Origin of the sequence: Oceaniglobus trochenteri (genome assembly GCF_020529025.1) — a bacterium.
GTDB lineage: Bacteria > Pseudomonadota > Alphaproteobacteria > Rhodobacterales > Rhodobacteraceae > Oceaniglobus > Oceaniglobus trochenteri.
This window is the reverse complement of sequence record NZ_JACNMM010000005.1, coordinates 227,968-283,611: the sequence shown is the minus strand read 5'-3', so window position 1 is coordinate 283,611 and position 55,644 is coordinate 227,968. Positions and strand designations below refer to the sequence as shown.

The following is a 55,644-nucleotide window of genomic DNA, read 5'->3' as shown; positions in this document are numbered from 1 at the left end:
AGGTCATCGCGCGCAACATACTGTCGCTGCCCATGCTCTGGACCAGCGACGTGGCGCAACTGCTGTTTTCCTGGCTGATCTTCGTGGGCGCGGCGATCGGCCTGCGCCAGGGGGCGCATTACTTCGTCGATCTCTGGCCCGCAGGCGACAGCCCCGCCCGCCGTGCGATCTCCTGGTTCGGCATCCTGGTCAGCGTGGTGGTGGTGTTCATCCTGGTCTCAAACGGCTGGGCGCTGTCGATGGCCCGGGCGCGCGGCGAAATCCAGAGCATCGGCATCTCGCGCATGTGGCTTTATCTGCCGATCCCGGTCAGCGGCGTGATGATGGCGCTGTTCCTTGTTGAAATCGCCCTGAAACAATGGCGGGGAGAGACCTTTTGAACCCACTTGTCGTTCTTCTCGGCTCGTTCTTCGTGCTGATCGCCCTGCGCGTGAACATCGGCTTTTCGCTGATCCTGTCGTCGGTTCTGGTCATGCTGATCGAGGATCTGCCGCTGACCTCGGTGGTCAACCAGATGTATGCGGGGATCGACAGTTTCACCCTGCTGGCGGTGCCCTTCTTCATGTTGCTGGGCCGCATCCTGAACGCCGGCTCCATCACCACACGCCTTCTTGCGGTGGCCGATGCCACCGTGGGCCATGTACGCGGCGGGCTTGGCCATGTGAATGTGTTCGTCTCGATGATCTTTGCCTCGCTTTCGGGGTCGGCGGCGGCGGATACGGCCAGTGTGGGCAGCATCCTGATTCCGGCGATGAAGAAGGCGGGTTACGATCCGGCCTTCGCCGTGGCCCTGACGGCCGCCAGTTCGACGCTGGGCGTGATCATTCCGCCCAGCATCATCCTGATCGTCTACGGCGCCTTCGGCAACGTCAGCATCGGCGCGCTGTTCCTGGGGGGCGTGGGGCCGGGCCTTTTGGTGGGGGCCTTCATGATGGGCTATACCTATGTGCTGGCGCTGCGGCACGGATACCCGGCCAACCCGTTTCCGGGCGTGCGCGGCATGGGGGTCGCCGTGGCCCGCGGATCGGCGCCGCTGATGATCCCGGTGCTGGTGCTGGGGGGGATCGTGGGCGGGTTCTTCACGCCTACCGAGGGCGGCATCATCGCCGTGCTCTGGGCGCTGTTCCTCACCTTTGTTGTCTATCGCGACATTCCGCTGCGCCTCTTGCCCGGCATCCTGCAGGCGGCGGTCGTGGATTTCGCCATTCCCATGTTCACGGTCGCCAGCGCGGGGATCTTCGGCTGGATGATCGCCTACCTCGGGGCCGCGCAGATCGTCGTCGATTTCATCCTGGGCGTCACGGCAAACCGGTTCGGTATCATGCTGCTTCTCATGGGTTTCCTGCTGCTGGTGGGCATGGTTCTGAACCCCATTTCCGCCACGCTGATCTTCCTGCCGATCATCCAGGGCCTGGGCGACACGGCCGGCATGAACCCGGTTCACCTGGGGGTGCTGTCCACCGTCACGCTGTCGGTGGGGCTAATCACGCCGCCCTATGGCATCTGCCTGCTGATCGCATCGCGCATCGGAGACGTCCCCCTTGGGCGCGCCATGTGGGCCGCCGCGCCGATCTGCCTGCTGACCATCACGGTCGGTGTCCTGTCGCTTTGGGTGCCGGGGATCATGCTTTGGCTGCCAAAACTTCTTGTTCCGCAATTCTTCTGAGGAGGACCGAAAATGTCTCATATCAAGCCGAAGGGGTCTTTCGTGGCCCTTGTCACCCCGATGAACGCCGATGGTTCGATTGATTTTGAAGGCTTCCGCACGCTTCTGAACTGGCACGCCGAAAACGGCACCGAAGCGGTGCTGATCATGGGATCCACCGGTGAGGTTTCGATGCTGTCGCCCGAGGAACGCCGCGCCATCATCCGCGAAACGGCGAAGATGAAGCCGGGCAATATGCTGATGTATTATGGCTGTACCGGCAACAACACCGAAACGACCATCAACTATGTGCGCTTCGCCAAGGCCGAGGGTGCCGATGGCGCAATCATCGCCGCGCCGGCGTATATCTGCGCCGACAATGCGGCGATCACCGACTACATGCTCGAGGTGCTGGACAGCACCGACCTGGCCATGGGGTTCTACAACAACCCGCCCCGGGTGAAGACCGATCTGCACTGGGACGACCTGCTGAAGCTGGCACCGCACCCCAACATGGTGGTGCTGAAGGAATCCACCACGCGGGTGGGGCAGGTGGCGCAGATCTGTGCGGCCAAGCCCGACATGTCGATCATGTGCTGCTGTTCCCCCAACCTCGGCCTCGTGGTGCCGATGATGGCCCTGGGTGGGCACGGCACGGCCAACATGACCGGCAACATCATCCCGCGCGAGATGGCGGTGATCTCCAAGCCTTGGGAAACGGGGGAAGACGCCTTCAACCACCGTGCGGCCTGGCTGGAAAACCTCGACATGCTGCATTTCGCCTATGCGGCGGTGAACCCGGTCAGCATCAAGACCCTGATGCAGGCGGTGGGTCTGCCCTCCGGTCCGCTGCGCAAGCCGCTGCAACCGGCCTCGGGCGCCGTTCTGGCCAAGGGGTTGGCGGCCTTCGACAAGCTGGGCCTGGCCGAGAAATACGGGCTGAACCGTCCGTCGCTTGCCGCCGAATAGATGGTGGTATCGCTTTGCCATTGGGGGGCGTTCGAGGCGGTCGTCGAAAACGGCCGCCTTGTCGCAGCGCACCCCCTGGGCGGGGCCAATCCGCAGATGATCGGGAAGTGGCCCGATCTTGTCTATTCCGACAGCCGCATCACCCAACCGCACGTGCGCCGCGGGTTCCTTGAAAAGGGCCACGGCGCAGGCGGGGCCGGGCGCGGGACCGATGAGATGGTGCCCGTCGCGTGGGACACGGCGCTGGACCTGGCAGCGGCCGAGCTTGCCCGGGTACACCGCGAGCATGGAGCGCAGGCGGTTTTCGGCGGCTCCTACGGCTGGTCCAGTGCCGGGCGGTTCCACCATGCCCGCACTCAGGTGCGCCGCTTCCTGGCGGCGGCGGGCGGGTTCACCGATGTCAGCGGCAACTATTCCTGGGGTGCGGCACAGTTCATCCTGCCCCATGTGCTGGGCGATGACAGCGCGGTATCCTCGGCCGCGACCGATTGGGCCACGGTCGCCGATCATGCCGATACGGTGGTGGCCTTCGGCGGGCTGAACCCCAAGAACTGGCGCGTCACATCGGGCGGCGCGGTGGCGCATCACCTGCCGGAAGCGGTGCGCAGGGCGGCCGACAACGGCGTGTCCTTCACCGTCGTCTCGCCCCTGGCGCAGGACGTTCCGCCGGGCCTGAATGCGGCGCTGGTTCAGCCGCGCCCGGGCAGCGATACCGCGATCATTCTTGCGCTGTGCCACAAGGCCGTGATCACCGGCCGCGCCGACCGCGCTTTCCTGAACCGCTTCACCGTAGGGGCCGAGCCTTTCATCGCTTACCTGCGTGGCGATGACGGCACCGAAAAGACGCTGGAATGGGCGGCCGGCCTGGCGGATGTGCCGCTGACCCAGCTTGAAGCGCTGTGGAACAGGATCGCCACGGGCCGCGTGATGTTGACGGCAAGCTGGTCGCTCCAGCGGGCCGACCATGGCGAACAACCCTATTGGGCGTTGGTGGCCTTGGCCGCGATGCTGGGCCAGATCGGGTTGCCGGGGGGCGGGTTTTGCTTTGGTTACGGGTCGATGAACGGTGTCGGGGCGGCCGGGCGGCGCGGATTCGTGCCCGCGATGGAGGGGCTGCCCAACCCGGTCGGAACACCGATACCCGTCGCCTGTTTCCCCGAGGCGCTGGCCAATCCGGGCCGCCGCTTCGCCTTCAATGGCACCACGGTCATCGCCCCCGATATCCGGCTGATCTGGTGGGCGGGGGGCAACCCGTTTCACCATGCGCAGGACCTGAACGCGCTTGAAAAGGCCTGGCAGCGGCCGGAAACCGTGATCGTTCACGACCCATGGTGGACTCCGACCGCTCAGCGCGCCGATATCGTCTTTCCCTCGACAACGACGCTGGAGCGCAACGACATTGGCGGCACCTCGCGCGATCTTTTCGTCATCCCAATGCCCCGGGTCATCGCGCCGGTGGGGCAGGCGCGTGACGATTTCGCCACCTTCGGCGCATTGGCCGACAGGCTGGGGTGCCGCGCGGCCTTCGATGACGGGCGGGATGAGATGGATTGGCTGCGCCATATGTGGGCGCGCAGCCAGGCGCGGGGCATCACCGAAGGCGTGCAGGTGGCTGAGTTTGACGAGTTCTTCGCAAATGGCCCATGGCCCGTTCCGCCCGAGGCGCGCCCCGAGGTCTTGTTGCAGGATTTCCGCGACGATCCTCTGGCCCATCCCCTGGCAACGCCATCGGGGCGGATCGAGATTTCCTCGCAGACCATTGCAGGTTTCGGCCTTGCCGATTGCCCCGGCCATCCCGCCTGGCTTGAGCCGGTCGAATGGCTGGGCGCCGCCGCAGCGGACGACCTGCACCTGGTGACCAACCAGCCGGCGCGCCAGTTGCACAGCCAGCTTTGGCAGGTGGGGGATCAGGCGCCGCAGCCGGTGCACATGAACCCCGAGGATGCTGCGGCGCGGGGCCTGCGCGATGGGGACGGGGTGCGCCTGTTCAACCATCGCGGGGCCTGTTTCGCGCGGCTGGTGGCAGACGCCGGCCTGCGCCGGGGTGTCGTGGTGATGGCCACGGGCGCCTGGTTTGCGCCGGACAAGGCGGGCGAGCGCAATGGAAACCCGAATGTTCTGACCGCCTGGCGGCAGACATCATCACTGGCGCAGGCCTGTGCAGCGCTGAGCACGCTGGTGAAGATCGAAAAGGAAACGGAATGGACCTTGGACTGACAGGAAAACGCGCACTTCTGACCGGAGCGAGCAAGGGCATGGGGCGGGCCTGCGCCCATCGCCTGGCGCAGGAAGGCGCCGAAGTGACGATCGTGGCGCGCACGGCCGATACGCTGGAACAGGCGGCCGAGGCGATCCGTGCCGATACGGGCGCAACTGTGCAATGGGTGGCCGCAGACATCACGACGGAAGAGGGGCGCGCGGCGGCCCTTGCCGCCTGTCCCGCCCCTGACATCCTTCTCAACAATGCGGGTGGGGCCGCGCCGGGCGATTTTCGCGACTGGGGTTCCGATGTCTGGGTGGCGGCGGTGGAACAGATGATGTTGCCGCCGATCATGATGATGCGCGCGACCGTCGATGGCATGATGGAGCGCGGTTTCGGCCGGATCGTCAACATCGCTTCGCGCAGCGTGAAGATCGCGCAGCCTGAACTGGGGCTCAGCAACGGGGCGCGGTCGGGGCTGGTTGGCTTCACCGCCGGCCTGGCCCGCCAGACGGTGGCGCGGGGCGTGACCATCAACAACCTGCTTCCCGGCATCTTCGACAGCGATGGCCAGCGCGAACATATCGAAGGCATGCTTGACGAGATGGGCAAGAGTTTTGACGAAGTCTGGCAGGCCCGCGCCCGGGGCATTCCGGCGGGCCGCTATGGCCGGGTTGAGGAAATCGGGGCATATTTCGCCTTTCTCTGCAGCGCCCACGCGGGGTTCATCACCGGTCAGAATCTTCTGATCGATGGGGGAAGCTATCCCGGCACCTATTGAGAAGGTGTTAATGTCGCTTGGGCGTACAAAGATCGAAGTTGCGAGGATTTCCCTGATCTGTTCATGAAATGTTCACCCTTCACGCCCAGCGTGGGCGCAGTGAAACGATGCGTGAGCGAGGGAGGGACAGGAACAGTCAGAGGTCGATTTCGATCACGCCACCGGGCTCGGCGGCGCGGGACTGGCACAGGATCATCGTCGTGCGGCGTTGGGCGGCGGAAAGAACGAAATCGCGGTGGTCCACCGCACCCTCTCGCAAACCGCATTTGCAGACACCGCAAAGGCCATCGCTGCACTTGACATCAACCTTGATGCCGGCGGCGGCCAGGGCGTCGGTCGCGCTCTGATCGGCGGCGACCGGGATGGTCTGCCCCGATGCGGCCAGCCTGAGCGTGAAGGCGAAATTCTCACGCTCGGGCAGGTCGGGGACCGAGAAATACTCAAGATGGCAGTGGTCGTCGGGGAAACCGGCGCTCTGCGCGGCCTGCATCACGGCGCCCATATAAGGATCGGGGCCGCAGGTGTAGACATGGGTGCCTTCCGGTTGCGTGCGCAGGATATGGGACAGGTCGGCGCGGCTTGATTCATCGGACACATGCAGATGAACCCTGTTGGCCCAGGGCATGGAACACAGTTTTTCAAGAAAGGCGGCGCGATTGCGGCTGGGGACGGAGTAATGCAGATCGAAGGATGCGCCGATGGCGTGAAGACGGTGGGCAAAGGCGATCATCGGCGTGACCCCGATGCCACCGCCCATCAGCAGGCTGTGCGGCGCGGTTTCATCCAGGGCAAAGTGGTTGATCGGGCGCGAGACAAAGACCTTGCGGCCCGGGGTGAAGATGCGGTGCATCAGCGCCGATCCTCCGCGCCCGGCGTCTTCGCGCAGCACGGCGATCTGGTATTTCGCCCTGTCCGCCGGGTCACCAGACATCGAATACTGGCGCAGGAATTCGGGCGCGACGACGATATCAAGGTGGGCCCCGGCCGTCCACGCGGGCAGGGTGTCGGTGTCAAGCGGCACGAAATCGTAAAGCGTGACATCCGCGCTAAGCCGTTCGGCGCGTGCAACCTCGACCCGGATCACGGGGGCATCGCCCGGCGGGTTGTAGACATGTTCGGGCGGGGTGCCCCTTGCGCGGCGGGCCTTGTGTTCCTGCGCCGAGATCATGGTGCCATAGGCCCGGATACCGGCCTCGCGGTCCATTGGAAAGGGATAGGGGTAAGGCGGCGGCGCAAGGGGCGCGGGGTAAACGGCCAGGGTCTGATCCGCGTGGTTCAGCACCAGATCCTTTTGCAGATCGCGCGCGTTCACCGGATGGCGCGTCGGGCGATATGCGCCGTCCTTCTCCAGTTCCAGATCCCACCACCATTTCTTTACCGGGTTCAGGCCGCCATTTCCCATGGTGTCATCAAGGCGGGCCAGAAGAGGGGCGCTGGCGGGCAGGTTCATGGCGGCCCAGCGAAAGGGTTTCTCGGCAAAAAGCCCCTCAAGATTCCAGGGGCAGGTCTTCATGCAGCGCCCGCACATCGCCCCGCCCGGCGTGGTGATCCGGTAGGTGGCGCATTTCTGGCTGTCGGATTTCCAGATCTCGTAGCCATTGAACATCAGCTTCGGGCCGGCAGTGATGGCGCCGGAGGGGCATTCGCGCGCGCATTTGTTGCAGCTTTGGCAAAACCTCTGAAGCCCGAAATCCACCGGTTTGTCGTGGGCAAGCGGCATGTCGGTGGTCACGACCCCCGACTTCAGGCGCGGGCCAAGGAACGGGTTCAGGATCACCTCGCCGATGCGCGACACCTCGCCCAGCCCCGAGAGCAGCAGGAGCGGCGGCTGCAGCACCTCGCCATCCATCACCGTATGCGCCTTGGCCGAATAACCGAGATTGCGGATCTGTTTCGCGATGACCCCGCCCAGCAGCGAAAACCGCAGATAGGCGCGCATGCTCTGGGCTACGCCGATCCAGTCGTCGCCAGACGATCCCTCCATGGTTTCGCGGCCCTGGTCGATGATCATGCTGATCGCCTGGTCGTGGGGCGGCGTGATCGGCGCGCCGGTGGCGTCATGCGAATACCAGGCCCAGTCGGGGCAGCGCGAAATGCCGACGGCATCGACCCCCAGCCAATAGGAGGCCGCCTTGACATTGGCGGCGTTGCGCGTGGCGTCATCCGGACGGGGCCCGGGCAGGGCGGGGCCGTCCTGGATCAGCACGAAGGCCCCGAGCGCGCGGCGCTGGGCCATCGAAGGCGCGGCCTTGCGGGCATAGTGGCCGCCTTTCGCGCCGTCCTGCACCGCTTTGCCCATGTCCCCGAACTGCGCGCGGGCGAACATGTCGGCGCGTTTGGGCACGCGGGCGACGTTGGGTTCGTCGATATAGGTGGTGGGGGTATCGACCCGTTTCAGGGTTTCGAAGGGATGCGCGCCATCCACGAAGCGGCGCCGCGCGAAGGGGTCGCGGTTCAGCGCGGATTTCGCAAAGCCCTTGCCCAGCCACCAGGCCGGGCCGCGCGTCTTGAACCTTGGCTGTTGCGCCATGGCGGCAAGGGGGGCGTCGGGCGTCATTGCGAAGGTGGTGGTGATGGCCGCGACGCCGAATCCGGTGCCGACATAGGGCGCAACCAGTTGACCGTTCTCAAGCGTCGCAAGGCCCGCAGCCAGGGTGAGGCGATGCAGATCGACATCCGAAGAGGTGGCGGTATGGGCCGTGGCATCATGGCCCAGCAAGCGGATGTAGTTGGCGATGACCACGGCCGTTTCGCTGGCGCGCAGGGCGGCGCGATGGGCCTGGGCATCGTTGATCCAGTCGGTGCCGGTTTCATCCGGTTTCGGGTCGCGTGGATGTTCGTAGAGGAAAACGATCGCCTGCGAATGGGTGTCGATGCCTGCGGGCGGTGCCTCCATGGAATCGCGCAGGTCGGCCATGATGACATCGATCCCCGAGGCCAGGGTGCGGGTCTGGCGGTGGCGCAGGTCGTCGGCCAGGCGCGCGATATCGGGGTTCTGAAAGGGCGTGGTAAGCCGCGCCGCAGCCGGAAGATCGCAAATGCCGACCATCGCTGCATCCGAGAAATACCCGAAGGCCTTCAGGTGGTTGGCGCGTTCGCTCGGGTCTTCGGGGGCCTCGGCCCTGGCGCGGTTGACCAGGCCATCGCGGATCGCGTCAAGCATCGCCTGGTATTCGCCCATGGCGTTGACGATGCTTTCGGGCGTTTCGGCGCGCCGAAAATCAAGCTGGCGAAAGGGCGGTGCCGACTTCAGGTCGGGCATCGGCCCGCGGGCCAGCCGCTCGAGCGGGTAGGGGCCCAGGTGAACAGGCCGATCCTTGTCCGAAAAAAAGCGCAGTCCCATGATCCCCCCGATCCACCTCGCGGCAGAATGGGGCAGGTGCGGCCCAAGATCAACGGCGCAGGTCGTGGCGTTGACAGTTCCGGCGCGCTGTCCGTAAGGACGGGGTGAACCCTCAGTCCCCCAGGCGTGAAAGGCCGATCATGGCGCATACTCCGATCCTGCAATTCGGCACCAGCCGGTTTCTTCAGGCTCATGCCGATCTGTTCATCTCCGAGGCGGGGGCGGGGCCGATCACTGTCGTGCAAAGCTCGGGCGATCCGGCGCGCGCCCATCGCCTGGCGGCCCTGGCCGAGGGATTCCCGGTGCGGATCGAGGGTATTTCCGAGGGCGAGACCGTTCAACGCGAGGTGTGGGTCAACAGCGTGGCGCGCACCGCCTCAAGCGCCACCGACTGGGACGAGATCACGCGCATCGCCTGCGAGGAGGCCGAGATCATCCTGTCGAACACCGGCGACAAGGGGTTCGCGCCGCAGCCCGCAGACGGCAGTGCGGCTTTCGACCAGGCCATGTCCTATCCGGCCAAGCTGATGCTGCTGTTGAAGGCGCGGTTCGATGCGGGGGCCGCGCCGATCCAGGTGATGCCGACCGAATTGATTACCGACAATGGCGCGGTGTTGCGGGACAGGGTTCTTGAACTGGCCGGTGATGATGGCGCCTTTCGGGATTATCTGGAAACCGGAGTTCTGTGGGTCAATTCCCTGGTCGACCGGATCGTTTCGGCCCCGCTTGAGCCGGCAGGTGCAGTAGCCGAACCCTATGCGCTTTGGGCGATCGAGGATCAGCCGGGTCTGCGCCTGCCCTGCACCCATCCCGCTGTCGAGGTGGTTGGTGATCTGGCGCCCATCGCGGCCCTGAAGCTTTTCGTGCTGAACCTCGGGCATACCTACCTTGCCGACCGTTGGCAGGTCGCGGGGGGCGACCCCGAAGATACGGTGGCCCGCGCCATGGCCGACCCCGAGCGTGCCGCCGCGCTGAGCGCGCTTTACCGCGACGAGGTGCGGCCGGGTTTCGCCGCCGCGGGCATGGCCGAGGCCTTCGACGCCTATGTCGCCACCACGATGGAGCGGTTCGCCAACCCCTTCCTGGCCCACCGGATTGCCGATATTGCCCAGAACCACGATGAAAAGGTTGCCCGGCGGATTGATGGCTTTCGCATGTGGGCGGCCGGACATGGCGATAGCGCGCCGCGTCCGATTCTGGATGCGATCTGCGGCGGCTGAGGGCGCAGGGGCGCAGAGCGGCCCGTCCGCGCACGCGGGCGGGGGCATCAGGCCGAGAAGGGGACAGCCGCGCAGATGCGCGCCCCTTGCCGATGCCCTGCGACAGGCGCGCGAAGGGCCTGCGAATGCCGCCGGATTTGGCGATCGTGCCGTGGCGTGGCGGTCCGGCGCCCGTGGTGTCATTTTCTCCTAGAACACCCTATTTTCTTTTGTTATGCGGTCACGGATTGCGGCAGCGCGGATGGCTGGCGCCAAAGGTTGTCTCCGCTTGCCCTCGGGAGAATTGCGCCACGGGGCGCGCCGGGGGTTGGCGGACCATGAAAGGAATTGAGATGCAGGTCACTGAAACCCTGAACGAGGGCCTCAAGCGCGCCTATCAGATCACCGTTCCCGCTTCGGAGCTGGACGACAAGGTGAACGAGAAGCTGAAAGAGGCTCAGCCCGAAGTCGAGATGAAGGGCTTTCGCAAGGGCAAGGTGCCCATGGCCCTGCTGAAAAAGCAGTTCGGCCCGCGGCTTCTGGGTGAAGCGATGCAGGAAACCGTCGATGGCGCCATGTCCAAGCATTTCGAGGACAGCGGCGACCGCCCGGCCATGCAGCCCGAAGTGAAGATGACCAAGGACGACTGGAAAGAGGGCGACGATATCGAGGTTTCGATGTCCTACGAAGCGCTGCCCGAGATCCCCGATCTGGATGCCTCGTCGATCACGCTGGAAAAGATGGTCGTTTCCCCCGACGAGGAAGCGGTGGACGAGGCGCTGAAATCGCTGGCCGACAGCCGCAAGTCCTATGAGACGAAAAAGGGCAAGGCCAAGAACGACGACCAGATCGTGATCGATTTTGTCGGCTCGATCGACGGCGAGAAGTTCGAAGGCGGCGCCGCCGAGGATTATCCGCTGGTGCTGGGCTCGAAATCCTTCATTCCGGGGTTCGAGGATCAGCTGGTCGGTGCCAAGGCCGGTGACGAGCTTGAGGTGAAGGTGAACTTCCCCGACGATTATCAGGCCGAGCATCTGAAGGGCAAGGAAGCCTCGTTCGCGGTGACCGTGAAGGAAGTGAAGAAGCCCGGCGAAACCGCCATCGACGATGAACTGGCCAAGGGGTTCGGCGCCGAAAGCCTGGACGCCCTGAAGGACCAGATCCGCGAGCGTCTGACCGCCGAATACTCGGGCGCCGCCCGTGCGGTGATGAAGCGCGCGCTGCTGGACCAACTGGACGAGAAGGTTAGCTTTGAGCTGCCGCCGTCGCTGGTCAAGGCCGAGGCCGACCAGATCGCGCATCAGTTGTGGCACGAGGACAACCCCGACGTCCAAGGCCACGATCACCCCGAGATCGAGCCGACCGACGAGCATCAGAAGCTGGCCGAGCGTCGCGTGCGTCTTGGCCTGCTTCTGGCCGAACTGGGCCGCAAGAACGAAATCAGCGTGACCGACGCCGAGATGACCCAGGCCGTGATGAACCAGGCCCGTCAGTACCCCGGTCAGGAACGCCAGTTCTTTGAATTCGTTCAGCAAAACGCCCAGATGCGCCAGCAGCTTCAGGCGCCGATCTTTGAAGACAAGGTTGTCGATTATGTCTTCGAACTGGCCAATGTGACCGAAAAGCCCGCCACCAAGGCCGAGCTTGAGGCCGCTGTCGAAGCGCTGGACACCGACGAGTAATCAGACGCTTTTGGCGTTGTGAAAGGCCGCCCCTGGGGCGGCCTTTTTTGTGGCCGGGCGGTTGCGCCCGCGTCCCCGGGCGCGATAGGTTGCGCGCATATTTTCAACCGACCCATTTTCCTATCAGGAGCTTGTTTTCCCATGTCCCTGGCCTGTGTGCTGGTGTCCGATGTGACCGGAAGCACCCGATTGTTCGACCGTATGGGCAACGCCGAGGCGCTGGCCCGCATCGACAGCGTTCTGGCCCGCATGCGCGCGCTGATCGTGGAGGCGGGGGGGCATTGCGTGAAGTCGAAGGGAGACGACGTGCTGTCGTTCTTCCCCGATTCCAACGGCGCCTTCCTTGCCGCCTGGGCCATGATAAACGAACCCTGGCCCGACGATCTGGCCATTCACGCGGGTGCCTATTTCGGCGAAATCCTGAGCCATGCCAATGACATATACGGCGGCGCGGTGAATACGGCGGCGCGGCTGGCGTCACTTGCCAAGGCCGGAGAGATCCTGTTCGGCGATGCCTGTCATGACGATCTGGACGAGTCCCACAGGCAGAGGTTCCTTGCGATCGGCGCGATTCCGCTTCGGGGAAAAGAGGCCGCGACGCAGGTTTTTTCCTGCACGGTGGCCACGCTGGGCACCCAGACGACGGTGATTCCCGGCGGGCGTGGCGGCAGCAACCGCATGGCCATTGCCGATGTGTCGCTGGGGGATGCCCATTGGCAGTTGGTGCCGGGCGGGCGGCTGACAATCGGGCGGGCGCCCGACAGTGATATCCTGATCAAGGTGCCTAGCGTTTCGCGCAGCCACGCGGTTCTGACGATCAGCAGTGGCGAGTTGGAGTTCACCGATCACAGCTCGGGCGGGAGCAGGGTGCGGATGGACCAGGGGCAGGATCTAATGGTGCACCGCCGCACCACACTGTTGAGCGGGGCGGGCGAGATCGTGATCGGCACCGCCGTCAGGCCCGAGAAGGACAACGTGATCGGATTTCGCACCGGCGCGCTGGAGCGCGTCTAGGCCGTGAAAGGCATGAAAAAGGCCGCGCAAGATGTTGCGCGGCCTTTCTTTTTTCTGGTTTTCGACGATCAGTTGTCGTCGTCGGTCGCCACGGGCGAGGGGCTGTCTTCGCCGTCGCCGAAATCTTCGTTCGCAGCGCCGCCGATATCGTCGAACAGCTCCTGGATTTCGAATTCGGCCGCGGCCTCTTCCTCGGCTGCCAGTTCCTGGATCGACTTGCCCGAGGCCTGAAGTTCGGCCTCTTCGGGCGAACGGGCGACGTTCAGTTCGATCTTGGCTTCGACTTCCGGGTGCAGCGTGACCAGGACCGTGTGCAGGCCCAGGTACTTGATCGGCGCGGTCAGCGCGACCTGCTTGCGGTCGACGGTGAAGCCCGCTTCGGTTGCCGCGTCGGCGGCGTCACGGGTGGTGACCGAACCGTAAAGCGCACCGGAATCGGATGCCGAGCGAATCACGACGAACTGCTGTCCGTCGAGCTTGGCCGACATCGCTTCGGCCTCTTTCTTGGTCTCGAGGTTGTGCGCCTCAAGCTGGGCTTTCTGTGCCTCGAAGGCGGCGATATTCGCGGCGGACGCCGACATCGCCTTTTTCAGCGGCAGCAGGAAGTTGCGGGCATAGCCGGGCTTCACGTCCACGACTTCGCCCATCTGGCCCAGCTTGGCCACACGTTCCAAAAGGATGACTTGCATGTGCTTGCTCCTCAGTTCACGGCGTAGGGCAGCAGGGCGAGGAAGCGGGCGCGCTTGATCGCGCGGGCCAGTTCACGCTGCTTCTTGGCCGACACGGCCGTGATGCGGGACGGCACGATCTTGCCACGCTCGGAGATGTAGCGTTGCAGAAGGCGCGTGTCCTTGTAATCGATCTTGGGTGCATTGTCGCCAGAGAACGGGCAGACCTTGCGGCGGCGGAAAAATGGTTTCGTTGCCATGGGTTAGCTCCTCTGGTTCAGCGGCGTTCGCGGCGGGAATCGCGCTCGTCGCGCTTTTGCATCTGGATCGACGGGCCTTCGGGCAGTTCGTCCATCTTGATGGTCAGCACGCGCATCACGTCGTCATGAAGGCGCATCAGGCGCTCCATTTCCTGGACGGCCGAGGCGGGGGCATCGGTGCGCAGATAGGCGTAGTGGCCCTTGCGGTTCTTGTTGATCTTGTAGGCCATCGTCTTGACGCCCCAGTATTCGTGATCAACCACCTTGCCGCCGTTGTCGGCAAGAACCGTGCTGAAATGTTCGATCAATCCCTCGGCCTGGGTGTTGCTCAGGTCCTGGCGGGAAATGAAGACATGCTCATAAAGCGGCATGTGCTCTCCAGTTCTATGTTCAAGCGCACTTCAAAGACCGGCGGCGAGCCTTCCGTTGCCGGTCACGAGAGGTTGCGCAGTATGCATTGCTCACGGAAGGATGGGCGCTTTTACGGGCGGGGCGCGCGCTATGCAAGCCCCCCTTGGCCGGCAGGGGGCAATCGCGGTCGGCAAATCGGCATGGCGGTGCCGCATTTCTGCCCTCTTTGCCCTTTACCCATTTTTTAACCCGACCTTGGTAGAGAAAACCATGACCAAAGATGCCCCACTTTCCCCGACAGCTCCGCAGCCGCATCTTTCGATGTTCGATGTCTACAGCGGCTATGTCCTGACCCAGGGGCGCAATGCGCTGATGTACGTGGTGATGTGGGAAAGGGTGATGCGTTTCGTTGCCATTGGCGCGCTGGTCTTCCTTGCGGCCTTCTGGTTCTGGCCCGGCGCGGTGACCTCGGCCGAGGTTCTGCCGCTCAAGCTGGTGCTGTCGGGGGGGCTGGCGGTTCTTTCGGTCATGCTGTTCTGGGCGGCGCGGCCACGCCCGCAATATGAATGCCAGGTCGATCTTGTGCATTGCGAATTCCGCCAGATCCTGCGCGCGGCCAGCGGCATCGAAAAGTTGATGCTGCGTATCCGTTTTGACGAGGTGACGGGCCTGTTCATACGCCCCAACCGGGCCGAACCGATGGCGTCATGCCTGTTCATGGAGGTTTGCGGCGCGGATGAGCCTTTGCTTCTGGGCGTCGCGCACCACGATGTTCTTGGCGATATCCACCGCCGGATCAATGCCGATCTGGCCAAGGCCCGCACGATGCCCCAGCCACAGCGCCCGATGCCCCAGGAAGAGGCGGCCAAGGCCAGCGCGGTGGCCCGGATGCAGGCGGCCTGACACAAAGTTGAGTGCATGAGCGAACAGGCGCTGTGAAACGCCACTGAATTGCCGGGTGAAGGCTGCTGCTTCAGGTAAGGGGGCAGAGTTTTTCACAGTTACCGGAGCATTTCATGCACAAGACACTTCTTCCCGCGATCCTTGGCACCGCAGTCACCCTTTCTGGCGGTGCTGCCCTGGCCGAGGCGCAGACCTACATGCTGGACCCGAGCCACAGCCAGATCGTGTTCAGCTATAACCACGCCGGATTCTCCACCAGCCACGGCATGTTCTCGGGCTTCGAGGGCGAGATCCAGTTCGACAGCGAAGATCCCGCTGCGTCGTCCGTTTCGGTCAGCTTTCCGGCCGATACGATGATCACCGGCTGGCAGCCGCGCAGCGACCACTTTCTGCAGTCGGGCGATTTCTTCAAGCTGGGCGAATTTCCCGAGGTCACCTTCGAATCGACCTCCATCGAGTTGATGGGCGAAACGACCGCCCGCATCACGGGCGATCTGACGCTGAACGGCGTGACCAAGCCGTTGGTTCTGGATGCCGAGATGACCAAGTCGGGTGAATATCCCTTCCCGCCGCATCAGGGCAAGGCGGCCGCCGGTTTCAACGCCACCGGCACCGTGGTGCGCAGCGATTTCAACCTTGGCATGTTCGCGCCCTTCGTCAGCGACGAGGTGCAGATTGACCTGTCGATCGAAGCCATCGCCGCCGAGTGACGCGGGCCTGACGAACGCCTGACAGGGCCGCCGGAGAGATCCGGCGGCCCTTTTCATGTTCAGCGGCTGGCGGTCAGGGCCACGTCGATCACCACCGCAAAGCCCAGCGTCGCCTCGTCAGTCTGGTCGGCCCCGATGCCGAAATTCAGCCGGTCGACCGTGGTTTGGCCGCGCATCTCGGCCCGATCACCCTCCAGCGTCAGGGTGAAGGGCAGGGTCACGGGCACTTCGGCACCTTTCAGGGTCAGGGTGCCCTCGGCGCGATAGGCGCCATCGGTCGACAGGATATCGCCTCGGAAGGTCGCGGTTGGGAAGGTCTCGGCGTCGAAATAGGCCGGGCCCATGGCCTGTTCGGTGACCGACCCCAGGGTAAGGGAGTTGATGTCGATCTCGACATCCACCGCGCCATGGGGCGAGGGGGCGTTTTCGTCGAAGGCGATATCGGCCGACCAGCGCGAGAACTGGCCTTCGACCTCGGAACCGAACTGTTGCACCCTGATCGACAGGCTGCCCGCCTGCACCTGCCATTCGCCGCCGCTTTCGGTCAGGGCGGGGCCGCTGGCCTGGCCCGGCGTCGGCGGGGCCAAGGCCACCGAGAGCGCGAAGCCGGCGGCATAGATCGCCCCCGCGATCATGGCCGGGCGGGTGTGGTTGTGCGGGGTGGCGTCGCGTTGCAACGCCGGGGTGCCCGGCAGCATCCGCGCCAGCGTGGCGTCGCGGTCGATCAGGGCGTGCTTGATGGCCCCGGCGATGTGCAGCAGGATCGACAGGATCAGCACCTTGGTGAAGACGAAATGCACCGCGGCGAAAAAGGCGGCAAGGCTTTCGGATTGCGCCACCAGCGGCAGAGACTGCCCGAAGGGCCAGAGGATGGGCGCAAAGCCCGAGGTGGCCGCATGGTGCAGCCAGCCCGACAACGGCACCACCACCATCGCGCCGTAAAGCGACCAGTGCACCACCTCGGCCAGCAGGGTTTCGCCGCGCCGCTCGGGGTGCAGCGGCGCCGGTTTGCGCTGGGTCAGGGCCCAGAGAATGCGCAACAGTGCAACGGCGAATGCGGCGATGCCCACCGTCTTGTGCAGGCTGAAAAGCTGCGCCTTCAGCGCCAGTTCCGCCGCCGTCTCATGGGGCAGGCGGTTGGCGATCAGCCCCAGCGGAATCGCGGTGAGGATCAGCAGGGCGGTCAGCCAGTGGAAGGTCTTGGTGACCGAACCGTAAAGAAGCGGCGTGTTTGAGCGGGGCATCGTGAACCTTTTGCAACTGTGGATCGCGCGAAACTAGGCAGGGCGCCGTGGCGGGGCAATCGCAGCGGGCGCAGGGGCGCTGTGCGCAGGGGCAGCCCCGAGTTGCGCGCCGGGTCATTGCACTGTATCCGTCAGCCTTTGAAACAGATTGGAATTTCACAAGGAGGGCCACGGGATGAGCCGTGCATTCGTGTTTCCGGGCCAGGGCGCCCAAGCCATCGGCATGGGCCGCGCGCTGGCCGAGGCATATCCCGCAGCGCGCGCCGTTTTCGACGAGGTGAACGACGCATTGGGCCAGGACCTGTCGGCGCTGATCTGGGAAGGCCAGGCCGAGGATCTGACCCTGACGGCCAACGCCCAGCCGGCGCTGATGGCCACCTCGATCGCGGCCATGCGCGCGCTGGAGGCCGAGGGGATCGGGGTGGAAAGCGCTGCCTTTCTGGCCGGCCACTCCCTTGGCGAGTATTCGGCGCTGACGGCGGCGGGCGCCCTGACCCTGAGCGACGCGGCACGCCTGTTGCGGCTGCGGGGCGAGGCGATGCAGGCGGCGGTGCCGGTGGGGCAGGGTGCCATGGCGGCGATTTTGGGGCTTGACCTGGCCGGTGTCACCGAACTGGCCGCCGAGGCGGCGCAGGGCCAGGTTTGCCAGGCGGCAAACGACAATGACCCCGCGCAGGTGGTGATCTCGGGCGAGGCCGAGGCGGTGCAGCGGGCGGTCGACATGGCCAAGGGTAAGGGCGCCAAGCGCGCGCTGCTGTTGCCGGTATCGGCCCCGTTCCACTGTGCGCTGATGGCCCCGGCCGCAACGGCCATGGAAGCGGCCCTGGCCGAGGTGACGATTGCCGCGCCGAAGGTGCCGGTGGTCAGCAACGTGACGGCCGCCCCGGTCAGCGACCCCGACCAGATTCGCGGGCTTCTGGTGCAGCAGATCACCGGTACGGTGCGCTGGCGCGAAAGCGTGGTGAACATGGCCGACGCGGGTGTCGACAGTTTCTGGGAGGTCGGCGCGGGCAAAGCCCTTTCGGGGATGATTCGACGGATCGTCAAGGAAGCCGAGGTGGTGAATGTCGCCACGCCCGAGGATGTGGCGGCGCGGCTGGGCTGAACGGCCGCTGCGGGCCGGAACGATGAAAACAGGACAAGAGGCAAAGCCAAGATGTTTGATCTGACAGGAAAATGCGCCCTGATTACCGGGGCTTCCGGGGGGCTGGGCGGTGCCATCGCCAAGGTTCTTCATGATGCCGGTGCCACTGTGGCGCTGTCGGGCACCCGCGAGGCGCCCCTGCAGGCGCTGGCCGAAACCCTGGGCGAACGGGCGCATGTCCTGCCCTGCAACCTGTCGGACCGTGCCGCCGTCGAGGCGCTGCCGGGGCAGGCGGCCAAAGCCATGGGGTCTGTGGATATCCTGGTCAACAATGCCGGGATCACCGCCGATGGCCTGATGCTGCGCATGAGCGACGAGCAGTGGGACAAGGTGATCGAGGTGAACCTGACCGCCGCCATGAAGCTGTCGCGCGGGGTGCTGCGGGGCATGATGAAGGCGCGCTGGGGGCGGATCGTCAACATCTCGTCCATCGTCGGGGCCTCGGGGAACGGCGGGCAGGCGAACTATGCCGCCAGCAAGGCCGGGATGATCGGGATGTCGAAATCCCTGGCCCAGGAGGTTGCCAGCCGGGGGGTGACGGTGAACGCCGTGGCACCCGGTTTCATCACCACCGACATGACCGCCGCGCTGAACGACGATCAGAAGGCATCCCTTCTGGCGCAGGTGCCCGCGGGGCGCATGGGCGAGGCCGACGAGATCGCCGCGGCGGTACTGTACCTGGCCAGCAACGAGGCGGCCTATGTCACCGGCGCGACCCTGCATGTGAACGGCGGGATGTCGATGTACTAGGCATTGCCGGGGCCGCTTTGCCCCGGGGTGAAAGCGATTGCCTTATCCAGATGGTATGATATAGGCGGCGCACGAATTTTGCGGGAACGCTTGGCGAACCCGCCGAAGACTGCCATATGGTAGGGATCATGGCCGCAGGGCCGTACTGACAGCGGGGCATCGCCCCGAGGAACCTAAGAGGAAGTGACATGAGCGACATCGCAGATCGCGTTAAGAAGATCGTCGTCGAGCATCTGGGCGTTGAAGAAGAAAAAGTGACCGAGAACGCTTCGTTCATCGACGATCTGGGCGCCGACAGCCTGGATACCGTCGAACTGGTCATGGCCTTCGAAGAAGAGTTCGGTATCGAGATCCCGGACGACGCCGCCGAGACGATCCAGACTTTTGGCGATGCCGTGAAGTTCATTTCCGAAGCTTCCTGATCGGACGTTCCGGGCTGCGGGCCGGACAAATTGAAGTAAGGCGGTGTTTCCGATGGGATTCACCGCTTTTTCCATTTTTGGGGACGGCCCCGGCGGGGTGATGCCGCCCGGTGCGGCGCCTCTTTCACCGTCGCAAGGGGCGGTGTATCACTTCGGCAAAGAGATGAGCGGAGACAAACATATGCGTCGAGTTGTTGTCACGGGATTGGGCATGGTCAGCCCTCTGGCCAGCGGTGTCGAAGCCACATGGAGCAAACTTCTGGCCGGGGAATCGGGCGCGGGCCCGATCACGCGGTTCGATGCCGGGCGCCTTGCGACCGGTTACGCCTGCGAGGTGCCGCGCGGCGACGGCAGCAATGGCACCTTCAACCCCGACGATTTCATGGAGCCGAAAGAGCAGCGCAAGGTCGATGACTTCATTCTTTACGGGATGGCGGCGGCGCAGCAGGCGGTCGAGGATTCGGGCTGGATGCCCAAGGACGAGGAAGACCGCGTGCGCACCGGTGTGATGATCGGTTCGGGCATCGGCGGGCTGCAATCCATCGCCGACACCGCCGTTCTGTTGCACGAAAGGGGGCCGCGGCGCGTTTCGCCCTTTTTCATTCCCGGCGCGTTGATCAACCTGATCAGCGGCCAGGTTTCCATCCGCTATGGCTTCAAGGGGCCGAACCACGCCGTTGTCACGGCCTGTTCAACCGGGGCCCATGCCATCGGGGATGCGGCGCGGCTGATCCAGTGGGGCGACGCCGACGTGATGATCGCGGGCGGTGCCGAAAGCCCGATCTCGGAAATCGGGATTGCCGGGTTCAACGCCTGCAAGGCGCTTTCGACCGGGCGGGGCGACGATCCGACGAAGGCGTCGCGCCCCTGGGACAAGGACCGCGACGGTTTCGTCATGGGCGAGGGGGCGGGTGTCGTCGTTCTTGAGGAATACGAACACGCCCTGGCGCGCGGTGCGAAGATCTATGGCGAGGTCATCGGTTACGGGCTGTCGGGCGACGCCCACCACATCACTGCCCCGCCCCCCAACCACGAGGGCGCCGAGCGGGCGATGAAGGCCGCCGTTGCGCGGGCCGGGATCGACGCGGGCGAGATCGATTACGTCAACGCCCACGGCACCAGCACCATGGCCGACACCATCGAACTGGGCGCGGTTGAACGCCTGGTGGGCGATGCGGCGGGCAAGGTCACGATGTCGTCGACCAAATCCTCGACCGGGCACCTTCTGGGTGCGGCCGGCGCGATCGAGGCGATCTTCTGCATCCTTGCCATGCGCGATCAGGTGGCGCCGCCGACCCTGAACCTGGACAACCCCGATGCCGAGACGAAGATCGACCTGGCGCCCAATGCCAAGGTCGAGCGTGAGATCGACGTTGTCCTGTCGAACTCCTTCGGGTTCGGCGGCACCAACGCGGCGCTGATCATGCGACGGGTCAAGACCTGATGTGGCGCCATATCGCCTCGAATTTCCTGTCTCTTTTCATCGTGGTGCTGGTGGCGCTTGGCGGGCTGGTGGCCTGGGGCAAGGCCCAGTACACGCAAGAGGGCCCGCTGGAACAGGCGATCTGCCTGCGGGTTGAAAGCGGTTCGACCATGAGCCGCGTGTCCGAAGACCTGGCCGAACAGGGCGCGGTGAGCAGCCCGCAGATCTTTCGCATCGGGGCCGATTATTCCGACAAGTCGAGCGCGCTGAAGGCCGGGAGCTTTCTTGTGCCGGAACGTGCGTCGATGGAGCAGATCGTCGAAATCGTCACCCGCGGCGGCGCGTCGACCTGTGGTGTCGCGGTGGTTCTGAACATCGGTGTGACCGCCCTTGAGATGCGGGTGCGCGAGCTTGACCCCGCCACGAACCGTTTCGTCAACAAGGCCGAGTTCGACCCGGTCAGCGGCGAGGAACCGGCGGAGTACCTGAACGTGCGCGACAAGGCCGACACGCGGTTCAGCATCTCGATGGCCGAGGGCGTGACAAGCTGGCAGGTGATCGAGGGGCTGAAAGCGGCCGAGTTCATGACCGGCGAGGTGGATGACCTTCCCGCCGAGGGCACGCTGGCGCCCGACAGCTATGAGGTGCGTCCGGGGGCCGACCGTGGTGAGCTGGTGGCGCGGATGGTTGCCAGGCAGGAAGAGCGCCTGGCCGAGGCCTGGCGCAACCGCGACGACGATCTTCCCGTGGCCACGCCGGAAGAGGCGCTGATCCTTGCTTCGCTGATCGAGAAGGAAACCGGTGTGCCGGAGGAACGCGAGGAGGTGGCGGCTGTTTTCGTCAACCGTCTGCGCCAGGGAATGCGGCTTCAGACCGACCCGGCGGTGATCTATGGCATCACCAAGGGGCAGGGTGTGCTGGGGCGCGGGCTTCGGCGCAGCGAGTTGGACCGCGAGACGCCCTATAACACCTATCGCATCGATGGTTTGCCGCCGACGCCGATTGCCAACCCTGGCCTTGCCAGCATCAAGGCGGCGGTCAACCCCGCGACGAGCGAGTTCCTGTTCTTCGTCGCCGATGGCACGGGCGGCCATGCCTTTGCCCGCACCCTGGCCGAGCATAACGAGAACGTCGCGCGCTGGCGCAAGATCGAGGCCGAGCGCGCGGAGTGAGGCCTTTGCCACGGTCCGGTTAGCGATTTGTTAACCGGACCGTGCGCAGGTATCTGATATATAACGGAAAATATTGACTTTCGCGGCCTATTGGGATATACCGGTCAGGCAGTGACGGACATGACGAGAGCGACGGGGGCCAGCGGCCCTGCGTCGCTTTTTTTATGCCCGATCGGACGGGGGGTTCCTTAGCAAATGGGTGCCCACAGAATGGCGAACGCCGACAAGACAGAACGAGAGTCGTCCCAGCTTTTGCTGCGGGAGGCCGAGGAACACTATGCCGGCGCATTGGAAGAGCTGATCGCCATGCGCCTTTATTTTCGGGATCGGACCGAGATTTCCGAGGCCGAGATCAAGCGGGTGACGGGCAATTATACCCGCGCCACGCAGACCCTTTTTGACGAAAGGAAAAAAGTTGAAGAGCTTGAGCGGCGCAACCGCGGAATCGTCCATGACTATGCCATCGACTTCGACGCCGTGCGCGGTGAGATCGGGAGCGCGCTTGATCGCCTCCGCGCCCATCGCGGCCCAGTCTGAGTTTCTGGATGGCTTAAGCGAGGAGGCCCTGTTGGGCCTTCCGTACCTCTTTGAATTCTGGGCGATGGAGCATCAGTTGCCCCCCGGGGGCGATTGGCGCACCTGGGTGATCATGGGGGGGCGCGGGGCGGGCAAGACGCGCGCCGGGGCCGAATGGGTGCGCGCCGAGGTCGAGGGCAACATGCCGCTGGACCCGGGGCGATCACGGCGCGTGGCGCTGATCGGGGAAACCCAGGACCAGGTGCGCGAGGTGATGATTTTCGGTGAATCGGGCATTCTCGCCTGTTCGCCGCCTGATCGCCGCCCCGTCTGGGAGGCGGGGCGCAAGCGGTTGGTCTGGCCCAACGGTGCGGTGGCGCAGGTGTTTTCCGCCCATGAGCCCGAGGGGCTGCGCGGGCCGCAGTTCGACGCGGCCTGGGTGGACGAGCTGGCCAAGTGGAAGAAGGGCGGCGAGGCCTGGGACATGCTGCAGTTCGCCCTGCGGCTGGGCGATCATCCGCGTCAGTGCGTGACGACGACGCCGCGCAACGTGGCGGTGTTGAAGGACATTCTGGCCAATCCGTCGACCGTGCAGACCCATGCGCCCACCAGCGCGAACCGGGCCAACCTGGCGCGGTCGTTTCTGGACGAGGTGGTGGCGCGGTATCACGACACCCGGCTGGGGCGGCAGGAGTTGGACGGGCTGTTGCTGGAGGATGCCGAGGGGGCGCTGTGGTCCATCGGTGCGCTGGAGGCCTGCAAGGTGGCCGAACGGCCTGAGGTGTCGCGCATCGTCGTGGCGGTGGATCCGCCGGTGACGGGCGGCAAGGCCAGCGACGATTGCGGCATCGTCGTGGTGGGCGCGATCACCACGGGTGAGCCGAAGGAGTGGCGCGCCGTGGTGTTGGAGGATGCCAGCGTATCGGCGGCCTCGCCCCATCAGTGGGCGAGCGCGGCGGTGGCGGCGGCGCGGCGGTGGAAGGCCGACCGGCTGGTGGCCGAGGTGAATCAGGGCGGCGATCTGGTGGAAACCGTCGTTCGGCAGGTGGACCCGCTGATCGCCTATCGGGGCGTTCACGCCACGCGCGGCAAGGTGGCCCGGGCCGAGCCTGCGGCGGCGCTCTATGAGCAGGGGCGCGTGGCGCATATGCCCGGCCTTGGTGCCCTGGAAGAGCAGATGTGCCGCATGACGACCGCCGGATACGAGGGCGCGGGCAGCCCCGACCGTGTGGATGCTCTGGTCTGGGCGCTGCACGATCTGATCCTGGAACCGGGTGTTGCGCGGATGGCACCCAAGGTGCGTACGCTGCGTTAGCGTGGTGGTTAAACCTTTATGGGAAAGTGATCCCACGAGTTGACGTGGCCCCCCTGCGGCATCCGGCCAGGGGGGGCCGGAAGACCCCGAAAGCGGTGACAGTACGAGACCAGGTTGCGCCCCATGCGGGCGGTGGCCCGGTTGTCTGTTGCCTGAACGTGGCCCCAGGGGGCCGACAGAGGAGCGGAACATGGCGTTTGACTTTCTGAAGCGATCTGCCCCGGCGGCGCCCGAGGCCAAGGCATCGGCCACCGGGCCGGTCGTGGCCTGGGGCGGGTCGGGGCGCGTGGCCTGGAGCGCGCGCGACACCACGTCGCTGACGCGCAACGGGTTCGCGGGCAATCCGGTGGGGTTTCGCTGTGTGCGGCTGATCTCCGAGGCGGCGGCGGCCCTGCCGCTGGTGTTGCAGGATGCCGGGACGCGCTATGCCGTGCATCCGCTGTTGTCGTTGGTGAACCGGCCCAATGCCGGGCAGGGGCGGGCGGAGTTGTTCGAGGCGCTTTACGGTCAGATCCTGCTGTCGGGGAACGGGTATCTTGAGGCGGTGGGTGCCGGCGGCGTGCCGCTGGAGCTGCATGTGCTGCGCAGCGATCGCATGACCCTGATCCCCGGGGCCGATGGCTGGCCGGTGGGGTACGAGTATGCCGTGGGGGGCAGGAAGCACCGGTTCACGGTGGAGGACGGGGTGAGCCCGGTCTGCCACGTGAAATCCTTCCATCCGCAGGACGACCATTACGGGCTGTCGCCCATGCAGGCCGCCGCGCAGGCGCTGGACGTGCACACGGCGGCGTCGCGGTGGAGCAAGGCTCTGCTCGACAATGCGGCGCGGCCTTCGGGCGCCATCGTCTATCGCGGGACCGATGGGCAGGGGCAGTTGGGCGCCGATCAGTACGACCGGTTGGTGAGCGAGATGGAGGCGCACCACCAGGGGGCGCGCAATGCCGGGCGGCCGATGCTTCTGGAAGGTGGATTGGACTGGAAACCCATGGGGTTTTCGCCATCCGATATGGAATTTCAGAAGACCAAGGAGGCGGCGGCGCGCGAGATCGCGCTGGCCTTCGGGGTGCCGCCGATGCTGTTGGGGATTCCCGGTGACGCGACCTATGCCAACTATGCCGAGGCGCACCGGGCGTTTTACCGCCTGACGGTGTTGCCGCTGGCGGCGCGGGTCTGTGCGTCGGTGTCGCACTGGCTGGCCGGGTTCACCGGCGAGGCGGTGGAGCTGAAATACGACCTGGATCAGGTGAGCGCGCTGAGCGGCGAGCGCGATGCGCAATGGGCGCGGGTGGCGGCGGCCGACTTCCTGACGGACGGGGAAAAGCGGGCGCTGCTGGGTCTGCCGAAGCTGGAGGAGGAATGAGCATGGAATTCGATTTGGAGCGCAAGTTCTGCCGGATCGGCGGCGAGGTGTCGGTGAGCGACGGATCGGTGATCGAGGGCTATGCGAGCCTGTTCGGCGCACCCGATCAGGGCGGCGACGTGGTGGCGGCGGGGGCCTATGCGGCCTGTCTGGCCGGGCTAAGCGCCAGGGGTGGCAAGGTCAAGATGCTGTGGCAGCACGACCCGGCCCAGCCCATCGGTGTGTGGGACGAGGTGCGCGAGGATGCGCGGGGCCTCTACGTCAAGGGCCGCATTCTGGCGGATGTGGCCAAGGGGCGCGAGGCGATCGCGTTGATCAATGCCGGGGCCATCGACGGGCTGTCGATCGGGTATCGCACCAAGAAGGCAAGCAAGGATGCGGGCGGCAAGCGGCATCTGCACGAGTTGGAGCTGTGGGAGGTGTCCTTGGTGACCTTCCCCATGCTTCCCGAGGCGCGGGTGGGGGCAAAGGGCGATGCGCCCGAGGCCGACACCCTGCGCGGTCTGGCGGCGGCCCTCGAGGACGCACGCGGGCTGTTGACGCGGGGCTGACTCCGCACATCACCGAAAAGGAACTGCGATGAGCAAGACCGAGACGAAGTCCGGGGTCAGAGAAGATCTGCCCGAAGAGACCGTGGCCCGGGCGTTGAACGGGCTGGTGGGCGACCTGAAGCGATTTCAGGACGGCATCGAGACGAAACTGAAACAAGCCGAAGAGCGAGTGAACATGCTGGATCGTAAGACACTGTTGGCGGGCCGCCCCGCATTGGCGCGCACGGCCGAAACCGAAGCCCCGCACCAGAAGGCCTTCGAGGCCTATGTCCGCTCGGGCGATGACGACGGGTTCCGCGGGCTGGAGCTGGACGGCAAGTCGCTGAACACCGCGGTGAACGGCGATGGCGGCTACCTGGTCGATCCGGTGACCAGCGCCAGCGTGCAGTCGGTTCTGCGCGCCACCGCGTCGATCCGGGCCGTGGCCAATGTGGTGAATGTCGAGGCGACCTCCTATGACGTGCTGATCGACACCACCGATATCGGTGCGGGCTGGGCGACCGAAACCGGATCGCAGGGCGAGACGGGCACCCCGACCATCGACCGGATCGTCATTCCGCTGCACGAGCTTTCGGCGCTGCCGAAGGCGAGCCAGCGTCTGCTGGACGATGCGGCCTTCGACATCGAGGGATGGCTGGCCGGGCGCATCGCCGACAAGTTCGCACGCGCCGAGGCGGCGGCATTCGTCGGCGGCGACGGTGTGGACAAGCCGCGCGGTTTCCTGACCCATACCACCGTCGACAATGACGTCTGGGTCTGGGACACCCTGGGCTATGTCGCCTCGGGGGCCGATGGGGCGTTTGACGGTGCGGATTCGCTGGTCGATCTGGTCTATGCGCTGGGCGCGCAGTACCGCGCCAACGGGTCGTTCGTGATGAACAGCAAGACCGCCGGTGTGGTGCGCAAGCTGAAGGACAACGACGGGCGGTTCCTGTGGTCCGACGGTCTGGCCGCCGGTGAGCCTGCCCGCCTTCTGGGCTATCCCGTTCTGATCGCCGAGGACATGCCCGATATTGCCAGCGGTTCCCATGCGGTGGCCTTCGGTGATTTCGGCGCCGGCTATACCATCGCCGAGCGCCCCGACCTGCGCATCCTGCGCGATCCGTTCAGCGCCAAGCCCCATGTCCTGTTCTATGCCACCAAGCGCGTTGGCGGCGATGTGAGCGATTTCGCCGCGATCAAGCTGTTGAAGTTCTCGGCCTCGTAAGGGCTGGGCGGGCCGGGCGGGGGGTGCCTGTCTGGCCCGGCATGGGCGCGTGCCGCACGATTTCGCGTCGTCTAGCTGCCTTCCCTCCGTCTGTGCGACGCGGAGGTGCGCGTCCATCATTCGACCGTTCCGGGCCTTGGCGGCCTTCTCGGTTCGGCAAGGGTTCGGAAATTCGGAGTGTTTTCCATGAATATCGTCGAAGTGACATCAGTGGCGGCTGCCGCTCTGCCGATTGCGCAGTTGCGTGCGCATCTTCGCCTTGGGACAGGGTTCGGTGAGGACAGTTTGCAGGACGGTGTTCTGGAAACCTGTCTGCGCGGGGCACTGGCGCGTATCGAGGGGCACTGCGGCAAGGTGATCCTGGAGCGCGACCTTGTGCTGCGCCTTGGGGAGTGGCGCGATCATTCGCGGCTGGTTCTGCCCCTGGCGCCGGTGCGCGCGGTGACAGCCGTGGTGATTTCCGACCGGACGGGTGCGCAGGAGTTGGTTGACCCGTCGCGTTACCGGCTGATCCGCGACACCCACGCGCCGATCGTCATCTCAAGCGGCTACATGCTGCCGCGCATTCCGCTGGCCGGGCAGGCCGAGGTTTCGTTCACGGCGGGATACGGGGCCTGGGGCGACGTGCCCGGCGACATGGCGCAGGCGGTGCTGATGTTGGCGGCGGCCTATTACGAGAACCGCGATGCCGCCGGCGCAGGCGCCTTGCCCGGGGCGGTGGCGGGCCTGCTGACCCGCTATCGCAGCCTGCGGATGTCGCGGGGGGCAGGGGCATGAGCGGTGTGCAGTTGAGCCGGAAGCTGGTGCTTGAGGGCGCGGTGCGTCAGCCCGATGGTGCGGGCGGTGCGCTGAGCAGCTGGCAGGCGCTGGGCACGCTCTGGGCCGATCTGCGGATGGGCAGCGGGCGCACCACGGGGGGCGAAGCGGGCGCCCTTTCGCGCCAGACCTTTCGCATCACGGTGCGTGCGGCGCCGCAGGGGGCCGCGTCGCGCCCCGTGCCCGGCCAGCGGTTTCGCGACGGTGCGCGGGTTTTTTCCATCGATGCGGTCAGCGAAGTGCTGCCGGGCGGTGCCTATCTGATCTGCCACGCCCACGAGGAGGTTGCGCTGTGAGTTATGGAGTTTCCGCATCGTTGCAGGCCGCCGTGTTCCAGAGGTTGCAGGGCGATGCCGCCCTTGGGGCCATCGTGGGCAGCGATATCTATGACGCCCTGCCGCCGGGTGCACTGCCCGCCAACTATGTGGTCCTTGGTGACGAGGACGTGCGCGACCGGTCGGACAGGGACGAGGGCGGCGCGCTGCATGATCTGACGGTCAGCGTGATCACCAGCGCCGCCGGTTTTGCCACGGCCAAGGCGGCGGCGGGGGCCGTTTCCGACGCGCTGCTGGATTGGGTGCCGGTGCTGAGCCGGGGGCGGATTGTCGGGCTTTGGTTTCTGAAGGCGCGTGCCCGGCGCGTGGGCAGCGGCGATCAGCGCCGTATCGATCTGCGCTTTCGGGTGCAGACGCAGGACAACTGAACTTAACCAGACGGAGTGACGGAAATGGCTGCGCAGAATGGCAAAGACCTGTTGATCAAGCTGGACCTGACCGGGGCCGGACAATTCGAGACCATCGCGGGCCTGCGCGCCACGCGGATTTCCTTCAACGCCGAGAGCGTGGACGTGACATCGCTGGAATCCCAGGGCGGATGGCGCGAGTTGCTGTCGGGCGCAGGAGTGAAATCGGCGTCGATCTCGGGGTCGGGGATCTTCAAGGATACCGATACCGACGCCCGGGCGCGCCAGATCTTCTTTGACGGGCTGACGCCGGATTTTCAGGTGATCATCCCCAGTTTCGGCATCGTGTCCGGCGCCTTTCAGGTGACATCGCTTGAATATGCCGGGGCGCACAATGGCGAGGCCAGTTATGAGATTTCGCTGGCCTCGGCCGGGGCGCTGGATTTCGTCGCGCTATGAGCGGGAACCCCTGGGCCGGGGAGGTATCTTTGCGGCTGAACGGCGAGGTGTTGCAGGCCCGCCTGACCCTTGGCGCTTTGGCCGAGCTTGAGGCCGACTTGGGCGAAGACAGCCTGATGAACCTGGTGGAGCGCTTTGAGAATGCGCGGTTCTCGACGCGGGATGTTCTGTCGCTTGTGGTGGCGGGGCTGCGCGGGGGCGGTTGGCGGGGCAGTGCCGCCGACCTGCTGAGCGGCGAGATCGCCGGCGGCCCCATCGAGGCGGCGCGGGTCGCCGGGGCGCTTCTGGCGCGGGCCTTCGCCCTGCCGCAGGAGCGTGACGGTGCGCTTTGACTGGCCCGCCCTGATGCGGGCGGGGATCGCCGAACGTGGATTGCTGCCGCGCGAGTTCTGGGCGCTGACCCCGGCCGAACTGATGCTGATGCTGGGGCGCGGCGGGGGTGCCGCGCCTATGGGGCGGGCAGGCCTGGAGGCGCTGGCGGCGCTTTATCCCGACATTGACGGAGGAACGAGTGATGGAAACGGCGCAGATCGAGGATCTTGAGGATCAGATCATCACGCTTGAACAGACCCTTGGCGGGGCAAGCACCATGGCCGCCGCCTTTGATGGTGAGTTGCGGCGTATGCAATCGACCATCGCCGATGCCGGTCGCGAGGTGAACGTGCTGTCGGGAGGGATATCGCGCGGGCTGCGCCGGTCGTTCGATGGGTTGATCTTCGACGGCATGAAGCTGTCGGACGCCTTGAAGGGCGTCGCGCAGTCGATGGTGGATGCGGCCTATAACGCCGCGATCCGGCCGGTTTCGAACCACCTGGGCGGCATGCTGGCCAGCGGAGTCGAGGGGCTGATCGGGGGCATGATGCCGTTCGAGAAGGGCGGCACCTTTGCCCACGGGCGGGTGATGCCCTTTGCCAGGGGGGGCGTCGTATCGGGGCCCGTGGCCTTTCCCATGCGCGGCGGCACCGGGTTGATGGGCGAGGCGGGGCCCGAGGCGATCATGCCGCTGGCGCGCGGCGCCGACGGACGCCTTGGGGTGCGGGCGGCGGGCGGGGGTGGCCCCGTGACCGTGGTGATGAACATCACCACCCCCGATGTTCAGGGGTTCCGGCGCAGTCAAAGCCAGATCGCCGCCCGCATGGGCCGTGCTTTGGGACAGGGCCAGCGCAACCGTTGAGGAGAAGAGCATGTCATTCCATGAAATAAGGTTCCCGGCGAACCTGTCGTTCGGATCGGTGGGCGGCCCGGAACGGCGCACCGAGATCGTGACCCTTGCCAATGGCTTTGAGGAGCGCAACACGCCCTGGTCCCATTCGCGCCGCCGCTATGACGCGGGGCTGGGGATGCGGTCGCTGGACGATGTGGAGCTTTTGCTGGCCTTCTTCGAGGCGCGGCGGGGGCAGTTGCACGCCTTTCGCTGGAAGGATTGGGCCGATTTCAAATCCTGCCCGGCGTCACGCAGCCCCGATTACAACGACCAGGTTATCGGCCATGGCGACGGTGTGAACGCCGCATTCCGGCTAAGCAAGACCTATGAGGCAGGAACAAATCCCTATGTCCGCCCGGTGAGCAAGCCCGTTGCAGGCACGGTGACCCTGGGCCTTGAAGGGGATCTGCTGCGCGAGGCGGTGCATTTCGACCTGGATGTGACCACGGGCGTCGTCACCCTTTACAAAGTGCCCCCGGCGGGCGCCGAAATCACGGCGGGGTTCGAATTCGACGTGCCGGTGCGGTTCGACACCGACCTGATCCAGGTTTCCGTGGCCAGCTTCAAGGCTGGCGATGTGCCCAATGTGCCAATCGTGGAGGTGCGGGTATGATGGGCATTTCCGAGGCGTTTCAATCGCACCTCGACAGCGGTGCCACCACCGTTTGCCGCTGCTGGCTGGTGGTGCGACGGGATGGCCGGACCTTCGGCTTCACCGATCACGATGACACCCTGCGCTTTGACAGCAGGGTTTTCCTGGCATCCGAGGGCATGTCGGCGCGCGCGCTTGAGCAGACCACCGGGCTTGCCGTCGATAACTCGGAAGCGTTGGGCGTTCTGAGCGATGCGTCGGTCAGCGAGGCCGATATTCGCGCGGGGCTGTTTGACGGGGCCGAGGTGATGGCCTGGCTGGTGAACTGGGCGGATACCGATCAGCGGATCCTGCAGTTTCGCGGCACCCTTGGGGAGATCCAGCGCACCGGCGGCGCTTTCCGCGCCGAGCTGCGTGGCCTGACCGAGGCGCTGAACCAGCCTCAGGGGCGGGTCTATCAGGCGCCCTGTGCCGCCGTCTTGGGGGATCGGGCCTGCGGGTTTGACCTGAGCACGCCCGGATATTGCGAAAAGCGCGCGGTTGAAACGGTCGAGGGGCGCAAGTTCTTTCGTTTTGCAGCGCTTGAAGGGTTCGACGACCGGTGGTTCGAGCGCGGCCGGCTGATTGTCGAAACGGGGGCGGCCAAGGGGATCGTGGCGGCGATCAAAAACGACCGCCTGAGTGCGAAGGGCCGCACCATCGAGGTCTGGGAAGTGCTGCGGCTGGATATCCGGCCCGGAGATTTGATCCGGCTGGAGGCGGGATGCGACAAACGGGTTGCGACCTGCCGGTTGAAGTTCGACAACATCCTGAATTTTCGCGGCTTTCCCGACATTCCCGGCGAAGATTGGCTGATGGCCTATCCGTCAAGCGGTGACGACAACTCGGGCGGGTCGCTTTCGGTGCGGAGGCGGCAGGGATGAGCCATGGCAACCCGGCGGCTGTGGCCATCGCGCGGCAATGGATCGGCACGCCCTATCTTCACCAGGCGTCATGTCTTGGGGCGGGGGCGGATTGCCTTGGCCTGGTTCGGGGCATCTGGCGCGGTCTGAACGGCGAGGAACCGGCGGCGGTGCCGCCCTACACGCCCGACTGGTCGGAACCGCGCCGCCAGGAGCGGCTGTGGCATGCTGCGCGGCTGCATCTGGTGGAGCGCCCCCTTGGCGCGCTTCTGCCAGGTGACGTGGTGCTGTTTCGCATGCGCGACGGCGGGGTCGCCAAGCACCTTGGCGTGATCTCGCAAGCCGGTGCACGGGCCGCGTTCATCCACGCCTATACCGGGCATGGCGTGATCGAAAGCCCGCTGAGCGCCCCATGGCAGCGCCGCATCGTGGCGCGCTTCGAATTTCCCGACAGGAGGCTTTGATGGCCACGATCGTTCTTTCCGCAATCGGTGCGGCCGCGGGTGCAAGCCTGGGCGGCGGTGTTCTGGGGCTGTCCTCGGTCGTGATCGGCCGTGCCGTGGGCGCGACCCTGGGGCGGGTCATCGACCAGTCGATCCTTGGTGCCGGATCCCAAGCGGTGGAAACCGGAAAGGTCGAGAGGTTTCGCCTGACGGGTGCCAGTGAAGGCGCGCCGATCAACCAGGTGCACGGGCGCTGCCGGATCTCGGGGCAGGTGATCTGGGCCTCGCGCTTCCTTGAGAGGGCGACGACCAGTGGTGGCGGCAAGGGCGCGCCGTCGGGGCCCAGCACGACCAGCTTCAGCTATTCGGTGTCCTTTGCCATTGCGCTGTGTGAGGGCGAGATTTCGCGCGTCGGTCGCATCTGGATCGATGGGGCCGAGGCGCGTTTGGACGATCTGAACCTGCGCGTCTATCCCGGTTCGCAGGATCAGTTGCCCGACCCCAGGATCGAGGCAATCGAGGGCGCCGGGAATGTACCGGCCTATCGCGGCATCGCCTATGTGGTCTTCGAGGATCTGGACCTGGCGCCCTATGGCAACCGTGTCCCACAGTTCAGCTTCGAGGTTATGCGCCCCGAACTGGCCGCCGAGGCGGGCACGCCGGACCTGGCGCGCAGCATTCGTGGTGTCGCGCTGATGCCGGGAACCGGGGAATATGCCCTGGCGACAACGCCTGTGAGATTCGAGCAGGAGCCGGGCGTTTCCAGCTTCATCAACATCAATTCACCGCTTGGAAAGACGGACTTCGCCGCGTCGCTTGAGGCGATGACAGGCGAGTTGCCCAATTGCGGTGCGACATCGCTGGTGGTGTCGTGGTTCGGCAACGATCTGCGTTGCGGAACCTGCGAGATCGCTCCGAAGGTCGAGCAGGGCAATTTCGAGGGGGTCGAGATGCCCTGGACGGTCTCGGGCCTGACCCGCGGGACGGCGATGTCGCTGCCCGAAGTGGACGGCAAGGTGATCTATGGCGGCACCCCGACCGACCAGTCGGTGAAAGAGGCCATCACGGCCCTGCGTAACGCGGGCCAGGCGGTGATGTTCTATCCCTTCATCCTGATGGAGCAGCTTGCCGACAACGGATTGCCCGATCCCTATTCAGACGCCGAAGATCAACCGGCACTCCCTTGGCGTGGTCGTATCACAACCTCGGTCGCATCGGGGCGGGCAGGGACGCCCGACAAGACCGCCCAGGCCGAAGCAGAGGTTGCCGCGTTCTTCGGAATGGCGGCACCGACGGATTTCACGGTGACCGATGCGGGGGTGGATTACACCGGCCCGCAGGAGTTTTCGTATCGCCGCTTCATCCTGCACTATGCGCATCTTTGTGTGGCGGCGGGGGGCGTCGATTCCTTCTGTATCGGTTCGGAAATGCGCGGTCTGACCCAAGTGCGTGGTGCCGGGGATAGCTTTCCGGCGGTGGCGGCCCTGCGGCAACTGGCGCAGGATGTGCGCACCATTGTCGGGCCGGATTGCAAGATCGGGTATGCCGCCGACTGGTCCGAGTATTTCGGGTATCATCCGCAGGATGGTTCGGGGGATGTGCTGTTCCATCTCGATCCGCTTTGGGCGGATGATGCGGTCGATTTCATCGGGATCGACAACTACATGCCCCTGGCCGATTGGCGCGATGGCTTCGAACATGCCGATGGTGCCTGGGGTTCGATTCATGACCTTGAGTATCTGAAAGCCAACATCGCGGGCGGCGAAGGGTACGATTGGTATTATCACGCCCCCGAAGCCGAGGCGATCCAACTGCGCACACCGATCACGGATGGCGCCCATGGAGAGCCTTGGGTGTTTCGCTACAAGGATCTGAAGGGGTGGTGGTCGAACGCGCATCATGACCGCAAGGGTGGGGTGCGCGATCCGATGGCGACGGCATGGGTGCCCGGAAGCAAGCCGATCTGGTTCACCGAATACGGCTGTGCCGCAATCGACAAGGGCGCGAACCAGCCCAACAAGTTTCTTGACCCCAAATCCAGCGAAAGCGATCTGCCCCGGCATTCAAGCGGGCGGCGCGACGATCTGATGCAGATGCAGTATCTGCGGGCGATGCAATCCTATTGGTCGGACGCGGAGCACAACCCGGTTTCCGAGATCTATGGCGGGCCAATGGTGGACATGTCGCGCGGCCATGTCTGGGCCTGGGATGCGCGGCCCTATCCGTTCTTTCCGGGCAATTCCGGGTTGTGGAGCGATGGCGCGAACTATGCGCGGGGGCATTGGATCACGGGGCGGGCGACGGCGCGGGCCCTTTCATCGGTGGTGCGCGAGATCTACGCGCAATCCGGGGTACGCGATGTCGATGTCCGCAGGCTCTACGATGTGGTGCGGGGCTATGTGGTCGGTGATGTCAGTGGCGCAAGAGCGCGGTTGCAGCCCTTGATGATGGCTTACGGGTTCGACGCGATCGAGCGCGAGGGCCAATTGATCTTCCAGACGCGGGATGGGCGCCCGATGGGCGAGATCGACCCGGCGCGCGTGGCTGTCACTGACGACCTTGACGGGGATATCGACGCACTGCGCCAGCCCGAGGCGGATACGGTCGGTCGCTTGCGGCTGAACTTCGTCGCCGCCGATGGCGATTTCGAGGTGCAGGCCGCCGAGGCGATATTCCCAAGCGAACAGAGCTTCGGCGTGTCGCAATCCGAGTTCCCTCTTGTGCTGACCCGGGCCGAGGCAACCGGCATCGTCGAGCGCTGGCTGGCGGAATCCCGCGTTGCCCGCGACCGGTTGAAATTTTCGCTGCCACTGTCGCAGATGCGGTACGGGGCGGGCGATGTTCTGGGCGTTCATGGCGGGCTATATCGCGTGGACCATGTGGAGCAGGCCGGACAGCAGATGATCGAGGCGGTCCGCATTGAACCCGAGCTTTACGAGCCGAGCGATGCCGTGGACACTGCTGTGCGGCTTGCCCCCTTCGTGGCGCCGGTGCCCGTGCTGCCGGTGTTCCTGAATCTGCCGCTTCTGACCGGCGCAGAGGTGCCCCATGCGCCCCATATCGCGGTTGCCGGCCGGCCCTGGCCCGGGTCGGTCGCGGTTTACGACTCGGCGCTTGAGGATGGTTTTGTCCTGAATCGCCTGATCAGTCGGCAGGCCACCATCGGTGTCACCGAGACGACGCTTTTCGCGGCCAATCCCGGAATGTTCGACAACGGCCCTTCGCTGAGGGTGCGATTGCTGAGCGGGGCGCTCGAGTCGGTCTCGATCGCGCGGCTGCTTGCCGGAAGCAACGCAATGGCCATTGGGACAGGGAATGACGACACTTGGGAGGTCTTCCAGTTCGGACAGGCCGACCTTGTGGGAGAGCGTACCTATGACCTGACGCAGCGATTGCGTGGCCAGGCCGGAACTGACGCCTTGATGCCTCATGAGTGGCCGGCAGGCAGCCGTGTCGTGCTTCTGGATGCTGCGGTCGGTCAGTTGAGCCTCGAGTCCGCCAATCGGGGGTTGTCGCGGTTCTATCGTGTTGGTCCGGCGGCCCGTCATCTGGACGATCCGACCTTTGTCGAACGCCAGCGGGCCTTCGATGGTGTTGGCCTGCGCCCCTATGCGCCTGTGCATCTGACGTTGCGCGCTGTGGGCGCAGACCTGTCCGCCAGCTGGATCAGGCGCACGCGGATCGATGGGGACCCCTGGGGCGAAAGCGACGTTCCCCTTGGCGAGTCGGTTGAACAATACGCCGTGCGGGTGGTGAAGAACGGGGCTGTCCTGCGCTCGCTTACCGTCGATTCACCGCAGTGGACCTATGGCGCTGCGCAGCAGGCTGCGGACGGGGCGGTTGCGCCCTTTGCCATTGAGGTTGCGCAGGTGTCTGACCGGTACGGTCCGGGGCTGTTCCGGCGGGCCGTTCATGGCGGATGATGTGCCGGCGCGGCTCTGGCTGGGGGATGCAAGCGCGGCGGCCCGCGTGTTGCGTGCCAGGCCAGCGCATCGCCGCGCATGGCTGCGCAAAAGGATGCTGCACGAAATGGAGCGCGCCCGTGCCCATGTGGCACGCACCGGGCGGGCCCCTCCGCGCAGGGGTGACGGCAGCCTGATCGCGGTGGCCTTGCGGCGCAAACCGGCCGGCGAACCGCCGCTGAGTGATGCGGTGTTCTGCGAATGTCTGGTGGATGTTCTGATGTGTCTGGCGCAAATGCGGGGTTGCACGGTGGCGCATTGACCCCAAGTGTTGTATGCGGCCCGGATCGAAAGGATACGCCATGCCCGACGCCAAGGAACACGTCTCGCAGATCGACCCGGTCTGGTCGCAGATCATCAGCGAAGCGCGAAAGGCGATCGCGGATGAGCCTTTGCTGGGCGGGCTGATCCACTCCAGCATCCTGCACCACAAGAGCCTTGAAAAGGCGCTGGCCTATCGCGTTTCCCTCAAGCTGGCGTCAGGCGAGATGTCCGAACAGATCCTGCGCGAGATCGCGGATGGGGGCTATGCCACCGATCCCTGGCTGGGCGATGCCGCGCGGGCCGATCTTGTCGCCGTGCTTGACCGTGATCCGGCCTGCCACCGGTTGCTGCAACCGCTGCTGTATTTCAAGGGATACCAGGCGGTTCAGGCCTTCCGCCTCGGTCATTGGCTGTGGCAGCAAGGCCGGCACGATCTGGCCTATTTCCTGCAGATGCGCATAAGCGAGGTTTTCGGAATCGACATCCACCCGGGCGCGCGCCTTGGTCGTGGCATCATGATCGACCATGCCCATTCCATCGTCATCGGGGAAACGGCCGTGGTGGGCGACAATGTGTCGATGTTGCATTCCGTCACCCTGGGCGGAACCGGCAAGGAAGACGATGATCGCCACCCCAAGATCGGGGATGGTGTGCTGATCGGAGCAGGGGCCAAGGTTCTGGGCAATATCCACATCGGTCATTGCACCCGTATTGCCGCCGGCTCTGTGGTTCTGGAGGATGTGCCGCCGATGAAGACCGTGGCGGGCGTGCCTGCGCGGATCGTGGGCGAGGCAGGATGCGATCAGCCCGCCGTCAGCATGAACCACCTTTTGCGCCGCTCATCCGACGGCTGAGCATTCGCCCCTAGGCTAGCATGGCCAGGGGGTTCTCAAGGTTCTCCTTGATCGCATTCAGCAATTCGGCCCCCAGTGCGCCGTCGATCACCCGGTGATCGACCGACAGCGTGACCGACATCACCGTGGCAACGGCAAGGTTTCCGTCATCATCCACCACGGCTTTGCGCGTTCCGGCCCCCACGGCCAGGATCGCGCCATGGGGCGGATTGATGACCGCGTCGAAGTTGTCGATACCGAACATCCCGAGGTTCGAGATGGCGAAACTGCCGCCCTGGTATTCCTGCGGGGCCAGCTTGCGGTCGCGTGCACGGCTGGCCAGATCCTTCATCTCGGCGGAAAGCGTGCTGAGCGTCTTGCTCTCGGCGTCTTTCAGGACCGGCGTGAACAATCCGCCCTCGATCGCGACGGCCACGGCCACGTCCGAGGGTTCCAGTTGCAGGATGCGATCGCCCGCCCAGACGGCATTGGCCGCCGGCACCTGTTGCAAAGCAAGGGCACAGGCCTTGATGATGAAGTCATTGACCGAAAGCTTGACCCCGCGACCGGCCAACTGACCGTTCAGTTGGGCGCGGAAGGCCTGAAGGGCGTCAAGCCGGATGTCGCGGCGCAAATAGAAATGCGGGATGGTCTGCTTGGCCTCGCTCAGGCGCGAGGCGATCGTCTTGCGCATGCCGTCCAGCGTGATTTCCTTGTGCGGCCGGTCGGCATATTGCGCCGCGACCTTGTTGCCGCCACTGGCGCTTGCCGTTTCTTTCGGCGGTTGTGTCGCCTTGGCCTTGGGGGCGGTGGCGGCTTCCACATCGGCCTTCACGATGCGCCCCTTGGGCCCGGTCCCTTTCATGCTGCGCAGGTCCAAACCCTTGTCGGCGGCCAGGCGGCGGGCAAGGGGCGAGGCAAAGACCCGCCCGCCCTCGTCGGCCTTGGGCGCGGCGACAGGATTCTGCGCCGCAGCGGGCGCTTTGGGGGCGGGCTTAGCCACCTCGGGTTCGGGTGTTTGGGGCGCTGATGTCGTGGCGATGTCTGCGGCACTTTCCCCCTCGGCCAGCAGCACGGCGATGGGGCTGTTCACCTTCACGCCCTCGCTGCCCTCGGGCACCAGGATCTTGCCGATCACGCCTTCGTCGACGGCCTCGAACTCCATCGTGGCCTTGTCGGTTTCGATTTCGGCCAGCAGATCGCCCGACGAGACCACATCGCCTTCCTTGACCAGCCAGCGGGCCAGGGTGCCTTCCTCCATGGTGGGCGACAGGGCGGGCATCAGGATCTCGGTCGGCATTTCAGTCTCCCTCTTGCGGGGGCGTGCCCCGCGCAGTCGTTCGTCGGCGTCAGGTGCGGTAGGTCACATCGCGCGCGGCCTGCACCACCTCTTTGGTGGTGACCAGCGCCAGCTTTTCAAGGTTGGCGGCATAGGGCATGGGCACGTCCTTGCCGGTGCAGTTGATGACCGGCGCATCCAGGTGATCGAAGGCCTGCTGCATCAGCACCGACGAGATGTAGTTGCCGACCGAGCCTTGCGGGAACCCCTCTTCGACGGTCACGCAGCGGTTGGTCTTCTTCACGCTTTCGATGATGGCGCCGGTGTCCATGGGCCGCAGGGTGCGCAGGTCGATCACCTCGGCGTCGATCCCGTCGGCGGCAAGGATCTCGGCGGCCTCAAGGGCATAGGTCATCCCGATGCCGAAGCTGACAATGGTCACGTCCGACCCTTCCCGCCAGATGCGGGCCTTGCCGAAGGGCACGGTGTGGTCCTCGATGTCCGGCACGTCGAAACTGCGGCCATAGAGGATTTCGTTCTCGAGGAAGATCACCGGGTTTGGATCGCGGATCGCGGATTTCAGCAGCCCCTTGGCGTCGTCCGCGCTGTAGGGCATGGCCACCTTAAGGCCCGGAATCTGCGAATACCATGCCGCATAGTCGTGCGAATGCTGCGCACCCACCCGCGCCGCCGCGCCGTTGGGGCCGCGAAACACGATGGGGCAGCCCATCTGCCCGCCGGACATGTACAGCGTCTTGGCGGCCGAGTTGATGATCTGGTCGATGGCCTGCATGGCAAAGTTGAAGGTCATGAATTCGACGATGGGATTCAACCCGCCAAAGGCGGCGCCCACGCCGATGCCCGCGAAACCGTGTTCGGTGATCGGCGTGTCTATCACCCGCCGCGCGCCGAACTCCTCAAGCAGGCCTTGCGAAATCTTGTAGGCGCCCTGGTATTCGGCCACCTCCTCGCCCATGAGGAACACCTTGGCACTGCGGCGCATCTCTTCGGCCATGGCGTCGCGCAGGGCCTCGCGCACTGTGGTCTTCTTCATCGTGGTGCCTTCGGGCAGGGCGGGTTCCACCGGTGCGGCCACGGTTGGGGCCGGGTGCTGGCGGGTGTCGGCGGGCATGTCCTCGGAACTCGGCGGCGTTTTGGCCGGGGCGGGCTGTTGGGAATGGGCCTCTTCGCCCTCGACCAGCAGGGTTGCGATGGGGCTGTTGACGGCCACGCCTTCGCTGCCCTCAGGCACCAGAATCTTGCCGATCACGCCTTCGTCCACGGCCTCGAACTCCATGGTGGCCTTGTCGGTCTCGATCTCGGCCAGGATGTCACCGGCGGCGACGCTGTCGCCTTCCTTGACCATCCAGCGGGCGAGGGTGCCTTCCTCCATGGTGGGCGACAGGGCGGGCATCAGGATATCGACCATGGCTCAGTCCTCCGCCAGGATATCGGTGTAAAGCTCGTCCACCGAGGGTTCGGGGCTGGCCTTGGCGAACTCGGCGCTGTCGTTGACCACGCCCTTGATGTCCTTGTCGATGGCTTTCAACTCGTCCTCGCTGGCGTGATTGCCGGTCAGCAGCATCTGGCGGACGTGTTCGATGGCGTCGCGTTCCTCGCGCATCTTCTGCACTTCCTCGCGGCTGCGGTACTTGGCCGGGTCGCTCATGGAATGGCCGCGATAGCGATAGGTCTTCACCTCGAGGATGTAGGGCCCGTTGCCCGCGCGGCAGTGGCCCACGGCCTTGCGGCCCGCATCGCGCACGGCCAGAACGTCCATCCCGTCCACCTCTTCGCCGGGGATGCCATAGGCGGCGCCGCGTTCCCAGTAGCTGGGCGATTTGGTCGACCGCAGGGTCGAGGTGCCCATGGCATACTGGTTGTTCTCGATCACGAAGATCACCGGCAGATCCCATAGTTCGGCCATGTTGTAGGTTTCATAGACCTGACCCTGGTTCGCCGCGCCATCGCCGAAATAGGTAAAGGTCACGCGGTCGTTGCCAAGATACTTGTCGGCAAAGGCAAGCCCGGCGCCGATGGGCACCTGCGCACCGACGATGCCATGCCCGCCGTAAAAGTGCTTTTCCTTCGAGAACATGTGCATGCTGCCGCCCTTGCCGCGCGAATAGCCGCCTTCGCGGCCCGTCAGCTCGGCCATTACGCCGCGCGGGTCCATCCCGCAGGCCAGCATGTGCCCGTGATCGCGGTAACTGGTGATGCGCTTGTCGCCCTCTTCGGCGGCGGCCTCCAGCCCGACGACAACCGCCTCCTGTCCGATGTAGAGATGGCAGAACCCGCCGATCAGACCCATGCCGTAAAGCTGGCCGGCCTTTTCCTCGAACCGGCGGATCAGCAGCATCTCGCGGTAGAAATGCAGCAGCTCATCCTTGCTGACATTCGGTGTTGCGGCAGATTTCCTGGGGGCCATCGGCGCAATTCCTCCCGGGCTGGGGACAATTCATCACCCAAGCATCCCATGGCGGGGCGGAAAACGGAAGGGCTCAGCGCAGGACTATTTCGTCCGAGCGTACAAGGCCAAGGATGTCGCGCGCCTGTTCGTCCAGCAGGTCAAGATCGAGATAGGCATCCGACATGCGGCGGGTGCGGTTCTCCAGCGCCGAAAGCTCAAGGTCCAGCCGCGCGAGTTGTTCTGAAAGCTCGACCGCCTCGGCGTCGATCTGCACCCGCTGGAACAGGCCGTAATCGCCCTGCACGCTGGCAAAGGTGAAATACATCCCCAGCACGAAGGCGAGGGTGAAATAGATCACGACCCCGATCGCGGGGCGGTTGCTGTTGTGTGTCATGCGCTGCCTCATCGCCGCCTCTGCCGGGCGTCTGGCCGTGACTATGCCACAGGGCGAATCGCTTGTGAATCCCCAAACGAATCGAAAAGGGGCGGTCTTTCGACCCGCCCCCCTCTTTCTTGCTTCAAATACTCAAATCCCGCCGCTGCACCCCGCGCGACGGCAGCGAAGGCGCGCTATTCGGTGCCCTTGTAGATCGAGATCAGCTTGTCCAGCATGGCCAGCGCCTCGTCGCGGTCGCGCTGGAAGCTGTTGCGCCCGATGATCGAACCGTTGCCGCCGCCGTCGCGGATGGCGCGGGCATCGTCATAGACCGAATCCGCGCCCTTCTTCGCGCCGCCCGAAAAGACGATCAGCCGCCGGCCGTTGAAGGCGGATTGCACGCAATGCTTTACGCGGGCGGCTTGGGTGGCCACGTCGATCTTCTGGTCTTCGTACACCTTCTTGGCCTCGGGCAGCATCAGGTGGTCGGTGCCCAGCTTGATCTTGATGATATGGGCCCCCAGCAGTGCGGCCATGTGGGCGGCATAGGCGGCCACGTCGATGGCGGTCTCGCCCTCCTTGGTGATCCCCTCGCCGCGCGGATAGGACCAGATGACCGTGGCGATGCCCTTGGATGCGGCTTCTTTGCGCATCTCGACGATCTCTTCCATCATGTCGATCCCGTTGTCCGAACCGGGATAGATGGTGAACCCGATGGCGGCACAGCCCAGGCGCAGGGCGTCGTCCACCGAGGCGGTGATCGCCTGGTTCTTGCCCGCGGTCGAGGACATAAGCGAATTGGCGCTGTTGACCTTCAGGATCGTCGGGATCTGCCCGGCAAAGGTATCGGCGCCGGCTTCAAGCGGGCCAAGGGGTGCTGCATAGGCGTTCAGACCGGCGTCGATGGCCAGCTGATAGTGGTAGTGCGGGTCATAGGCCGGTTCGTTGGGCGCAAAGCTGCGCGCCGGGCCATGCTCGAACCCCTGGTCCACCGGCAGGATGATCATCTTGCCCGTGCCCTTCAGCTTGCCGTGCATCAGCATCTGGCACAGCTTGCCCTTCACGCCCGGCGTTTCGCCTTCGTAATTGGCAAGGATTTTGCGTACGGTGTTCGAGGCTTTCATGGACGGCTCCTTGGAAGGGGGATGTGAGGTCAGGCCATCCCATAGGTGGCACGGGGCCTTCGCGCAACTTTGATGGCGCTAACAGCCTGACCCATCACGGATTTTTCCCGAAAAGATGCCCCATCCGCAACGCCGTGGCGGTGCGAAGGGGGCGATTTTCCTATTGCCCCGAGAAGCGCGCAGGCAGGTTCTGGCCCATCCAGGCCTGCATCGCCAGGTCGCTCGCGGCGGCTTCGGCCTCGGCCCAGGCGGCGCGGCCCTCGGGGTCGGCGCGGCGCACCCTTTCGTCGATCTGTCTCAGGATATCCAGGCTTTCGCCATCCCCCGCGGCGGCCCCCATGGTCGCCCAGAGGGCGGCCACCCCGTAGGATCGCACCCGCCCGATGCCCGAAAGGCGGAACATCGCCTCGTTGCGCATGCTGGCGATCCGTTGCAGTGCCTCCAGCGGGTGCTGCACATCGCCCAGGACATCGTCCTGAAGGGCCAGGACTTCGGCGAAGGGCAGGACACGCTCCAGCCGGTCAAGACGCGCCGCCGCGCCGCTGCGCCCCGCGGCCCCGGCCACCAGCGCCCAGCGATAGGCCTCGGAGGGTTGGCGCAACTCCAGCGCCGCCGACAGTTCCTGTGCCGCCACCGCGTCACCGTCCTGGGCCAGGGCGGTCAGGATGCGGGTGCCCAGCGGCACGTTGCGCGGCGCCCCGACACCGGTGGCCAGGGCGATGCCGACCCGGCGCCGGTCGTCGGTCGACAGGTCGTTCGGCGTTTCGGCCAGCGCCTGTTCGATAAGGGCGACGGGCAGGGTGGCGCGTGCCGTGGCCGGGGCCAGGGCCAGGCGGGGGCGCATGTCGCTGAAGGCCTGGGCGGGGTTGTCCTCGTAGGACAGGATATCAAGGTAGATGTCGTCGCCCGGCGCGGCGCCGGTTTCCAGCACGATCCTGCCGGGGTTTTGCAGGAAGGCGGGCCAGACGGCCTTGGCCGAGGCGACAAAGGCGGTCTGCGCCTCGTTCAGTGCGCTGGGATCGCCGGTCGCATCGGCGGGGGCGGCATCGCGGTTCATGCTGGCAAGGGCGCCGCCGATCATGCCTTCCAGGATCGCGGGCGCCTGGGCCGGATCGGTGAAGGGGGGCGGGATCATGCCCTTGACCGCCTCGTATCCGCCAAGGTTTTCAACCGTCAGAGCGGCGCGGCGCAGATAGGCGACGGGTTCGGGGTTTTCCATGTCCTTGGAGCCATCGAACCAGAGGTACGAGAAATCGGCCGTCACATCCAGCGCCGCCACGCCGTCAAGCTGGGTATAGGCGTGTATGTCGGCCTCGGCCTGGGCGATGTCATATTCCAGATCCACCGTCAGGCGCGGCACGCGAAGCGAGTCGATCTGGGCCATGGCAAAGGCCTGGCGCGCCTCGGCGGGAAAGCAGGCTTCGGGCGCGCTGGCGCCCTGGGCCTGCACCTTCAGGCGGATCAGGTCGGGCCGGTTCAGGGGGGCCGCGCGGATGGTCAGCCGGTCGAAGCTGATCGAACAGGCGCCCTCCGCGTCCCACTGGAACACCGGCCAAAGGGTAATGTCGGTCAGGTTCAGATGGCCCGCGGCAAGATCGACGCTCATCTCGCCGTACTTCAGATCGACCTGGGTGCGCAGGGCCATGATGCCGCTCTGCACCATGCGCTGGACGATGTATTCGGGCTTGAGCAGATCCCAGAGGCTGGGCGCGTCCTGGGCTGCGGCGGAAAATGGTAAAAGGGCAATGGCAGAGGCGCCAAGCAGGCGGGGAAGGGGGCGACGGGGCAGCATGGTTCAATTCCTTTCGTCAAAATACTGAAAGGATCAGACGCCCTGCCGCCCCGAAAATCAAGTCCGGGCTGCGTGACCTTTTTCGCCGGTCAGGTGGAAAGCGCGGCGACCCCCGGCAGGGTCTTGCCCTCCATCCATTCCAGGAAAGCGCCACCGGCGGTCGAGATATAGGTGAAATCGCTCGCCGCCCCGGCCTTGTTCAGCGCCGAGACGGTATCGCCCCCCCCCGCGACCGAGATCAGCGTGCCATCGGCGGTCAGCGCGGCGGCGCGGGCCGCGGCGGCATTGGTGGCGGTATCGAAGGGCGCGATTTCGAAGGCACCCAGCGGGCCGTTCCAGATCAGCGTCTTGCAGGCCGCGAAGGTGGCGGTGATGCGCTCCACCGTCTGCGGCCCGGCATCCAGGATCATCGCATCGGCGGGGCAGGCATCGGCGGCCAGGGTTTCGTTTTCGGCGCCGGCCTTGAATTCACGCGCCACCACGATGTCGCTGGGCAGGATGATCTCGCACGAGGCTTCGTCCGCCTTGGCCAGGATGTCGCGGGCGGTGGCGGTCATGTCATGTTCGGCCAGGGATTTGCCGACGTCGATGCCCTGCGCGGCCAGAAAGGTGTTGGCCATGCCGCCGCCGATCACCAGGTGATCGACCTTGCGCACGAGGTTGGCCAGCAGGTCAAGCTTGGTGGAAACCTTGGCACCGCCCACCACGGCCACCACCGGGCGGCGCGGCTGGCCAAGCGCCTGTTCCAGCGCGCCCAGTTCGGCGGCCATGCCGCGCCCCGCGCAGGCGGGCAGCAGCCGGGCAATACCCTCGGTGCTGCCATGGGCGCGGTGGGCGGCGGAAAAGGCATCGTTGCAATAGACTTCGCCCAGTGCGGCCAGCGAGGCGGCGAACTTGGCGTCGTTCTTTTCCTCGCCGGGGTGGAAACGGGTGTTCTCCAGCAGCAGAACCTGCCCCGGTTGCAGATCGCCCACCGCCGTCTTGGCGGGCGCGCCGATGCAATCGCGCGCGAATGTCACCGGAACGCCCAGTGCCTCTTCCAGGGCGGGCACCAGCGGTTCCAGCGACATGTCGGGCACCACCTGGCCCTTGGGGCGGCCATAGTGGGCCATCAGCACCGGCTTGCCCCCCATGTCGAGAATGGCGCGCACCGTGGGCACGATCCGTTCGATGCGGGTGGCGTCGGTCACTTGCCCGTCCTTCATCGGCACGTTGATGTCCACGCGGGTGAGGACGATCTTGCCGGCAAGATCCATGTCGTCGAGGGTGTTCCAGGCCATGGTGGCGGCTCCTTTGCGGGATGTTGCCCCCTTGTTGCGTCCTGTCGCGTGATCGTCAACTGCCATGGGCCTGTTTCACCTTTTCCCGGGGCCCCGCGTGCATTAGATACCGGTCAGCAAGAGTGAAGGAGCCCCTCATGGCCGAGATCAAAGACCCCGAAAACACCATCCTGCTGGAACTGAAGGGTGGCACCGTCACCATCGAACTCCTGCCTGATGTCGCCCCCAAGCACGTCGCGCGGATGAAGGAACTCGCCCGCAGCGGCGCCTATGACAACGTGGCCTTCCACCGCGTGATCGACGGCTTCATGGCCCAGACGGGCGATGTGGCCAACGGCAACATGGAAAAGAACTTCAACCTGCGTTCGGCTGGCACCGGCGGTTCGGACCTGCCCGATCTTCCGGCCGAATTCTCGAAGCTGCCCCACGATCGCGGCACCATCGGCGCGGCCCGTTCGTCGAACCCCAACAGCGCGAATTCGCAGTTCTTCATCAACTTTTCCGACAACAACTTCCTCAACGGGCAATATACCGTGTATGGTCGCGTCATCGACGGGATGGAGCACGTGGACGCCATCACCCGTGGCGAACCCCCGGCACAGCCCGATCGCATGATCAGCATGAAGGTTGCAGCAGATGCGTAAATTCGCACTTTCCCTGGCACTGGCCGTCCTGGCGGCGGCCCCCGCCGCGGCCACGGGCCTGAAGATCGAGGTCGCGGGCCAGGCCAACGGCACCGTCACCATCGACCTGTTCGAAGACGTGGCCCCGGGCCACGTTGCGCGGATCACCGAACTGGCCCGCGCCGGAGCCTATGACAACGTGGTGTTCCACCGCGTGATCGACGGTTTCATGGCCCAGACGGGCGATGTGCAATTCGGCAAGGTGGGGGGCGATCTGCGCCGCGCGGGCACCGGCGGCGCCGACAAGCCCGACCTGAAGGCCGAATTCTCGGACAAGGCCTTTGAACGCGGTGTGGTGGGCATGGCCCGCGCCGCCGACCCCGACAGCGCCAATTCTCAGTTCTTCATCATGTTCGCACCGGCAACCCACCTGAACGGTCAGTACACCGTGGTAGGCCAGGTCACCGGCGGCATGGACGTGGTTGACCAGATCAAGCGCGGATCGGGCCAGTCGGGCGCCGTCAGCGGCAAGCCCGACGTGATGAAATCGGTCACCGTCACCGACTGACGTATCCGGCGACACCATGAAGATGCCCGCCCTCCGTACCGGAGCGGCGGGCATTTTCGTCTGCGCCCCGCGCCCTTGACACCCCCGCGCCACCGCGCCCTTGTGGCGCCATGGATGAACGCAGGAACATGGATGCCTTCGGGGCGGCCTGGCTGATCGGCTTTTCGCTTCTGCTGGCCTTCAACCAGGTGGTCATCAAGGTGACGAACGACGGCCTGCAACCGGTCTTCGCCGCCGGGATACGTTCGCTGGGGGCAACGCTTTGCCTGCTGGCTTGGATGCGCTGGCGCGGAATCGCGGTGCAAATCGCCCCCGGCTCGGTTCGCGCGGGGCTGGCGCTGGGGATGTTCTTCAGCCTTGAATTCGTCTTCCTCTTCACCGCCCTCGACCTGACGACGGTGACCCGCACCTCGGTAATCTTCTACACGATGCCGGTCTGGCTGACGCTGGCGGCGCATTTCCTCTTGCCGGGCGAAAGGTTGTCGCGGCTCAAGCTTGCCGGTCTGGCGCTGGCCTTCGCGGGCGTCGTCCTGGCACTGAGCAGCCGGGCGCCGGGAGGTGAATCCTCGCTTGTCGGCGATCTCTGCGCCCTGGCCGCCGCGCTGTGCTGGGCGGGCATCGCGTTGGCCGCGCGCGCCCGGGGCATGCAGGGTGTCCGCCCCGAGATGCAGCTTTTGTGGCAGACGGTGATTTCCGCGGTTGTTCTGCTTGTCGCGGCGCCCGCCTTCGGCCCCTTGCTGCGCGCATTGGCCCCGATCCACGTCATCGGTATGGGCTTTCAGATCGTCGTGGTGGCCACCGCCGGGTTCCTCATGTGGCTCTGGCTGCTGGGCCAGTATCGGGCGGGGCAGGTGGCGGCCTTCGGCTTTCTTGCGCCGGTCTTCGGGGCCTTCATGGGCTGGGCGCTTCTGGACGAACCGCTGGGCCTGCCACTTTTCGCGGCGCTGGCCCTGGTGGTCTGCGGTCTGGCCCTGATCAACCGGCCGGCGGGGGGCTTCAGGTTCCGCAGAAAGTCTGCGTGACGGCCTCGCCCTGTGCGGGGGGGCGGTCAAGTTCCTTGTTCTCGGTGAAGGGCTGCTGCAAGGCCTCGGTCAGGCGATGGAAGGGCGCGAAATCGTCCCCCAGCGCGGCGGCAATGGCCTGTTCCACCCGGTGATTGCGCGGGATGATCGCGGGGTTTGCCCGCTCGATACGGGCGCGCGCCTCGGCGATGCTCGTTCCCTCCTGCGCAAGGCGCGCCTGCCAGACCTCGGCCCAGGTGTCATGGGCTGCGGGGTCGGTAAACTGTTCGCGCGCCTCGGGGCGGCCCAACCGGCGAAAGGTATTGGTGAAATCCGCCTGCCCATGGGCCATGCGGTCCAGCAGCGCCTGAATCAGATCGCCGTCATCCTCCTGCGGCGTGGCCAGCCCCAGCTTGGCGCGAAACAGCGCCAGCCAGTGCCGCCCGAACACCTCGGGAAAGCGGTGCACCGCCTCGGTCGCGCGGGCAATGGCGGCTTCGCGTTCCCCCATCAGCGGCAACAGCGAGGTGGCCAGTTGCGCCAGGTTCCAGACGGCGATGTCGGGCTGGCGGCTGTAGGCATAGCGCCCGAACTGGTCGATCGAGGAAAAGGCGGTGTCGGGGTGATAGGCATCCAGAAAGGCACAGGGCCCATAGTCGATCGTCTCGCCCGCCACGCTCATGTTGTCGGTGTTCATCACGCCGTGCACGAAGCCGACAGACATCCACCCGGCGATCAGCGCCGCCTGGGCGTCGACAACGGCATTCAACAGGCCCAGCGGCCCCTCGGCCCCGGGATAGTGCCGCGCGATCACGTGGTCGGTCAGCGCGGCCAGCGCCTCGGTGTCCTGGCGGGCGGCGAAATACTGGAAGGTGCCGACGCGGATATGGCTTTTCGCAACACGGGTCAGAACCGCGCCGGGATAGCGTCGCTCGCGGATCACCGCCTCGCCGGTGGTGACGGCGGCCAGGGCGCGGGTGGTGGGCAGGCCAAGGGCATGCATCGCCTCGCTGACGATATATTCGCGCAGCACTGGCCCAAGCCAGGCGCGCCCGTCGCCCGACCGGGAATAGGGCGTCGGCCCCGATCCCTTCAACTGAAGGTCGACCCGCCCGAAGGGCCCGGTCAATTCCCCCAGCAAAAGCGCGCGCCCGTCCCCCAGCTGCGGCGACCAACCGCCGAACTGGTGCCCGGCATAGACCTGCGCCAGGGGCGCCGCCCCCTCGGGCACCGCGTTCCCCGCCAGAACCGCCACGCCCGCGGGCGTGCTCAGGGCTTCGGGATCAAGGCCAAGGTCGCCCGCAAGGCTCCGGTTCAGCCGCACAAGGCCGGGCCGGGCAACGGGGGTGGGGGCCATCCGGGTGAAGAACCGGTCGGGCAGCCGCGCATAACTGTTGTCGAAATTCCATTCCATCGCCAAGACCTAAGCACAGGGGCCGGCGATTGCCAGTGACCCCTGCATCTTTGGTCCGCAAATATCCCCGCCGGAGGCTCTGGCCCCCTCGGCCCGCGCTGCCGGATCACAGGGCGCGGGTCATCACCGTGTGGCTGTCGCGCACCGCAAACCCCAGGCGGCGGCAGAAGACGCTGGCGCGGGGGTTGGCGGCTGCGGCGTCGATGTGCAGCGCGCGGATGCCATGGCGCGACAGGGCCTTGGCCAGGGCGGCCACCGCCTCGCCGCCCATGCCGCGCCCGCGCACCGGCGGGCGGATGAACAGCTCGGCGATGGTGGCGGTGGGGCCGCCAAGGTCCAGGGCATAGCCGAAGGACACAAGGGCATATCCCACGGGCGATTTCGGCGGGCCGATCAGGTAAAAGACCGCGTTGGGCACCCCCGCCAGCAAGGCGTCCAGCGCATCCTCCAGGCCTTCGGACGACCGGCCCTCCTCAAGGTGAAAGGCGCTGGCAAGCGCCATCGCCCGGTCGCGGTCCTCGGGGGTGGCGATGCGCAGGGTGACGCTCACAAACGGGCCAGGCGTTCGGTCAGGAGGGCGAAGAAGCGGTCGGAATCAAGGTCGCCGATGAAGGTGGCGTTCTTCGGGCGGTCGGTGACCCCCCACCAGTCGGCCACCGTCATGCCCAGGGTCAGGGGCGAGGTCGTCTCGATCTCGACGTTGATGTGGCGTCCGGTGAAAAGGTCGGGCGCGATCAGCCAGGCGGTGACGCAGGGGTCGTGCAGGGGCGCGCCGTCAGAACCGTATTTCGCCTTGTCGAACCGCTCGAAAAAGTCGGTCATGTCGGCCACCGCTTCGGCCACCGGCGTTCCGATGGCGCGGATCGCGGCATTGCGCGGCCCGGTGACAAGGGCTCGATGGGTCACGTCCAGCGGCATCACCACCAGCTCGATCCCGGAGCGGAACACCACATCGGCCGCCTCGGGATCGACGTAGATGTTGAATTCGGCCGCCGGGGTGATGTTGCCCACCTCGAAATAGGCGCCGCCCATCAGGACGATCCGCCGGATGCGCGCGGCAATATCGGGGGCCTTGCGCAGCGCCGTGGCGATGTTGGTAAGCGGGCCGAGGGGGCAGAGCGTGACCGTGCCCTCCGGTTCGGCGCGCAGGGTGTCGATGATGAAATCGACGGCGTGCCTGTCCTGGAGGGGCATCTGCGGGTCGGGCAGGGTGGGGCCGTCCAGCCCGGTCTTGCCGTGGACATGCTCGGCGGTGACAAGCGGGCGGTTCATGGGGCGATCACAGCCGGCAAAGACCGGGATATCGGTTCGCCCGGCCAGTTCACAGACGATGCGCGCGTTCTTCTGGGTCAGCTCCAGGGGCACGTTGCCCGCCACGGCGGTGATGCCCAGAACCTCGATGTCTTCGGGGCTGGCCAGGGCCAGCAGGATGGCCACGGCGTCGTCCTGGCCGGGGTCGGTGTCGATGATGATCTTCTGTGCGGCCATGGTAGCTCCTGTGGGGGGGCGCTCGGTGCTCCCTGCCGGTCGCTTCTCGCGAAGAGCGACCGGAAGGGAGCGATGAGCGCAGGGGTCAGCGGGTGAGGGCGTCCAGCACCCGCGCCCAGCTGCGGATGCCCCGGTGAAAACTGCTCAGGTCGTATTTCTCGTTGGGCGAATGGATCTGGTCGTCGGCCTTGGCAAAGCCGATGAGCATGGAATCCGTGTCGAGGATCGACTTGAAATATCCGGCAATCGGGATCGACCCGCCGCCGCCGATATAGGCGGCGGGCTTGGGCCATTCGGGCGACAGCGCGTGGCGCGCCAGGTCGAAGGCCGGGTTCTCGATGCTCATCTGGCTGGCGGGCGAGGCCCCGTGCGCCTTCCATTCCACCGAGCAATCCGGCGGCAGCTGGTCCTCGACCATCTTGCGGAAGTTCTTGCGAATCTCGTGCGGGTCCTGGGTGCCCACCAGGCGGAAGCTGATCTTCGCATGGGCCTGCGCGGGCAGCACCGTCTTGAATCCGTCGCCCTGGTAGCCGCCCCAGATGCCGTTCACCTCGCAGGTCGGGCGCGACCAGAGCATTTCCAGCGGCGTGCGGTCCTGTTCGCCCGCCGGGGTCGACAGGCCGACGCCGCCCAGGAAGGCGGAATGATCGAAGTTCAGGTTGTCCCACTGGCTGCGCAACTGGCCGGGCAGTTCGGGCACCCCGTCATAGAAGCCGGGCACGGTGATGCGCCCGGTGTCGTCGTGCAGCCCGGCGATGATGCGGCTCAGCACCCGGACCGGGTTGATGGACGGCCCGCCGTAAAGCCCCGAGTGCAGGTCTTTCGACGGCCCGGTGATCGTCAGCTCCTCGCCAAGCAACCCGCGCAGCATGGTGACGATGGCCGGCGTGTCGTCGCCGAAGAGGCCCGTGTCGCAGATCAGCGCCACGTCGGCGCGCAATTCATCGGCGTTCTCTTTCAGGAATGGCACCAGCGAGGGCGAGCCCGATTCCTCTTCGCCCTCGAAGAAGAAGGTCAGATGGCCGGGCAGGGTGCCATGCACCGCCTTCCAGGCGCGGCAGGCCTCGACGAAGGTCATCAGCTGGCCCTTGTCGTCACTGGCGCCGCGCCCGCGGATCACCTTGCCGTTGGGGGTGTCCTCGATCTGCGGATCGAATGGGTCGCGGTCCCACAGGTTCAGGGGGTCGACCGGCTGCACGTCGTAGTGACCATAGAACATCAGGTGCCGGCCCTCGCCGCCGTGATGGCCCACCACCATCGGGTGGCCCGGCGTCGCCCGCTTGCCCGCGTCCACCCCGAGGCTGCGCAGATCCTCGACCAGCCAGTCGGCGGCGCGGTCGCATTCGGCCTTGTAGGCCGGATCGGTCGAGATCGACTGAATCTTCAGCAGTTGGATCAGGCGGTCGGTCGCCTGGGGCAGGTCTTCGTCGATGCGGGAAAGGACGGCGTCCAGGGTCATCTTGCGGCTCCGGTCGAAAGGAATGTCGGGGCGACAGTATCAGCCGGGCCGCCACTGTCCAGCGCCGCGGGGTGGTCAGGGGCGGGGGCGCGCACTACTATCCATGCCAACAGTTTACGAGACGGAGATTATCCCATGCGCCTCAACCGCCTTCTGCCGATCGCCCTGATCGCGGGCCTTGCATCCCCCGCCGCCGCCCAGACCGTGGACGGCGCCATTGCCGACGACATGCTGTTTTCCACCAGCGGCGTTTCGGTCACGGTCTTCAACCTGCCGATGCTGTCCGAACAGGACAAGCTGGTGCTGGGCGAGATCGCCAAGCAGCAGAAATACTATGGTGCCGTGGCCATTTCCCCCGACGAGGGCCTGATGGCCGAACCAACCCTGGCCGCCGCCAACTATCACGCCATTCCCCCGGCCGAGGCCGCGGCGCGTGCGGCCTGCGACAAGGCCCGCAAGCCCGGCAGCGCGCGCTGCGTGATCGCGGCGCATATCCGCCCCGCGGGCCATGCGGCAAGGCCGCTCCAGCTTTCGGTGGATGCGACGGCGGGCTTCCGCACATCGTGGGAGGGCGCGGGGCCCAAGGCCCTGGCGATCTCGCCCGCGACGGGCGAATGGGCGCTGGCCCGGGGCCAGGGCGCCGGTGAAGTGGCCCGCAGCGAGTGTAACAAAAAGGCCAAGGGCGCGCGCGATTGCACCATTGCCATCGCGGAATGATGCGACACGCCTTGATTCTCCGGATGAATTACGGTTCGTAAATATCCGGCTTGAAAAGGTTTTGCCGAAAATGGCGGCGCGCCGCGGGAGGCGCGCCGATGGTCCGGGGGGCCGGCGCAGGTGGGCAGCGACGGTTCGTTTTGCCTTCGGAAACAGCGCCAAGCGCCCGGTTTTGCGCTGGAAAACGCCGATTTCAAGGTTTTGACCGCATTCTGCATGTGCAACGTGAACAACCCTATGTTACCTTCCCTGCAAATCATCCCACGAGACGAATCGTGAGGAGTTGGGGACATGGGGCAGTGACAGGTTGGTGGGCAGAATGATCCGACGTTTTCGGGCACCCGAGGTTGTGGAAGACGTTGAAAAGCCGCGGAGCTTTGACGATTTCGACTTGCGGCTCGGGGACGTCATGCGCGGCGAACGGGCCACCTTGGGCAAGTCCCTGCTGGACGTTCAGCGCGAACTGAAGATCAAGGCCACCTACATCGCAGCCATCGAGAACGCCGATCCCTCGGCGTTCGAAACCCCCGGGTTCATCGCCGGCTACGTTCGTTCCTATGCCCGTTACCTGGGGCTTGACCCCGAGTGGGCCTACAAGGCTTTCTGCGCCGAAGGCGGGTTTGAAACCGCGCACGGCATGTCGTCGGCGGCCTCGTCCAAGCGGGCCGAACCCCGCACTCCCGACCGTGGGGGGCGCCGCGATCCCTTCGCCGAATCCTCGGCGCTGTTCACGCCGCCCACGCCGGGCCTTCTGTCGCGACTTGAGCCCGGCGCCATCGGGTCAAGCGCGGTGCTTCTCGCGCTGATCTGCGGGCTGGGCTATGGCGGCTATTCCTTCCTGAACGAAATGCAGAAGGTCGAATTCGTGCCGGTCGACCAGGCGCCCGGAGTCGTGTCAGAGCTTGATCCGCTCATGGGGGCCGGGGCCGATATGCCGGTGGGCGCCGATGCCGTTGCCGGAATCGAACCGCGCGATGCCGATGGCTTTGACCGGATCTATCGCCCCCAGGCGCTGGATGTGCCGGTGATGGTGGCGCGGGATGCCCCCATCGCAACGCTTGATCCGCGTGCAGGCGGGGCCATCGCCTCGGACACCGCGCTGACCCGGCGCGAGGTCGAGATTTCGGCCGTCACCGCGCCCCTGGCCGGAACGGTCATCGGCACCGATGGGCGCGAAGCCCCGGCCGCCGAACAGGAAACCGTGCGCGTGGTGGCCGACAACGTGCCCGAAGTGGTGATGTTCGCGGTGCGCGACAGCTGGGTGCGCGTGCGGGCCGCCGACGGCACCGTGATCTATGAAAACATCATGAACAAGGGCGACCGCTTCGTCCTGCCCAAGACGGAAGAGGCGGCTACGCTTCTCACCGGCGAATCCGGCGCGATCTATTTCGCCCTGAACGGCGAGACCTATGGCCCGGCGGGCCGGTCGGGGCAGGTGACCAAGAACCTCAGCCTTGCGGCAGAATCGCTGCGCGACAAATACGATGTCGCCGACCTGGAAAAGGACAGCGACCTGGCAACCGTGGTGGCTGACGCGTCGCTTCTGGCGCCGGTCGAAGACTAGTCCCAATCACGATCCCGCTCGCGGCGTTGCCCTGCGCGCCGCCTTGTCCTATCTGAGGGCCTGAAACCGTAAGACAAAAGGGCCTCCCCATGTCGCTGAATCACGTTCGCCCGTGGCGCAACATCTACCGCCGCAAATCCCGCCAGATCATGGTGGGCAATGTGCCGGTGGGGGGCGATGCGCCGATTTCGGTGCAGACCATGACCAACACCCTGACAACCGACGTGCGCGCCACCATCGCGCAGGTGCAGGCAGCGGCTGAGGTGGGGGCCGACATCGTGCGGATTTCCGTGCCCGATGAGGACAGCGCCAAGGCCCTGAAGGAGATCGTGCGCGAAAGCCCGGTGCCCATCGTTGCCGACATCCATTTCCACTACAAGCGCGGGATCGAGGCCGCCGAGGCGGGCGCCGCCTGCCTGCGGATCAACCCCGGCAACATCGGCGATGAAAAGCGGGTGAAGGAAGTGATCCGCGCCGCCCGCGATCACAATTGTTCGATCCGCATCGGCGTGAACGCCGGATCGCTGGAGCGGCACCTGCTGGAGAAATACGGCGAGCCTTGCCCCGATGCCATGGTGGAATCCGGGCTGGACCACATCAAGATCTTGCAGGACAACGATTTTCACGAGTTCAAGATCAGTTGCAAGGCCTCGGATGTCTTCATGGCGGCCGCCGCCTATCAACAACTGGCCGAAGCCACCGACGCGCCGATCCACCTTGGCATCACCGAGGCCGGCGGGTTGATGAGCGGGACGATCAAATCGGCCATCGGCCTTGGCAACCTCTTGTGGATGGGCATTGGCGACACGATCCGCGTGTCCCTTTCCGCCGACCCGGTGGAAGAGGTGAAGGTGGGCTTCGAGATCCTGAAATCGCTGGGCCTGCGCCACCGGGGGGTAAACATCATTTCCTGCCCGTCCTGCGCGCGACAGGGGTTCGACGTGATCAAGACGGTCGAGGCGCTGGAAAAGCGGCTGGAGCATATCAAGACGCCCATGAGCCTGAGCATCATCGGCTGCGTGGTCAACGGCCCCGGCGAGGCGCTGATGACCGACGTCGGCTTCACCGGCGGCGGCGCCGGGTCGGGGATGGTGTATCTGGCGGGCAAGCAGAGCCACAAGATGAACAACGACCAGATGATAGACCACATCGTCGAACAGGTGGAAAAGCGCGCCGAGGCGATCGAGGCGGGCCTGGCCGAGGTCAAGGCGGCGGAGTAGGCGCGCCCCTTCGCCGCTCGCGCGGGTTGAAGGTGCGGGAGCCTCCGGCGGGGATATTTGAAGGACCAAAGATGAGGGGCCGGGCGGCTAGATCGCGCGGCTGAGTTCGTCGCGGATGTGGGTTCTTGCACCGAACGTGGCGGGCGGGGTCGTCTGGCGGTGGCGGAACCCGTGCGCCTGCCAGAATCGCAGGGCCGCGGGGTTGTCGCGAAAGACGCAGAGCAGCAGGCGGGTGCAGTGACGGTTTCGGGCCGCCCGGATCACCTGTGACAGCACTTCGCCACCGATGCCGCGCCCCCTTGCCGTGGGCACGAGCATGAGCAGGCCGATATAGGCGTCGGTG

General features: G+C 65.6%; 56 protein-coding genes (2 of these 56 cut by a window edge). 39 read left to right on the top strand and 17 right to left on the bottom strand.

What is annotated here, in order from left to right:
* The 5 genes in view from H7828_RS10745 to H7828_RS10725 are tightly spaced (at most 12 nt apart) and all read left to right on the top strand, a layout consistent with a single transcriptional unit that may run on beyond the window.
* A protein-coding gene (locus tag H7828_RS10745) for a TRAP transporter small permease (protein WP_226781024.1) crosses the window boundary here: on the top strand, nt 1-380 show its 3' portion. The gene continues 91 nt to the left of window position 1, outside the view; only the last 380 of its 471 coding nucleotides appear in the window; the start codon falls outside the window, past its left edge; it ends in the stop codon at nt 378-380.
* Nucleotides 377-1,666: a TRAP transporter large permease gene (locus H7828_RS10740; protein ID WP_226781023.1), complete on the top strand. Its 1,290-nt coding sequence runs from the start codon at nt 377-379 to the stop codon at nt 1,664-1,666. The genes H7828_RS10745 and H7828_RS10740 overlap by 4 nt, the downstream gene beginning before the upstream one ends.
* Before the next feature lie 12 nt (nt 1,667-1,678).
* Nucleotides 1,679-2,614: a dihydrodipicolinate synthase family protein gene (locus H7828_RS10735; protein ID WP_226781022.1), complete on the top strand. Its 936-nt coding sequence runs from the start codon at nt 1,679-1,681 to the stop codon at nt 2,612-2,614.
* On the top strand, nt 2,615-4,831 hold the full coding sequence (locus H7828_RS10730) for a molybdopterin-dependent oxidoreductase (RefSeq protein WP_226781021.1): 2,217 nt from the start codon (nt 2,615-2,617) through the stop codon (nt 4,829-4,831).
* Nucleotides 4,816-5,595, top strand: coding sequence for an SDR family oxidoreductase (locus H7828_RS10725; protein WP_226781020.1), 780 nt, complete (start codon nt 4,816-4,818; stop codon nt 5,593-5,595). Before H7828_RS10730 ends, H7828_RS10725 begins: the two co-directional genes overlap by 16 nt.
* Before the next feature lie 136 nt (nt 5,596-5,731).
* Here H7828_RS10725 and H7828_RS10720 read toward each other — a convergent pair whose 3' ends face one another.
* Nucleotides 5,732-8,938: a reductive dehalogenase gene (locus tag H7828_RS10720; RefSeq protein ID WP_226781019.1), complete on the bottom strand. Its 3,207-nt coding sequence runs from the start codon at nt 8,936-8,938 to the stop codon at nt 5,732-5,734.
* A 140-nt stretch (nt 8,939-9,078) separates the two neighbouring features.
* Here H7828_RS10720 and H7828_RS10715 point away from each other — a divergent pair, with 140 nt between their 5' ends.
* The 3 genes from H7828_RS10715 (at nt 9,079) to H7828_RS10705 (ending at nt 12,833) form a co-directional block, all read left to right on the top strand.
* A complete protein-coding gene (locus H7828_RS10715; protein ID WP_226781018.1) occupies nt 9,079-10,158 on the top strand; it encodes a mannitol dehydrogenase family protein in 1,080 nt (359 codons plus the stop codon).
* Between the two features lie 332 nt (nt 10,159-10,490).
* The gene (tig, locus tag H7828_RS10710) at nt 10,491-11,819 is read left to right on the top strand and encodes a trigger factor (RefSeq protein WP_226781017.1); all 1,329 of its coding nucleotides are present in this window, start codon (nt 10,491-10,493) and stop codon (nt 11,817-11,819) included.
* A gap of 141 nt (nt 11,820-11,960) precedes the next feature.
* Entirely contained in the window at nt 11,961-12,833 is an 873-nt protein-coding gene (locus H7828_RS10705) for an adenylate/guanylate cyclase domain-containing protein (protein WP_226781016.1), read from the top strand.
* Between the two features lie 68 nt (nt 12,834-12,901).
* On the opposite strand, the gene rplI is transcribed toward H7828_RS10705, so the two are convergent.
* The 3 genes from rplI to rpsF are packed head-to-tail and all read right to left on the bottom strand — an operon-like array spanning nt 12,902 to nt 14,132.
* Entirely contained in the window at nt 12,902-13,522 is a 621-nt protein-coding gene (gene rplI, locus H7828_RS10700) for a 50S ribosomal protein L9 (RefSeq protein WP_226781015.1), read from the bottom strand.
* Nucleotides 13,523-13,533: 11 nt separating this feature from the next.
* On the bottom strand, nt 13,534-13,761 hold the full coding sequence (gene rpsR / locus H7828_RS10695; protein WP_099823931.1) for a 30S ribosomal protein S18: 228 nt from the start codon (nt 13,759-13,761) through the stop codon (nt 13,534-13,536).
* 17 nt (nt 13,762-13,778) lie between these two features.
* Nucleotides 13,779-14,132, bottom strand: a complete 354-nt coding sequence (gene rpsF / locus H7828_RS10690; protein WP_226781014.1) for a 30S ribosomal protein S6 — start codon at nt 14,130-14,132, stop codon at nt 13,779-13,781.
* A gap of 250 nt (nt 14,133-14,382) precedes the next feature.
* Between rpsF and H7828_RS10685 the strand changes: the two genes are divergently transcribed.
* Together H7828_RS10685 and H7828_RS10680 are read left to right on the top strand one after the other, a co-directional pair.
* Entirely contained in the window at nt 14,383-15,015 is a 633-nt protein-coding gene (locus H7828_RS10685) for a hypothetical protein (RefSeq protein ID WP_226781013.1), read from the top strand.
* A gap of 113 nt (nt 15,016-15,128) precedes the next feature.
* Entirely contained in the window at nt 15,129-15,725 is a 597-nt protein-coding gene (locus tag H7828_RS10680) for a YceI family protein (RefSeq protein ID WP_226781012.1), read from the top strand.
* Nucleotides 15,726-15,784: 59 nt separating this feature from the next.
* Here H7828_RS10680 and H7828_RS10675 read toward each other — a convergent pair whose 3' ends face one another.
* Complete coding sequence (locus H7828_RS10675; protein ID WP_226781011.1) at nt 15,785-16,969, bottom strand: cytochrome b/b6 domain-containing protein; 1,185 nt, start codon at nt 16,967-16,969, stop codon at nt 15,785-15,787.
* A gap of 175 nt (nt 16,970-17,144) precedes the next feature.
* On the opposite strand from H7828_RS10675, the gene fabD reads away from it, so the two are divergent.
* From fabD to cysE, 23 genes are all read left to right on the top strand, one after another.
* A complete protein-coding gene (gene fabD, locus H7828_RS10670) occupies nt 17,145-18,074 on the top strand; it encodes an ACP S-malonyltransferase (protein WP_226781010.1) in 930 nt (309 codons plus the stop codon).
* 51 nt (nt 18,075-18,125) lie between these two features.
* Nucleotides 18,126-18,863: a 3-oxoacyl-[acyl-carrier-protein] reductase gene (gene fabG / locus H7828_RS10665; RefSeq protein WP_226781009.1), complete on the top strand. Its 738-nt coding sequence runs from the start codon at nt 18,126-18,128 to the stop codon at nt 18,861-18,863.
* A 188-nt stretch (nt 18,864-19,051) separates the two neighbouring features.
* A complete protein-coding gene (locus tag H7828_RS10660; RefSeq protein WP_226781008.1) occupies nt 19,052-19,285 on the top strand; it encodes an acyl carrier protein in 234 nt (77 codons plus the stop codon).
* A gap of 181 nt (nt 19,286-19,466) precedes the next feature.
* On the top strand, nt 19,467-20,729 hold the full coding sequence (gene fabF / locus H7828_RS10655; protein WP_226781007.1) for a beta-ketoacyl-ACP synthase II: 1,263 nt from the start codon (nt 19,467-19,469) through the stop codon (nt 20,727-20,729).
* Complete coding sequence (gene mltG, locus H7828_RS10650; RefSeq protein ID WP_226781006.1) at nt 20,729-21,880, top strand: endolytic transglycosylase MltG; 1,152 nt, start codon at nt 20,729-20,731, stop codon at nt 21,878-21,880. Before fabF ends, mltG begins: the two co-directional genes overlap by 1 nt.
* A 210-nt stretch (nt 21,881-22,090) precedes the next feature.
* The gene (locus H7828_RS10645; protein WP_226781005.1) at nt 22,091-22,417 is read left to right on the top strand and encodes a hypothetical protein; all 327 of its coding nucleotides are present in this window, start codon (nt 22,091-22,093) and stop codon (nt 22,415-22,417) included.
* Nucleotides 22,338-23,711, top strand: coding sequence for a DNA-packaging protein (locus H7828_RS10640; RefSeq protein WP_226781124.1), 1,374 nt, complete (start codon nt 22,338-22,340; stop codon nt 23,709-23,711). The genes H7828_RS10645 and H7828_RS10640 overlap by 80 nt, the downstream gene beginning before the upstream one ends.
* 190 nt (nt 23,712-23,901) lie before the next feature.
* On the top strand, nt 23,902-25,071 hold the full coding sequence (locus H7828_RS10635) for a phage portal protein (protein WP_226781004.1): 1,170 nt from the start codon (nt 23,902-23,904) through the stop codon (nt 25,069-25,071).
* On the top strand, nt 25,068-25,622 hold the full coding sequence (locus tag H7828_RS10630) for an HK97 family phage prohead protease (RefSeq protein ID WP_226781003.1): 555 nt from the start codon (nt 25,068-25,070) through the stop codon (nt 25,620-25,622). Before H7828_RS10635 ends, H7828_RS10630 begins: the two co-directional genes overlap by 4 nt.
* Before the next feature lie 28 nt (nt 25,623-25,650).
* Complete coding sequence (locus tag H7828_RS10625; protein WP_226781002.1) at nt 25,651-26,829, top strand: phage major capsid protein; 1,179 nt, start codon at nt 25,651-25,653, stop codon at nt 26,827-26,829.
* A gap of 186 nt (nt 26,830-27,015) precedes the next feature.
* Nucleotides 27,016-27,606 (top strand): head-tail connector protein, encoded by a 591-nt coding sequence (locus tag H7828_RS10620; RefSeq protein WP_226781001.1) that lies wholly within the window; start codon nt 27,016-27,018, stop codon nt 27,604-27,606.
* A complete protein-coding gene (locus H7828_RS10615; protein WP_226781000.1) occupies nt 27,603-27,941 on the top strand; it encodes a head-tail adaptor protein in 339 nt (112 codons plus the stop codon). Before H7828_RS10620 ends, H7828_RS10615 begins: the two co-directional genes overlap by 4 nt.
* The gene (locus H7828_RS10610) at nt 27,938-28,348 is read left to right on the top strand and encodes a DUF3168 domain-containing protein (RefSeq protein WP_226780999.1); all 411 of its coding nucleotides are present in this window, start codon (nt 27,938-27,940) and stop codon (nt 28,346-28,348) included. Before H7828_RS10615 ends, H7828_RS10610 begins: the two co-directional genes overlap by 4 nt.
* A 24-nt stretch (nt 28,349-28,372) precedes the next feature.
* Nucleotides 28,373-28,786 carry a phage major tail protein, TP901-1 family gene (locus H7828_RS10605; RefSeq protein WP_226780998.1) on the top strand — a complete coding sequence of 138 codons (414 nt, stop codon included), beginning with the start codon at nt 28,373-28,375 and terminating at the stop codon, nt 28,784-28,786.
* A complete protein-coding gene (locus H7828_RS10600; RefSeq protein ID WP_226780997.1) occupies nt 28,783-29,118 on the top strand; it encodes a gene transfer agent family protein in 336 nt (111 codons plus the stop codon). The genes H7828_RS10605 and H7828_RS10600 overlap by 4 nt, the downstream gene beginning before the upstream one ends.
* 13 nt (nt 29,119-29,131) lie before the next feature.
* Entirely contained in the window at nt 29,132-29,329 is a 198-nt protein-coding gene (locus H7828_RS10595) for a rcc01693 family protein (protein WP_245398671.1), read from the top strand.
* Nucleotides 29,298-29,960: a phage tail tape measure protein gene (locus tag H7828_RS10590; protein ID WP_425354944.1), complete on the top strand. Its 663-nt coding sequence runs from the start codon at nt 29,298-29,300 to the stop codon at nt 29,958-29,960. The genes H7828_RS10595 and H7828_RS10590 overlap by 32 nt, the downstream gene beginning before the upstream one ends.
* Nucleotides 29,961-29,970: 10 nt before the next feature.
* Nucleotides 29,971-30,603: a DUF2460 domain-containing protein gene (locus H7828_RS10585; RefSeq protein ID WP_226780994.1), complete on the top strand. Its 633-nt coding sequence runs from the start codon at nt 29,971-29,973 to the stop codon at nt 30,601-30,603.
* Nucleotides 30,603-31,505 (top strand): DUF2163 domain-containing protein, encoded by a 903-nt coding sequence (locus tag H7828_RS10580; RefSeq protein WP_226781123.1) that lies wholly within the window; start codon nt 30,603-30,605, stop codon nt 31,503-31,505. The genes H7828_RS10585 and H7828_RS10580 overlap by 1 nt, the downstream gene beginning before the upstream one ends.
* Nucleotides 31,502-31,948 carry an NlpC/P60 family protein gene (locus tag H7828_RS10575; RefSeq protein ID WP_226780993.1) on the top strand — a complete coding sequence of 149 codons (447 nt, stop codon included), beginning with the start codon at nt 31,502-31,504 and terminating at the stop codon, nt 31,946-31,948. Before H7828_RS10580 ends, H7828_RS10575 begins: the two co-directional genes overlap by 4 nt.
* Nucleotides 31,948-35,850: a baseplate multidomain protein megatron gene (locus H7828_RS10570; RefSeq protein ID WP_226780992.1), complete on the top strand. Its 3,903-nt coding sequence runs from the start codon at nt 31,948-31,950 to the stop codon at nt 35,848-35,850. Before H7828_RS10575 ends, H7828_RS10570 begins: the two co-directional genes overlap by 1 nt.
* Nucleotides 35,840-36,151, top strand: a complete 312-nt coding sequence (locus tag H7828_RS10565; protein WP_226780991.1) for a DUF7742 family protein — start codon at nt 35,840-35,842, stop codon at nt 36,149-36,151. Before H7828_RS10570 ends, H7828_RS10565 begins: the two co-directional genes overlap by 11 nt.
* 40 nt (nt 36,152-36,191) lie before the next feature.
* Entirely contained in the window at nt 36,192-37,007 is an 816-nt protein-coding gene (gene cysE / locus H7828_RS10560; protein ID WP_226780990.1) for a serine O-acetyltransferase, read from the top strand.
* A gap of 10 nt (nt 37,008-37,017) precedes the next feature.
* On the opposite strand, the gene H7828_RS10555 is transcribed toward cysE, so the two are convergent.
* From H7828_RS10555 to H7828_RS10525, 7 genes are all read right to left on the bottom strand, one after another.
* On the bottom strand, nt 37,018-38,286 hold the full coding sequence (locus H7828_RS10555) for a pyruvate dehydrogenase complex dihydrolipoamide acetyltransferase (protein WP_226780989.1): 1,269 nt from the start codon (nt 38,284-38,286) through the stop codon (nt 37,018-37,020).
* A 49-nt stretch (nt 38,287-38,335) separates the two neighbouring features.
* Nucleotides 38,336-39,694, bottom strand: a complete 1,359-nt coding sequence (locus H7828_RS10550) for a pyruvate dehydrogenase complex E1 component subunit beta (RefSeq protein ID WP_226780988.1) — start codon at nt 39,692-39,694, stop codon at nt 38,336-38,338.
* Between the two features lie 3 nt (nt 39,695-39,697).
* Nucleotides 39,698-40,693 carry a pyruvate dehydrogenase (acetyl-transferring) E1 component subunit alpha gene (pdhA, locus tag H7828_RS10545; protein WP_226780987.1) on the bottom strand — a complete coding sequence of 332 codons (996 nt, stop codon included), beginning with the start codon at nt 40,691-40,693 and terminating at the stop codon, nt 39,698-39,700.
* Between the two features lie 73 nt (nt 40,694-40,766).
* Nucleotides 40,767-41,069 carry an FtsB family cell division protein gene (locus H7828_RS10540; protein WP_226780986.1) on the bottom strand — a complete coding sequence of 101 codons (303 nt, stop codon included), beginning with the start codon at nt 41,067-41,069 and terminating at the stop codon, nt 40,767-40,769.
* Nucleotides 41,070-41,245: 176 nt separating this feature from the next.
* A complete protein-coding gene (locus H7828_RS10535) occupies nt 41,246-42,175 on the bottom strand; it encodes a class I fructose-bisphosphate aldolase (protein ID WP_226780985.1) in 930 nt (309 codons plus the stop codon).
* Between the two features lie 160 nt (nt 42,176-42,335).
* Entirely contained in the window at nt 42,336-43,967 is a 1,632-nt protein-coding gene (locus H7828_RS10530; protein ID WP_226780984.1) for a hypothetical protein, read from the bottom strand.
* Nucleotides 43,968-44,056: 89 nt separating this feature from the next.
* Entirely contained in the window at nt 44,057-45,247 is a 1,191-nt protein-coding gene (locus H7828_RS10525) for a phosphoglycerate kinase (RefSeq protein WP_226780983.1), read from the bottom strand.
* A 137-nt stretch (nt 45,248-45,384) separates the two neighbouring features.
* Between H7828_RS10525 and H7828_RS10520 the strand changes: the two genes are divergently transcribed.
* From H7828_RS10520 to H7828_RS10510, 3 genes are all read left to right on the top strand, one after another.
* Complete coding sequence (locus H7828_RS10520; protein WP_226780982.1) at nt 45,385-45,891, top strand: peptidylprolyl isomerase; 507 nt, start codon at nt 45,385-45,387, stop codon at nt 45,889-45,891.
* Nucleotides 45,884-46,438 carry a peptidylprolyl isomerase gene (locus tag H7828_RS10515; protein ID WP_226780981.1) on the top strand — a complete coding sequence of 185 codons (555 nt, stop codon included), beginning with the start codon at nt 45,884-45,886 and terminating at the stop codon, nt 46,436-46,438. Before H7828_RS10520 ends, H7828_RS10515 begins: the two co-directional genes overlap by 8 nt.
* Before the next feature lie 110 nt (nt 46,439-46,548).
* Nucleotides 46,549-47,460: a DMT family transporter gene (locus H7828_RS10510; RefSeq protein WP_226780980.1), complete on the top strand. Its 912-nt coding sequence runs from the start codon at nt 46,549-46,551 to the stop codon at nt 47,458-47,460.
* Here the strand turns inward: H7828_RS10510 and H7828_RS10505 are convergent.
* From H7828_RS10505 to H7828_RS10490, 4 genes are all read right to left on the bottom strand, one after another.
* Entirely contained in the window at nt 47,435-48,853 is a 1,419-nt protein-coding gene (locus H7828_RS10505) for a protein adenylyltransferase SelO (protein WP_226780979.1), read from the bottom strand. The genes H7828_RS10510 and H7828_RS10505 overlap by 26 nt on opposite strands.
* A gap of 106 nt (nt 48,854-48,959) precedes the next feature.
* Nucleotides 48,960-49,403 (bottom strand): GNAT family N-acetyltransferase, encoded by a 444-nt coding sequence (locus H7828_RS10500; protein ID WP_226780978.1) that lies wholly within the window; start codon nt 49,401-49,403, stop codon nt 48,960-48,962.
* A complete protein-coding gene (locus tag H7828_RS10495) occupies nt 49,400-50,341 on the bottom strand; it encodes a nucleoside hydrolase (protein ID WP_226780977.1) in 942 nt (313 codons plus the stop codon). Before H7828_RS10495 ends, H7828_RS10500 begins: the two co-directional genes overlap by 4 nt.
* Nucleotides 50,342-50,426: 85 nt before the next feature.
* On the bottom strand, nt 50,427-51,800 hold the full coding sequence (locus tag H7828_RS10490; protein ID WP_226780976.1) for a M20/M25/M40 family metallo-hydrolase: 1,374 nt from the start codon (nt 51,798-51,800) through the stop codon (nt 50,427-50,429).
* Nucleotides 51,801-51,935: 135 nt separating this feature from the next.
* Here H7828_RS10490 and H7828_RS10485 point away from each other — a divergent pair, with 135 nt between their 5' ends.
* The 3 genes from H7828_RS10485 to ispG all read left to right on the top strand — a co-directional run bounded on the left by H7828_RS10485 (nt 51,936) and on the right by ispG (nt 55,301).
* Nucleotides 51,936-52,517 carry a 5-aminolevulic acid synthase gene (locus tag H7828_RS10485; protein WP_226780975.1) on the top strand — a complete coding sequence of 194 codons (582 nt, stop codon included), beginning with the start codon at nt 51,936-51,938 and terminating at the stop codon, nt 52,515-52,517.
* Between the two features lie 319 nt (nt 52,518-52,836).
* On the top strand, nt 52,837-54,081 hold the full coding sequence (locus H7828_RS10480; protein WP_226780974.1) for a helix-turn-helix domain-containing protein: 1,245 nt from the start codon (nt 52,837-52,839) through the stop codon (nt 54,079-54,081).
* Between the two features lie 89 nt (nt 54,082-54,170).
* The gene (gene ispG, locus H7828_RS10475; protein ID WP_226780973.1) at nt 54,171-55,301 is read left to right on the top strand and encodes a flavodoxin-dependent (E)-4-hydroxy-3-methylbut-2-enyl-diphosphate synthase; all 1,131 of its coding nucleotides are present in this window, start codon (nt 54,171-54,173) and stop codon (nt 55,299-55,301) included.
* Between the two features lie 87 nt (nt 55,302-55,388).
* Here ispG and H7828_RS10470 read toward each other — a convergent pair whose 3' ends face one another.
* A protein-coding gene (locus H7828_RS10470) for a GNAT family N-acetyltransferase (protein WP_226780972.1) crosses the window boundary here: on the bottom strand, nt 55,389-55,644 show its 3' portion. The gene runs 236 nt beyond the window's last position; only the last 256 of its 492 coding nucleotides appear in the window; the start codon falls outside the window, past its right edge — the gene reads right to left on this strand; it ends in the stop codon at nt 55,389-55,391.

Excerpts from the sequence above, each read along its gene's own strand:
- ispG (WP_226780973.1), top strand. The coding sequence starts at position 54,171 with ATGTCGCTGAATCACGTTCGCCCGTGGCGCAACATCTACCGCCGCAAA.
- pdhA (WP_226780987.1), bottom strand. The coding sequence starts at position 40,693 with ATGGCCCCCAGGAAATCTGCCGCAACACCGAATGTCAGCAAGGATGAG.
- H7828_RS10505 (WP_226780979.1), bottom strand. The coding sequence starts at position 48,853 with ATGGAATGGAATTTCGACAACAGTTATGCGCGGCTGCCCGACCGGTTC.
- H7828_RS10540 (WP_226780986.1), bottom strand. The coding sequence starts at position 41,069 with ATGACACACAACAGCAACCGCCCCGCGATCGGGGTCGTGATCTATTTC.
- H7828_RS10630 (WP_226781003.1), top strand. The coding sequence starts at position 25,068 with ATGAGCATGGAATTCGATTTGGAGCGCAAGTTCTGCCGGATCGGCGGC.
- H7828_RS10565 (WP_226780991.1), top strand. The coding sequence starts at position 35,840 with ATGGCGGATGATGTGCCGGCGCGGCTCTGGCTGGGGGATGCAAGCGCG.
- H7828_RS10530 (WP_226780984.1), bottom strand. The coding sequence starts at position 43,967 with ATGCTGCCCCGTCGCCCCCTTCCCCGCCTGCTTGGCGCCTCTGCCATT.
- mltG (WP_226781006.1), top strand. The coding sequence starts at position 20,729 with ATGTGGCGCCATATCGCCTCGAATTTCCTGTCTCTTTTCATCGTGGTG.
- H7828_RS10645 (WP_226781005.1), top strand. The coding sequence starts at position 22,091 with ATGGCGAACGCCGACAAGACAGAACGAGAGTCGTCCCAGCTTTTGCTG.
- H7828_RS10625 (WP_226781002.1), top strand. The coding sequence starts at position 25,651 with ATGAGCAAGACCGAGACGAAGTCCGGGGTCAGAGAAGATCTGCCCGAA.
- H7828_RS10600 (WP_226780997.1), top strand. The coding sequence starts at position 28,783 with ATGAGCGGGAACCCCTGGGCCGGGGAGGTATCTTTGCGGCTGAACGGC.
- H7828_RS10550 (WP_226780988.1), bottom strand. The coding sequence starts at position 39,694 with ATGGTCGATATCCTGATGCCCGCCCTGTCGCCCACCATGGAGGAAGGC.
- H7828_RS10660 (WP_226781008.1), top strand. The coding sequence starts at position 19,052 with ATGAGCGACATCGCAGATCGCGTTAAGAAGATCGTCGTCGAGCATCTG.
- H7828_RS10595 (WP_245398671.1), top strand. The coding sequence starts at position 29,132 with ATGCGGGCGGGGATCGCCGAACGTGGATTGCTGCCGCGCGAGTTCTGG.
- H7828_RS10485 (WP_226780975.1), top strand. The coding sequence starts at position 51,936 with ATGCGCCTCAACCGCCTTCTGCCGATCGCCCTGATCGCGGGCCTTGCA.
- H7828_RS10495 (WP_226780977.1), bottom strand. The coding sequence starts at position 50,341 with ATGGCCGCACAGAAGATCATCATCGACACCGACCCCGGCCAGGACGAC.
- H7828_RS10555 (WP_226780989.1), bottom strand. The coding sequence starts at position 38,286 with ATGCCGACCGAGATCCTGATGCCCGCCCTGTCGCCCACCATGGAGGAA.
- H7828_RS10720 (WP_226781019.1), bottom strand. The coding sequence starts at position 8,938 with ATGGGACTGCGCTTTTTTTCGGACAAGGATCGGCCTGTTCACCTGGGC.
- H7828_RS10680 (WP_226781012.1), top strand. The coding sequence starts at position 15,129 with ATGCACAAGACACTTCTTCCCGCGATCCTTGGCACCGCAGTCACCCTT.
- H7828_RS10480 (WP_226780974.1), top strand. The coding sequence starts at position 52,837 with ATGATCCGACGTTTTCGGGCACCCGAGGTTGTGGAAGACGTTGAAAAG.
- H7828_RS10525 (WP_226780983.1), bottom strand. The coding sequence starts at position 45,247 with ATGGCCTGGAACACCCTCGACGACATGGATCTTGCCGGCAAGATCGTC.
- H7828_RS10725 (WP_226781020.1), top strand. The coding sequence starts at position 4,816 with ATGGACCTTGGACTGACAGGAAAACGCGCACTTCTGACCGGAGCGAGC.
- H7828_RS10735 (WP_226781022.1), top strand. The coding sequence starts at position 1,679 with ATGTCTCATATCAAGCCGAAGGGGTCTTTCGTGGCCCTTGTCACCCCG.
- H7828_RS10635 (WP_226781004.1), top strand. The coding sequence starts at position 23,902 with ATGGCGTTTGACTTTCTGAAGCGATCTGCCCCGGCGGCGCCCGAGGCC.
- H7828_RS10580 (WP_226781123.1), top strand. The coding sequence starts at position 30,603 with ATGGGCATTTCCGAGGCGTTTCAATCGCACCTCGACAGCGGTGCCACC.
- fabD (WP_226781010.1), top strand. The coding sequence starts at position 17,145 with ATGAGCCGTGCATTCGTGTTTCCGGGCCAGGGCGCCCAAGCCATCGGC.
- H7828_RS10585 (WP_226780994.1), top strand. The coding sequence starts at position 29,971 with ATGTCATTCCATGAAATAAGGTTCCCGGCGAACCTGTCGTTCGGATCG.
- tig (WP_226781017.1), top strand. The coding sequence starts at position 10,491 with ATGCAGGTCACTGAAACCCTGAACGAGGGCCTCAAGCGCGCCTATCAG.
- rpsR (WP_099823931.1), bottom strand. The coding sequence starts at position 13,761 with ATGGCAACGAAACCATTTTTCCGCCGCCGCAAGGTCTGCCCGTTCTCT.
- H7828_RS10615 (WP_226781000.1), top strand. The coding sequence starts at position 27,603 with ATGAGCGGTGTGCAGTTGAGCCGGAAGCTGGTGCTTGAGGGCGCGGTG.
- rplI (WP_226781015.1), bottom strand. The coding sequence starts at position 13,522 with ATGCAAGTCATCCTTTTGGAACGTGTGGCCAAGCTGGGCCAGATGGGC.
- H7828_RS10575 (WP_226780993.1), top strand. The coding sequence starts at position 31,502 with ATGAGCCATGGCAACCCGGCGGCTGTGGCCATCGCGCGGCAATGGATC.
- H7828_RS10730 (WP_226781021.1), top strand. The coding sequence starts at position 2,615 with ATGGTGGTATCGCTTTGCCATTGGGGGGCGTTCGAGGCGGTCGTCGAA.
- cysE (WP_226780990.1), top strand. The coding sequence starts at position 36,192 with ATGCCCGACGCCAAGGAACACGTCTCGCAGATCGACCCGGTCTGGTCG.
- H7828_RS10515 (WP_226780981.1), top strand. The coding sequence starts at position 45,884 with ATGCGTAAATTCGCACTTTCCCTGGCACTGGCCGTCCTGGCGGCGGCC.
- H7828_RS10570 (WP_226780992.1), top strand. The coding sequence starts at position 31,948 with ATGGCCACGATCGTTCTTTCCGCAATCGGTGCGGCCGCGGGTGCAAGC.
- H7828_RS10520 (WP_226780982.1), top strand. The coding sequence starts at position 45,385 with ATGGCCGAGATCAAAGACCCCGAAAACACCATCCTGCTGGAACTGAAG.
- fabF (WP_226781007.1), top strand. The coding sequence starts at position 19,467 with ATGCGTCGAGTTGTTGTCACGGGATTGGGCATGGTCAGCCCTCTGGCC.
- H7828_RS10490 (WP_226780976.1), bottom strand. The coding sequence starts at position 51,800 with ATGACCCTGGACGCCGTCCTTTCCCGCATCGACGAAGACCTGCCCCAG.
- H7828_RS10685 (WP_226781013.1), top strand. The coding sequence starts at position 14,383 with ATGACCAAAGATGCCCCACTTTCCCCGACAGCTCCGCAGCCGCATCTT.
- H7828_RS10675 (WP_226781011.1), bottom strand. The coding sequence starts at position 16,969 with ATGCCCCGCTCAAACACGCCGCTTCTTTACGGTTCGGTCACCAAGACC.
- H7828_RS10620 (WP_226781001.1), top strand. The coding sequence starts at position 27,016 with ATGAATATCGTCGAAGTGACATCAGTGGCGGCTGCCGCTCTGCCGATT.
- H7828_RS10715 (WP_226781018.1), top strand. The coding sequence starts at position 9,079 with ATGGCGCATACTCCGATCCTGCAATTCGGCACCAGCCGGTTTCTTCAG.
- fabG (WP_226781009.1), top strand. The coding sequence starts at position 18,126 with ATGTTTGATCTGACAGGAAAATGCGCCCTGATTACCGGGGCTTCCGGG.
- H7828_RS10535 (WP_226780985.1), bottom strand. The coding sequence starts at position 42,175 with ATGAAAGCCTCGAACACCGTACGCAAAATCCTTGCCAATTACGAAGGC.
- H7828_RS10605 (WP_226780998.1), top strand. The coding sequence starts at position 28,373 with ATGGCTGCGCAGAATGGCAAAGACCTGTTGATCAAGCTGGACCTGACC.
- H7828_RS10640 (WP_226781124.1), top strand. The coding sequence starts at position 22,338 with ATGCCATCGACTTCGACGCCGTGCGCGGTGAGATCGGGAGCGCGCTTG.
- H7828_RS10510 (WP_226780980.1), top strand. The coding sequence starts at position 46,549 with ATGGATGAACGCAGGAACATGGATGCCTTCGGGGCGGCCTGGCTGATC.
- H7828_RS10705 (WP_226781016.1), top strand. The coding sequence starts at position 11,961 with ATGTCCCTGGCCTGTGTGCTGGTGTCCGATGTGACCGGAAGCACCCGA.
- rpsF (WP_226781014.1), bottom strand. The coding sequence starts at position 14,132 with ATGCCGCTTTATGAGCATGTCTTCATTTCCCGCCAGGACCTGAGCAAC.